General features: G+C 63.2%; 60 protein-coding genes and 1 tRNA gene (2 of these 61 running past the window's edge). 41 read left to right on the forward strand and 20 right to left on the reverse strand.

Translation table 11 applies throughout. From position 1 onward, the window contains the following. The 8 genes from NKI46_RS24765 to NKI46_RS24800 form a co-directional block, all read left to right on the forward strand. Positions 1 to 399, forward strand: the 3' portion of a protein-coding gene (locus NKI46_RS24765) for a TetR/AcrR family transcriptional regulator (RefSeq protein ID WP_023708733.1). 210 nt of this gene lie to the left of the window's left edge; 399 of the gene's 609 nt are visible here — the last part of the coding sequence; its start codon lies beyond the left edge, outside the window; its stop codon occupies positions 397 to 399. Between the two features lie 94 nt (positions 400 to 493). Further along, positions 494 to 1,477, forward strand: a complete 984-nt coding sequence (locus tag NKI46_RS24770; RefSeq protein WP_352748277.1) for a hypothetical protein — start codon at positions 494 to 496, stop codon at positions 1,475 to 1,477. A gap of 71 nt (positions 1,478 to 1,548) precedes the next feature. Continuing rightward, positions 1,549 to 2,475 (forward strand): histone deacetylase family protein, encoded by a 927-nt coding sequence (locus tag NKI46_RS24775; protein WP_023685412.1) that lies wholly within the window; start codon positions 1,549 to 1,551, stop codon positions 2,473 to 2,475. A gap of 3 nt (positions 2,476 to 2,478) precedes the next feature. Then, positions 2,479 to 2,730 (forward strand): exodeoxyribonuclease VII small subunit, encoded by a 252-nt coding sequence (locus tag NKI46_RS24780; protein WP_023668433.1) that lies wholly within the window; start codon positions 2,479 to 2,481, stop codon positions 2,728 to 2,730. A gap of 38 nt (positions 2,731 to 2,768) precedes the next feature. Continuing rightward, positions 2,769 to 3,035 carry a DUF2277 domain-containing protein gene (locus tag NKI46_RS24785; RefSeq protein ID WP_023668432.1) on the forward strand — a complete coding sequence of 89 codons (267 nt, stop codon included), beginning with the start codon at positions 2,769 to 2,771 and terminating at the stop codon, positions 3,033 to 3,035. A gap of 10 nt (positions 3,036 to 3,045) precedes the next feature. Next, positions 3,046 to 3,966 carry a pirin family protein gene (locus NKI46_RS24790; protein ID WP_023685413.1) on the forward strand — a complete coding sequence of 307 codons (921 nt, stop codon included), beginning with the start codon at positions 3,046 to 3,048 and terminating at the stop codon, positions 3,964 to 3,966. A gap of 101 nt (positions 3,967 to 4,067) precedes the next feature. Continuing rightward, a complete protein-coding gene (gene dxs / locus NKI46_RS24795; protein ID WP_352748279.1) occupies positions 4,068 to 5,981 on the forward strand; it encodes a 1-deoxy-D-xylulose-5-phosphate synthase in 1,914 nt (637 codons plus the stop codon). Between the two features lie 140 nt (positions 5,982 to 6,121). Further along, positions 6,122 to 6,406 (forward strand): hypothetical protein, encoded by a 285-nt coding sequence (locus NKI46_RS24800; protein WP_352460042.1) that lies wholly within the window; start codon positions 6,122 to 6,124, stop codon positions 6,404 to 6,406. Here NKI46_RS24800 and NKI46_RS24805 read toward each other — a convergent pair. Then, positions 6,403 to 6,804 (reverse strand): GFA family protein, encoded by a 402-nt coding sequence (locus tag NKI46_RS24805; protein ID WP_023716106.1) that lies wholly within the window; start codon positions 6,802 to 6,804, stop codon positions 6,403 to 6,405. The genes NKI46_RS24800 and NKI46_RS24805 overlap by 4 nt on opposite strands. Positions 6,805 to 6,950: 146 nt before the next feature. Here NKI46_RS24805 and NKI46_RS24810 point away from each other — a divergent pair, with 146 nt between their 5' ends. Together NKI46_RS24810 and NKI46_RS24815 are read left to right on the forward strand one after the other, a co-directional pair. Then, a complete protein-coding gene (locus tag NKI46_RS24810) occupies positions 6,951 to 7,730 on the forward strand; it encodes a TlyA family RNA methyltransferase (protein WP_352748282.1) in 780 nt (259 codons plus the stop codon). After that, entirely contained in the window at positions 7,727 to 8,962 is a 1,236-nt protein-coding gene (locus NKI46_RS24815) for a class I SAM-dependent RNA methyltransferase (protein WP_352460040.1), read from the forward strand. Before NKI46_RS24810 ends, NKI46_RS24815 begins: the two co-directional genes overlap by 4 nt. Positions 8,963 to 9,028: 66 nt before the next feature. Here NKI46_RS24815 and NKI46_RS24820 read toward each other — a convergent pair whose 3' ends face one another. The 5 genes from NKI46_RS24820 to NKI46_RS24840 form a co-directional block, all read right to left on the reverse strand. Next, positions 9,029 to 9,418 carry a type II toxin-antitoxin system VapC family toxin gene (locus tag NKI46_RS24820; protein ID WP_023834470.1) on the reverse strand — a complete coding sequence of 130 codons (390 nt, stop codon included), beginning with the start codon at positions 9,416 to 9,418 and terminating at the stop codon, positions 9,029 to 9,031. Next, positions 9,405 to 9,680 carry an AbrB/MazE/SpoVT family DNA-binding domain-containing protein gene (locus tag NKI46_RS24825; RefSeq protein ID WP_081725433.1) on the reverse strand — a complete coding sequence of 92 codons (276 nt, stop codon included), beginning with the start codon at positions 9,678 to 9,680 and terminating at the stop codon, positions 9,405 to 9,407. Before NKI46_RS24825 ends, NKI46_RS24820 begins: the two co-directional genes overlap by 14 nt. A gap of 79 nt (positions 9,681 to 9,759) precedes the next feature. After that, positions 9,760 to 11,463: a metalloprotease TldD gene (tldD, locus tag NKI46_RS24830; RefSeq protein WP_023816786.1), complete on the reverse strand. Its 1,704-nt coding sequence runs from the start codon at positions 11,461 to 11,463 to the stop codon at positions 9,760 to 9,762. Beyond that, a complete protein-coding gene (locus tag NKI46_RS24835) occupies positions 11,460 to 11,657 on the reverse strand; it encodes a hypothetical protein (RefSeq protein ID WP_155923284.1) in 198 nt (65 codons plus the stop codon). Before NKI46_RS24835 ends, tldD begins: the two co-directional genes overlap by 4 nt. A 69-nt stretch (positions 11,658 to 11,726) precedes the next feature. Beyond that, positions 11,727 to 12,311, reverse strand: a complete 585-nt coding sequence (locus NKI46_RS24840; RefSeq protein WP_023668422.1) for an invasion associated locus B family protein — start codon at positions 12,309 to 12,311, stop codon at positions 11,727 to 11,729. 363 nt (positions 12,312 to 12,674) lie between these two features. On the opposite strand from NKI46_RS24840, the gene coxB reads away from it, so the two are divergent. The 13 genes from coxB (at position 12,675) to NKI46_RS24905 (ending at position 22,607) form a co-directional block, all read left to right on the forward strand. Continuing rightward, positions 12,675 to 13,571 carry a cytochrome c oxidase subunit II gene (coxB, locus tag NKI46_RS24845; RefSeq protein ID WP_050485823.1) on the forward strand — a complete coding sequence of 299 codons (897 nt, stop codon included), beginning with the start codon at positions 12,675 to 12,677 and terminating at the stop codon, positions 13,569 to 13,571. A gap of 38 nt (positions 13,572 to 13,609) precedes the next feature. Beyond that, the gene (ctaD, locus tag NKI46_RS24850; RefSeq protein ID WP_023668420.1) at positions 13,610 to 15,262 is read left to right on the forward strand and encodes a cytochrome c oxidase subunit I; all 1,653 of its coding nucleotides are present in this window, start codon (positions 13,610 to 13,612) and stop codon (positions 15,260 to 15,262) included. Positions 15,263 to 15,333: 71 nt separating this feature from the next. Beyond that, entirely contained in the window at positions 15,334 to 16,278 is a 945-nt protein-coding gene (locus NKI46_RS24855) for a heme o synthase (RefSeq protein WP_023668419.1), read from the forward strand. Further along, positions 16,275 to 16,430: a cytochrome c oxidase system small membrane protein gene (locus NKI46_RS24860; protein ID WP_023668418.1), complete on the forward strand. Its 156-nt coding sequence runs from the start codon at positions 16,275 to 16,277 to the stop codon at positions 16,428 to 16,430. The genes NKI46_RS24855 and NKI46_RS24860 overlap by 4 nt, the downstream gene beginning before the upstream one ends. Positions 16,431 to 16,438: 8 nt before the next feature. Beyond that, positions 16,439 to 17,065, forward strand: coding sequence for a cytochrome c oxidase assembly protein (locus tag NKI46_RS24865; protein ID WP_023727487.1), 627 nt, complete (start codon positions 16,439 to 16,441; stop codon positions 17,063 to 17,065). 1 nt (position 17,066) lies between these two features. Continuing rightward, positions 17,067 to 17,948: a cytochrome c oxidase subunit 3 gene (locus NKI46_RS24870; RefSeq protein WP_023668416.1), complete on the forward strand. Its 882-nt coding sequence runs from the start codon at positions 17,067 to 17,069 to the stop codon at positions 17,946 to 17,948. A 76-nt stretch (positions 17,949 to 18,024) separates the two neighbouring features. Continuing rightward, entirely contained in the window at positions 18,025 to 18,165 is a 141-nt protein-coding gene (locus NKI46_RS24875; RefSeq protein WP_023735578.1) for a L,D-transpeptidase family protein, read from the forward strand. Positions 18,166 to 18,178: 13 nt separating this feature from the next. Then, on the forward strand, positions 18,179 to 18,565 hold the full coding sequence (locus NKI46_RS24880) for a DUF983 domain-containing protein (protein ID WP_023685423.1): 387 nt from the start codon (positions 18,179 to 18,181) through the stop codon (positions 18,563 to 18,565). Next, positions 18,562 to 19,317, forward strand: coding sequence for an SURF1 family protein (locus NKI46_RS24885; protein ID WP_352748286.1), 756 nt, complete (start codon positions 18,562 to 18,564; stop codon positions 19,315 to 19,317). The genes NKI46_RS24880 and NKI46_RS24885 overlap by 4 nt, the downstream gene beginning before the upstream one ends. 161 nt (positions 19,318 to 19,478) lie before the next feature. Beyond that, the gene (gene ispH, locus NKI46_RS24890; protein WP_023685425.1) at positions 19,479 to 20,489 is read left to right on the forward strand and encodes a 4-hydroxy-3-methylbut-2-enyl diphosphate reductase; all 1,011 of its coding nucleotides are present in this window, start codon (positions 19,479 to 19,481) and stop codon (positions 20,487 to 20,489) included. A 7-nt stretch (positions 20,490 to 20,496) separates the two neighbouring features. Next, entirely contained in the window at positions 20,497 to 21,459 is a 963-nt protein-coding gene (locus tag NKI46_RS24895; RefSeq protein ID WP_023702010.1) for a homoserine kinase, read from the forward strand. Then, positions 21,456 to 21,992 carry a ribonuclease HI gene (gene rnhA / locus NKI46_RS24900; RefSeq protein ID WP_023830284.1) on the forward strand — a complete coding sequence of 179 codons (537 nt, stop codon included), beginning with the start codon at positions 21,456 to 21,458 and terminating at the stop codon, positions 21,990 to 21,992. Before NKI46_RS24895 ends, rnhA begins: the two co-directional genes overlap by 4 nt. A gap of 30 nt (positions 21,993 to 22,022) precedes the next feature. After that, the gene (locus tag NKI46_RS24905) at positions 22,023 to 22,607 is read left to right on the forward strand and encodes a histidine phosphatase family protein (RefSeq protein WP_023827463.1); all 585 of its coding nucleotides are present in this window, start codon (positions 22,023 to 22,025) and stop codon (positions 22,605 to 22,607) included. A gap of 72 nt (positions 22,608 to 22,679) precedes the next feature. On the opposite strand, the gene NKI46_RS24910 is transcribed toward NKI46_RS24905, so the two are convergent. From NKI46_RS24910 to NKI46_RS24920, 3 genes are all read right to left on the reverse strand, one after another. Continuing rightward, a complete protein-coding gene (locus NKI46_RS24910; protein ID WP_023732091.1) occupies positions 22,680 to 23,159 on the reverse strand; it encodes a DUF2938 domain-containing protein in 480 nt (159 codons plus the stop codon). Between the two features lie 87 nt (positions 23,160 to 23,246). Beyond that, positions 23,247 to 23,729 carry a peroxiredoxin gene (locus NKI46_RS24915; RefSeq protein WP_023698522.1) on the reverse strand — a complete coding sequence of 161 codons (483 nt, stop codon included), beginning with the start codon at positions 23,727 to 23,729 and terminating at the stop codon, positions 23,247 to 23,249. Between the two features lie 111 nt (positions 23,730 to 23,840). Next, positions 23,841 to 24,647, reverse strand: coding sequence for a protein-disulfide reductase DsbD domain-containing protein (locus NKI46_RS24920; RefSeq protein ID WP_023706670.1), 807 nt, complete (start codon positions 24,645 to 24,647; stop codon positions 23,841 to 23,843). A gap of 215 nt (positions 24,648 to 24,862) precedes the next feature. Between NKI46_RS24920 and NKI46_RS24925 the strand changes: the two genes are divergently transcribed. After that, entirely contained in the window at positions 24,863 to 25,471 is a 609-nt protein-coding gene (locus NKI46_RS24925; protein ID WP_023668405.1) for a YqgE/AlgH family protein, read from the forward strand. A 186-nt stretch (positions 25,472 to 25,657) separates the two neighbouring features. Here NKI46_RS24925 and NKI46_RS24930 read toward each other — a convergent pair whose 3' ends face one another. From NKI46_RS24930 to thrC, 4 genes are read right to left on the reverse strand one after another with little or no spacing between them, the layout of a single operon-like run. Further along, positions 25,658 to 28,546 carry an EAL domain-containing protein gene (locus NKI46_RS24930; protein ID WP_023706671.1) on the reverse strand — a complete coding sequence of 963 codons (2,889 nt, stop codon included), beginning with the start codon at positions 28,544 to 28,546 and terminating at the stop codon, positions 25,658 to 25,660. A 3-nt stretch (positions 28,547 to 28,549) separates the two neighbouring features. Beyond that, positions 28,550 to 29,146 carry a GNAT family N-acetyltransferase gene (locus NKI46_RS24935; RefSeq protein ID WP_023668403.1) on the reverse strand — a complete coding sequence of 199 codons (597 nt, stop codon included), beginning with the start codon at positions 29,144 to 29,146 and terminating at the stop codon, positions 28,550 to 28,552. 14 nt (positions 29,147 to 29,160) lie between these two features. Next, positions 29,161 to 30,453: a M16 family metallopeptidase gene (locus NKI46_RS24940; protein ID WP_023668402.1), complete on the reverse strand. Its 1,293-nt coding sequence runs from the start codon at positions 30,451 to 30,453 to the stop codon at positions 29,161 to 29,163. Positions 30,454 to 30,467: 14 nt separating this feature from the next. Beyond that, a complete protein-coding gene (gene thrC, locus NKI46_RS24945) occupies positions 30,468 to 31,865 on the reverse strand; it encodes a threonine synthase (protein ID WP_023738491.1) in 1,398 nt (465 codons plus the stop codon). Positions 31,866 to 31,993: 128 nt separating this feature from the next. On the opposite strand from thrC, the gene NKI46_RS24950 reads away from it, so the two are divergent. From NKI46_RS24950 to NKI46_RS24980, 7 genes are all read left to right on the forward strand, one after another. Then, on the forward strand, positions 31,994 to 32,725 hold the full coding sequence (locus NKI46_RS24950) for a hypothetical protein (protein WP_352748289.1): 732 nt from the start codon (positions 31,994 to 31,996) through the stop codon (positions 32,723 to 32,725). A gap of 199 nt (positions 32,726 to 32,924) precedes the next feature. Then, positions 32,925 to 33,248 (forward strand): ArsR/SmtB family transcription factor, encoded by a 324-nt coding sequence (locus NKI46_RS24955; protein WP_023830047.1) that lies wholly within the window; start codon positions 32,925 to 32,927, stop codon positions 33,246 to 33,248. Further along, a complete protein-coding gene (locus NKI46_RS24960) occupies positions 33,245 to 33,670 on the forward strand; it encodes an SRPBCC family protein (protein WP_023701998.1) in 426 nt (141 codons plus the stop codon). The genes NKI46_RS24955 and NKI46_RS24960 overlap by 4 nt, the downstream gene beginning before the upstream one ends. Before the next feature lie 57 nt (positions 33,671 to 33,727). Next, a complete protein-coding gene (locus NKI46_RS24965) occupies positions 33,728 to 34,120 on the forward strand; it encodes a VOC family protein (RefSeq protein ID WP_023668397.1) in 393 nt (130 codons plus the stop codon). A gap of 25 nt (positions 34,121 to 34,145) precedes the next feature. Next, positions 34,146 to 34,367, forward strand: a complete 222-nt coding sequence (locus NKI46_RS24970; RefSeq protein WP_023668396.1) for a hypothetical protein — start codon at positions 34,146 to 34,148, stop codon at positions 34,365 to 34,367. Between the two features lie 3 nt (positions 34,368 to 34,370). After that, positions 34,371 to 34,829, forward strand: a complete 459-nt coding sequence (locus tag NKI46_RS24975) for a DUF1801 domain-containing protein (protein WP_023668395.1) — start codon at positions 34,371 to 34,373, stop codon at positions 34,827 to 34,829. A 13-nt stretch (positions 34,830 to 34,842) separates the two neighbouring features. Next, positions 34,843 to 35,274: a DUF1801 domain-containing protein gene (locus tag NKI46_RS24980; RefSeq protein WP_352748293.1), complete on the forward strand. Its 432-nt coding sequence runs from the start codon at positions 34,843 to 34,845 to the stop codon at positions 35,272 to 35,274. A 5-nt stretch (positions 35,275 to 35,279) separates the two neighbouring features. On the opposite strand, the gene NKI46_RS24985 is transcribed toward NKI46_RS24980, so the two are convergent. Continuing rightward, positions 35,280 to 35,966 carry an HAD family hydrolase gene (locus NKI46_RS24985; RefSeq protein ID WP_023698533.1) on the reverse strand — a complete coding sequence of 229 codons (687 nt, stop codon included), beginning with the start codon at positions 35,964 to 35,966 and terminating at the stop codon, positions 35,280 to 35,282. A gap of 188 nt (positions 35,967 to 36,154) precedes the next feature. Here NKI46_RS24985 and NKI46_RS24990 point away from each other — a divergent pair, with 188 nt between their 5' ends. Further along, positions 36,155 to 37,288 (forward strand): site-specific DNA-methyltransferase, encoded by a 1,134-nt coding sequence (locus NKI46_RS24990; RefSeq protein ID WP_023727472.1) that lies wholly within the window; start codon positions 36,155 to 36,157, stop codon positions 37,286 to 37,288. A 219-nt stretch (positions 37,289 to 37,507) separates the two neighbouring features. On the opposite strand, the gene NKI46_RS24995 is transcribed toward NKI46_RS24990, so the two are convergent. Together NKI46_RS24995 and mutY are read right to left on the reverse strand one after the other, a co-directional pair. Next, positions 37,508 to 38,119: an HAD family hydrolase gene (locus NKI46_RS24995; protein WP_023754849.1), complete on the reverse strand. Its 612-nt coding sequence runs from the start codon at positions 38,117 to 38,119 to the stop codon at positions 37,508 to 37,510. Between the two features lie 22 nt (positions 38,120 to 38,141). Next, positions 38,142 to 39,263: an A/G-specific adenine glycosylase gene (gene mutY, locus NKI46_RS25000; RefSeq protein ID WP_352748297.1), complete on the reverse strand. Its 1,122-nt coding sequence runs from the start codon at positions 39,261 to 39,263 to the stop codon at positions 38,142 to 38,144. 50 nt (positions 39,264 to 39,313) lie between these two features. Between mutY and NKI46_RS25005 the strand changes: the two genes are divergently transcribed. The 4 genes from NKI46_RS25005 (at position 39,314) to NKI46_RS25020 (ending at position 45,783) form a co-directional block, all read left to right on the forward strand. Then, the gene (locus NKI46_RS25005; protein ID WP_023687168.1) at positions 39,314 to 39,820 is read left to right on the forward strand and encodes a DUF721 domain-containing protein; all 507 of its coding nucleotides are present in this window, start codon (positions 39,314 to 39,316) and stop codon (positions 39,818 to 39,820) included. Between the two features lie 167 nt (positions 39,821 to 39,987). Beyond that, positions 39,988 to 40,716, forward strand: coding sequence for a DsbA family protein (locus NKI46_RS25010; protein WP_023692056.1), 729 nt, complete (start codon positions 39,988 to 39,990; stop codon positions 40,714 to 40,716). A 69-nt stretch (positions 40,717 to 40,785) separates the two neighbouring features. Then, entirely contained in the window at positions 40,786 to 44,244 is a 3,459-nt protein-coding gene (gene smc / locus NKI46_RS25015) for a chromosome segregation protein SMC (RefSeq protein ID WP_352748300.1), read from the forward strand. A 1,230-nt stretch (positions 44,245 to 45,474) separates the two neighbouring features. Further along, a complete protein-coding gene (locus NKI46_RS25020; protein WP_023670691.1) occupies positions 45,475 to 45,783 on the forward strand; it encodes a hypothetical protein in 309 nt (102 codons plus the stop codon). Between the two features lie 117 nt (positions 45,784 to 45,900). Here NKI46_RS25020 and NKI46_RS25025 read toward each other — a convergent pair. Together NKI46_RS25025 and NKI46_RS25030 are read right to left on the reverse strand one after the other, a co-directional pair. Further along, positions 45,901 to 45,975 (reverse strand) — tRNA-Gln (locus tag NKI46_RS25025). A 110-nt stretch (positions 45,976 to 46,085) separates the two neighbouring features. Then, positions 46,086 to 46,430 carry a VOC family protein gene (locus NKI46_RS25030; protein ID WP_023670692.1) on the reverse strand — a complete coding sequence of 115 codons (345 nt, stop codon included), beginning with the start codon at positions 46,428 to 46,430 and terminating at the stop codon, positions 46,086 to 46,088. 215 nt (positions 46,431 to 46,645) lie between these two features. Between NKI46_RS25030 and ppdK the strand changes: the two genes are divergently transcribed. The 3 genes from ppdK (at position 46,646) to NKI46_RS25045 (ending at position 51,492) form a co-directional block, all read left to right on the forward strand. After that, the gene (gene ppdK / locus NKI46_RS25035; protein ID WP_352748303.1) at positions 46,646 to 49,351 is read left to right on the forward strand and encodes a pyruvate, phosphate dikinase; all 2,706 of its coding nucleotides are present in this window, start codon (positions 46,646 to 46,648) and stop codon (positions 49,349 to 49,351) included. Positions 49,352 to 49,525: 174 nt separating this feature from the next. Continuing rightward, positions 49,526 to 50,626, forward strand: a complete 1,101-nt coding sequence (locus tag NKI46_RS25040; RefSeq protein ID WP_352748305.1) for a glycosyltransferase family 9 protein — start codon at positions 49,526 to 49,528, stop codon at positions 50,624 to 50,626. A gap of 89 nt (positions 50,627 to 50,715) precedes the next feature. Continuing rightward, a complete protein-coding gene (locus NKI46_RS25045; RefSeq protein WP_352748307.1) occupies positions 50,716 to 51,492 on the forward strand; it encodes a polysaccharide deacetylase family protein in 777 nt (258 codons plus the stop codon). 165 nt (positions 51,493 to 51,657) lie between these two features. Here the strand turns inward: NKI46_RS25045 and NKI46_RS25050 are convergent, their stop codons facing one another. Together NKI46_RS25050 and NKI46_RS25055 are read right to left on the reverse strand one after the other, a co-directional pair. Further along, a complete protein-coding gene (locus tag NKI46_RS25050) occupies positions 51,658 to 52,047 on the reverse strand; it encodes a DUF427 domain-containing protein (RefSeq protein ID WP_023698131.1) in 390 nt (129 codons plus the stop codon). A 160-nt stretch (positions 52,048 to 52,207) separates the two neighbouring features. Further along, positions 52,208 to 52,567 carry a hypothetical protein gene (locus tag NKI46_RS25055; protein WP_352748354.1) on the reverse strand — a complete coding sequence of 120 codons (360 nt, stop codon included), beginning with the start codon at positions 52,565 to 52,567 and terminating at the stop codon, positions 52,208 to 52,210. A gap of 311 nt (positions 52,568 to 52,878) precedes the next feature. On the opposite strand from NKI46_RS25055, the gene NKI46_RS25060 reads away from it, so the two are divergent. Further along, entirely contained in the window at positions 52,879 to 54,507 is a 1,629-nt protein-coding gene (locus tag NKI46_RS25060) for a fatty-acid--CoA ligase (RefSeq protein ID WP_352748309.1), read from the forward strand. Positions 54,508 to 54,629: 122 nt separating this feature from the next. Further along, positions 54,630 to 54,775, forward strand: partial view of a DUF1499 domain-containing protein gene (locus NKI46_RS25065; protein ID WP_352748312.1) — the start only. The gene runs 637 nt beyond the window's last position; the window shows 146 of its 783 coding nt (coding positions 1–146); it begins with the start codon at positions 54,630 to 54,632; its stop codon lies beyond the right edge, outside the window.

Here is a 54,775-nt window from a genome sequence, read left to right on the forward strand (position 1 = left end):
GCCGTCCGCATCCATGAGATTGCGTCGCGGGCGCCAAGCCGTTGGCAGCGTTTTGTCGACGAATGCACGACCTATATCGAGATGGCGCTGGAGCCGGAAATCCAGCGCATCATGTTTCGCGACGGTCCGGCTGTGCTCGGCGATCCGGCGCAATGGCCGAACGCCAATGCCTGCGTCGGCTCGATGACCGATCATCTGACGGCTCTGCAGCAGGAGGGGGTGGTCGTCCCCGGCGTCGACCCCGAAACCGCCGCCCGGCTGATCAACGGCGCCAGCAGCCAGGCGGCGCAGCGCATCGCCAATTCGAACGACCCCGAAGCGACGTCGAAGACCGTGGTGGCAGCCTTCCAGCAACTGCTTGAAGGCCTTCTCAAAAAACAGGGTTCGCAGCCGGCCTGAAATCTGGTCGGCCGAGACCCGGCATTTGCCGAGATTGACAATTTTCGGCCCAGGTTCATCCTCGCCGTCCATCTCTGAGGGGAGATTCGGGCGCATGTGGGATTTCGAAATCGGCAGGTCGGTGTCCATCATGATCAGGACATGGCCTTTCATTGCCCTTCGCACGATCGTCTATTTCGGCATCACGCTCGCCTATATCGTGGCGACCGGCAGCGGCGCCTCCGTCGGCTATGGCGTCGGCCACATCTCCACCGATCCCGACGGGCCGCTTTCCTTTGCACTGTGGGGCGGCATCGTCGGCATCGGCATCGTTTCGATCGCGCTCTACTGGATCCGCGAATACATCCTCTACGTCGTCAAGGCCGGCCATATCGCCGTCATGGTCCATTTGATCGATGGCCGGGACGTTCCCAATGGGCAGGACCAGATCGCCTACGCCAAGGACGTGGTGAAGGAGCGTTTCGCCGAGGCCAACATCCTTTTCGTGGTCGACCAGCTGGTCAAGGGCGCCATCCGCGCCATCACCGGCCTGATCGGCGGCATCGCCGCCTTCCTGCCCATTCCGGGTCTCGGCGGCCTGGTCGCGTTCATCAATACGGTCATCCGCCTGTCGCTGACCTATGTCGATGAGATCATTCTCGGGTACAACATCCGCATCAATTCGTCGTCGCCGTTCGAAACGGCCCGGCAAGGCGTCGTGCTCTATGCCCAGAACGGCAAGACCATGGTCAAGAACGCGGTCTGGCTGGCTGTCATCATGTGGGGCGTGTCCTTCGTCATCTTCCTTTTGATGCTGGCGCCGGCCGCCGCCATCATGTGGTTCATACCGGGGCAGCTCGGCGGCTGGGCCTTCGTGCTCGCCATCCTCCTTGCCTGGGCCTTCAAGGCGGCCTTCATCGAACCCTTCGCCATCGCCTGCCTGATGCAGGTCTATTTCAAGACCATCGAAGGCCAGGTGCCCAACGCCGAATGGGACCAGCGGCTGGCCGAGGCGTCGTCCAAGTTCAGGGAACTCAGGGACAAGGCGGTGGCTTCCTTCGGCGGCTCGCGCTGGACGCAGCCCGCGCCCGGGGTGTAATCCCTGTTGAACGTCGGGGCGGTGAGGCGTCAAACCATGGTCAAAGCGGCCGGGCGCGCCTATATCGGGTCATGGTCACCAGGCTCTACACCCATCCGATCTTCCTCGAACATCTGACGCCCCCCGGTCATCCGGAGCGGCCGGACCGCTTGCGCGCTATCGAGCGCGTGCTCGACGACGAGGCCTTCACCGCACTCGATCGGGTAACGGCGCCGCAAGGCGACGAGGCCACAATCCTCTACGCCCACCCCGAGGATTTCGTCGCCCGCGTCCGCGCCGCGATCCCTGAAAGCGGCATTGCCTCGATCGACGCCGACACCAGCGCCAGCCCGAAAAGCTGGCAGGCGGTGGTCACTGCCATCGGTGCGGCCAACGCTGCCGTCGACGATGTTTTCGAGGGCAGCGTTGCCAATGCCTTCGTCGCCGCGCGTCCGCCCGGCCATCATGCCGAAAAGACCACGGCCATGGGCTTTTGCCTGTTCAACACCGCGGCGATCGCGGCCCGCTACGCGCAGAAGAAACACGGCGCCGAGCGTGTCGCCATCGTCGACTGGGACGTGCATCACGGCAATGGCACGCAGGACATTTTCTGGGACGATCCCTCGGTGCTCTATTGTTCGACGCACCAGATGCCGCTCTATCCCGGCACCGGGGCTAAAAACGAAACCGGCGCCGGCAACATCGTCAACGCGCCGCTGGCGCCGCAGACCGGCTCGGACATGTTTCGCGATGCCTTGCTGTCGCGCGTCCTGCCGGCACTCGACAATTTCGCGCCCGATCTGATCATCATTTCCGCAGGCTTCGACGCTCACCATCGCGACCCGCTGGCCGAGATCAACCTCAGCGAGGACGATTTCGACTGGGCGACAGGCCAGTTGCTGGAACGCGCCGGGCGCCACAGCGGCAACCGGCTCGTCAGCCTGCTTGAGGGCGGCTACGATCTGCAGGGACTGGCATTTTCGGTCGCCGCCCATGTCGGGCGGCTGATGAAGGGGTAAAGTATGGCTGGCGAAGCAAATGAAGACGTGAAGGCGATGAGCTTCGAGCAGGCACTCGACGCGCTGGAAAAGATCGTCGATGATCTGGAACGCGGCGACGTGCCGCTCGACCAGTCGATCAAGATCTATGAGCGCGGCGAGGCGCTGAAGGCCCATTGCGACCGGCTGCTGAAGGCCGCCGAAGACAAGGTCGAGAAGATCAGGCTGTCGCGTGATGGCAAACCGGTGGGAACGGAGCCGCTCGACGCGGAGTAGTGGAATGGGGCGGGCATAAAGCAGATAGGAGTTCAAGCATGTGCAGAAACATCAAGACCCTGTTCAATTTCGAGCCGCCGGCGACCCATGACGAGATCCGCGACGCCGCGCTTCAATTCGTGCGCAAACTGAGCGGAACGACGCGGCCCTCGCAGCGCAACCAGGCGGCCTTCGACCGTGCCGTCGAGGCGATCGCCGAATCGGCGCATGAATTGCTGCATTCGCTGGAAACCACGCATCATCCGCGCAATCGCGAAGAGGTGGCGGCCAAGGCAAAAGCCAAATCGGCGCTCCGCTTCGCCTGAGGACATCCAGATGAGTTTCTTCCCCGGCAAGGACCCTGAGCCTGGCGATGCCTTCGCCAGCGACCAGATCGAGCTCATGGTCATTCCAAACGCCAAGGATATTGGCGGCTTCCAGGTTCGCCGCGCTCTGCCGACGGCAAAGCGGCGGCTGGTTGGTCCCTTCATCTTCTTCGACCGCATGGGGCCGGCGATCTTGCGTGCCGGCCAGGCGATGGATGTGCGCCCGCACCCGCATATCGGGCTTTCCACCGTCACCTATCTGTTCGACGGCAATATCAGGCACCGCGATTCGCTCGGCACCGAGATGGTCATCCAGCCGGGCGACGTGAATTTGATGACCGCCGGCCGCGGTATCGTCCATTCCGAGCGCACGCCCGAAGAACTGCGCGGCGCGCCAATGTCGGTCTCCGGCCTGCAGACATGGCTGGCTTTGCCCGACGGCAAGGAGGAAGTGGCGCCGGTGTTCGAGAACACGGCCGCGCTCCTTCTGCCCGAGATCGACGCCGAAGGTGTTTCCGGCCGCGTGGTGATCGGCGATTTCCAGGGACTGCGCTCGCCGGTAAGAGCCGATACCGAGACGCTCTACGCCGATCTGAGGCTGGCGCCCGGCGCCAGCGTCAAAATTCCCGCCGACGCCGAGGAGCGCGCCATCTACACGCTGGACGGCGATGTCTCGATTTCGGGCGACCGTTTTCCGGCCGAACGGCTGCTGGTGTTCCGGCCTGGCGACGAGATCGTCGTGTCCTCCGAGCGCGGCGCCCATTTCATGCTCTTCGGCGGCGCTTCGCTCGGCTCCCCGCGCCACATCTGGTGGAACTTCGTCTCGTCGTCGAAGGAACGCATCGAACAGGCCAAGCAGGAATGGAAGACGGGCCGCTTCGATATCGTTCCCGGCGATGAGGAAGAGTTCATTCCGTTACCGGACAATTAACGTCAGCATCACCCGCGTCACTGACACGCATTTACATTCGGGCGACGCAGGCATATTTCGCCATGATCGACGCGCATTATAGCTGAGCAGGCCCTTTAACAGTGAACGCAACGCTGCATACGCCGCTTCTCGACAAGGTCCGCATTCCAGCCGACCTGAAGAAGCTTGACGAAAGCGAGCTGCCGCAGCTGGCCTCGGAGCTGCGCGCCGAGCTGATCGATGCCGTCTCGCATACGGGCGGGCATCTCGGCGCCGGCCTCGGTGTCGTCGAACTGACGGTGGCGCTTCACTATGTCTTCAACACGCCGGAAGACCGCGTGATCTGGGATGTCGGCCACCAGGCCTATCCGCACAAGATCCTGACCGGCCGCCGCGACCGCATCCGCACGCTCAGGCAAGAAGGCGGCCTGTCCGGCTTCACCCGTCGCGTCGAGAGCGAATACGACCCGTTCGGCGCCGCGCACTCCTCGACCTCCATTTCCGCCGGCCTTGGCATGGCCATGGCGCGCGACCTCTCGGGCGGGCACAACAATGTCATCGCCGTCATCGGCGACGGCGCCATGTCTGCCGGCATGGCCTATGAAGCCATGAACAATGCCGGCGCGCTCGATGCCCGGCTGATCGTCATCCTCAACGACAACGACATGTCTATCGCCCCGCCGACCGGCGCCATGAGCGCCTATCTGGCGCGGCTCGCGTCGGGCAAAACCTATCTTGGCCTGCGCGATTTCGGCAAGAAGCTGACCTCCTACCTCGGCAAACGCGCCGATCGCGCCATCAAGCGGGCGGTCGAGCATGCGCGCGGCTACGTCACCGGCGGCACGCTGTTCGAGGAGCTCGGCTTCTACCACATCGGCCCGATCGACGGCCACAATCTCGAGCATCTGATCCCGGTCTTGAAGAACGTCCGCGACCATGCCGACGGCCCGGTGCTGATCCATGTCGTGACCCAGAAGGGCAAGGGCTACGCGCCGGCCGAGGCCGCGGCCGACAAATATCACGGCGTCAACAAGTTCGACGTCATCACCGGCGCGCAGACCAAGGCCCCGGCCAATGCGCCGGCCTACACCAAGGTGTTTGCCGAGAGCCTGGTCCAGGAAGCCCGCCTGGACGACCGTATCGTCGCCGTCACCGCGGCCATGCCGAACGGCACCGGCCTCGATTTGTTCGGCGAGGCGTTTCCGACCCGGACCTTCGATGTCGGCATTGCCGAGCAACATGCCGTGACCTTCGCCGCCGGCCTCGCCAGCGAGGGCTACAAGCCCTTCGCCGCCATCTATTCGACCTTCCTGCAGCGCGCCTACGATCAGGTCGTCCACGACGTGGCGATCCAGAAACTGCCGGTGCGTTTCCCGATCGACCGCGCCGGTTTCGTCGGCGCCGACGGCGCCACTCATTGCGGCGCCTTCGACACCACCTTCCTGGCGACGCTGCCGGGCTTCGTGGTGATGGCGGCCGCCGACGAGGCGGAGCTTCGCCACATGGTGCGCACCGCCGCCTATTATGACGAAGGCCCGATCGCCTTCCGCTATCCGCGCGGCAATGGCGTCGGCGTCGACATGCCGGAGCGCGGCTCGGTGCTCGAAATCGGCAAGGGCCGCATCGTCAGGGAAGGCACCAAGGTGGCGCTTCTGTCCTTTGGCACGCGGCTGCAGGATTGCCTGCTGGCGGCCGAGGAACTCGGCGCGGCCGGATTGTCGACAACGGTTGCGGATGCCCGTTTCGCCAAGCCGCTCGACGAGGATTTGATCCGCCGTCTCGCCCGCTCGCACGAAGTGCTGGTGACGGTGGAAGAGGGCGCTGTCGGCGGTTTCGCCAGCCACGTGCTGCAGTTCCTCGCCCATGAAGGCTTGCTGGAAAGCGGTCTGAAAGTTCGGCCGCTGGTGCTGCCGGACGAGTTCACCGACCACGCCAAGCCGGAAAAAATGTATGCCGATGCCGGGCTCGACGCGGCCGGCATCGTGCGCACCGTGTTCGTCGCGCTCGGCCATTCCGCGCGCGCGCAACGGGCCTGAATCAAACCTCACGCCTCTGAGGCGGTTGTCGGCTGCAACCCTATGTTAACGCTTCCTTTTGGCGTTTTGCTTACCGTGTCTTTTGGCCGTTTTTCAACGCCCCCCTGCTAGAACAAGAGCCAGGCAGGGAGTTAAAAACAATGCGAACGCTTCTGTGCGGCGCGGCCCTTTTGGCCGTCATCGCCGCGCCGGCCATGGCCGAGACGCGCTATGACCGCAAGCTCGAACAGGCGGTGGCAGGCATCGTCGCCCGCAAGATGGGCGATATCAGGGGCGCTTTTTCCTACAAGCAGGTGCCGCAGCTTGTCGTCGTGCCGGACGCGCCAGTCGTTCCTGTCGAGCGCCCGCGCAAGCAGGCTTCAGGCGACGGCAATGACGGCCTGATGCCGGCCGTTGAACGGCAGGTCTCACGGACGATCTTCTAAAACCACATATCGCGCACGCAGCGCCCATCGCGCGGCAGGTCGTCATAAGTGTCCAGCCCGTCGAAATGGTCGATCGGCAGGTCGGCGACCGCCTCCGGCGGCGCCAGCCTGACATTGACGGCGATCCGCGTGCGGCCGCTGTCGCTGCGGCGCAAACCGCGCCAGGCAAGCACACAGGCACATGTCGGGCAGAACAGGATTTCCAGCGACGGCGTCTCCTTGCCGGCGCGGGTGTAGGACTGCACAGGCCCCGCAAGCCGGATACGCTCGTCGACAAAGTCATAGGCCCAGAGCGTGCCATAGCGGCGGCAAAGCGTGCAATTGCAGGCCGTGATCGGGCCGGGATCGCCTTCCAGGGTCCAGTGGGCGGTGCCGCAATGGCAGGTTCCCGTCAGCATTCGTCTTCCTCCGCATTGCCTGAGCCTCTACATCTTGCCGGACTGGCTGCGATATTCAACCGGGCGGACTGGCTTGCGGCCCGGGTCTCGACGTCCTCCCATGCCAATGTCCTTGCCTTCGCGGCCGGCTTTCGCCATGAAGGCCGATGAACTCCCCTCTGCCAGCCAGCACACGCCAGCGGCTCGACGAATTGCTCGTCCAGCGCGGCCTGTTTGCGAGCCGCTCGCGCGCACGCGACGCGGTCGAGCGCGGCACCGTGACGGTCGACGGCGTGGTCGCCCGCAAGCCCGGCCAGACGGTTCTGCCGCACTGTCTCATCGTCATCGACGATCCGGCGCAGGGCTATGTCTCACGCGCGGCGCTGAAGCTGATCGCCGGGCTCGACCATTTCAGTCTCGATCCCGCGGGTAGTGAAGCTCTCGATATCGGCGCCTCGACGGGCGGCTTCACCCAGGTGCTGCTCGAACGCGGCGCGGCCCATGTCACGGCCATCGATGTCGGCCACGGCCAGATGCATCCCGACATTGCGGGCGACCCGCGCGTGACGGTTATCGAGGGCCTCAACGCTCGCGAGCTCGCGGCTGCCGATCTCGGCGGCCGTATCCCCGATTTCATCGTCTCCGACGTCAGCTTCATCTCGTTGAAACTGGCGTCGCCACCGGCGTTGGCATTGGCACGGGACGGCGCTCGTGCGGTGTTTCTGGTCAAGCCGCAATTCGAGGCCGGCCGCGAGGCAATCGGCAAGGGCGGTCTGTTGAAAGACCCTTATGACGCCGCCCGTGTGGCCGGCTTGCTGCAGGAATGGCTCGAAGGCGTCCCTGGCTGGCGTACATTGGGTCTGCACATGTCGCCGATCGAAGGCGGCGACGGCAACCGCGAATTCCTGCTTGCCGGGACCAAGGATGCCAGGATCAAGGACCGATGAGCACGGGCTTCACCATCAAGAGACTGGGTTCGCAGGGCGACGGCGTCGCCGAGACGGAAACCGGCGAGCTGTTCATTCCCTTCACCCTGCCCGGCGAGATCGTCACCGCCGCGCGCGAGAGGGATCGCGCCATGCTGATGGCGGTATTGGAGACGTCGCCGCTGCGTATCGATCCGGCCTGCCGGCATTTCACCGAATGTGGCGGCTGCGCCGTCCAGCATCTGCAAGCCGACGCTTACCAGCAATGGAAACGCGACAAGGTCGTGCACGCCTTGAAAGGCATTGCCGGCGACATCGGCGCCCTGGTGCCGTGTGCGCCACACACACGCCGCCGCGTCGTGCTTGCCGCCAGGCGCGCCGACACAGGCATGCTGCTTGGCTTCCATCGCCATCTGTCGCCGGAAATCATCCCCATCGAGGAATGTCCGATCTCGCTGCCGGAGATCGTTGCCGCGCTCGATCGCTTGAGGTCGGTCGCCGACCTGGTTTGCGCCACCACCAAATCGTTCCGGATGGCGGTCACTGTGACGGGCTCGGGGCTTGACGTCGCTGTCTATGAGTCGGGCAAGCTGGGCGAGAACCAGCGCCGGGTCGCCTCCAACTTCATCATGGCCAATGGCTTTGCCCGGCTTTCGATCGACGACGAGATTGTCATCGAGCCGAAAAAGCCGGTGGTCATGTTCGGCACCGTCGCTGTCGCCATACCGCCTGGCGCCTTCCTGCAGGCAACGCAAGCCGCCGAACAGGCGATGGCCGATCTCGTTGGCGGACATCTGAAGCGGGCCAGGAAAGTCGCGGATCTTTTCGCCGGCTGCGGCAGCTTTGCGCTTCGGCTGGCGGCCAAATCCGAAGTCCACGCGGTCGAAGGCGACGCGGCAGCTCTTTCGGCGCTCGACCGCGGATCGCGCTTCGCCACCGGCCTGAAGCGGGTAACCGGCGAACGCCGCGACCTGTTCCGGCGGCCGCTGACGTTCAAGGAGCTGAATGTTTTCGATGGCGTCGTCTTCGACCCGCCGCGCGCCGGCGCCGAGGACCAGTCGAAGCAGATCGCCCGCTCGGATGTGCCGTTCGTCGCAGCCGTCTCCTGCAATCCGGTGACGCTGGCACGCGACCTGCGCATCCTGATCGACGGCGGCTACATCTTGAAGAGCGTCACGCCCATCGACCAGTTCCTGTGGTCGCCGCATGTCGAGGCCGTGGCGCTGCTGGAGAAGCCGAAACGGCGACGTTAATCCGCCGATTTTCACAAGGCCGTGCTTGAGTTTGCCGCCCCCCGCAAGACGTAGCCGGCTGGCAAACTAGCCTTCGCGAACGCTTTCGTACCCGGCCGCTTGTGCGGCCTTGATGAACTTACGGTCGAAGGACACAAATGCTGAGCATTGCGAGGACTTGCCCAGATGGAGCGCATCGGCGAAATCCATTCCCGTCTCGGCTAGATCGACCGCGGAAGAGACGATCGCAGCATCCTCTATCTCGACAGTGGGAAGCCCGCCGAACACCCGCAGTGCATTGACGATCGAGGCCTGATCATAACCATAGCCGCTGCGCAGCACCCACTCAGCCTCCAGGATCACCGTGACGGCGACGAAAACGGGCTGACCGTCGATCAGCCGCCGGGCTCGCGGGGACTGCTCGGGATCGTCGTTCGTCAGATACCTGACGACAACGTTGGTATCAATCGCGAGCATGGCGCCGCCGTGCTTCAGCAAGGACGGCCGCGTCCATCTCCTCCAAGGTCTTCGGTCTGCCACTGTGCGGCAGGACACCAAAGACATCTTCTGGTCGTGTCGGGGCAAAGGCAGGCGCCGGTCTCAAAAGTACACCGTCCGGTGTGTCTTCGACCTGCAGGCGCGTGCCCGCGCCCCAGTCCCTCCGTTTGCGGATAGCGCTGGGCAGGATGACTTGTCCCTTGGTCGAGACGGTCGTTATAAGCTTTTCTATTGCACCCATTGCGGTATTACCCTTGTGTAAGACAAAGGTAAGATATCCCTGTGAGGGGAACTATTCAAGCCCGCCGACGTCTCCTCGCTCAAACCCTGGTGCCGCCGACCGTCATCTGGTTCATCCTGAGATGCGGCTGGCCGACGCCGACCGGCACGCCTTGTCCGGCCTTGCCGCACATGCCGATGCCGGTGTCGAGTTTCATGTCGTTGCCGATCATCGACACACGGTGCATGGCGTCCGGTCCGTTGCCGATCAGCATGGCGCCCTTGATCGGCTGCGTCACCTTGCCGTTTTCGATCATGTAGGCCTCGGTGCAGCCGAACACGAACTTGCCTGAGGTGATGTCGACCTGGCCGCCGCCGAAGGATACGGCATAGATGCCGTTCTTGACCGAGGCGATGATCTCGTCCGGCTCCATGTCGCCCGCCGTCATATAGGTGTTGGTCATGCGCGGCATCGGCTGGTGCGCATAGCCTTCGCGCCGGCCGTTTCCCGTGGCTTTCATGCCCATCAGCCGGGCGTTCTGGCGGTCCTGCATGTAGCCGACAAGCTTGCCGTCCTCGATCAGCACATTGCGGGCCGAAGGCGTGCCTTCATCGTCGACGGTCAGCGAACCCCGCCGCTCCGGCATGGTGCCGTCATCGACCACGGTAACGCCCTTGGCGGCGACCTGCTGGCCGAGCAGGCCGGCAAAGGCGGAGGTCTTCTTGCGGTTGAAGTCGCCCTCCAGCCCATGGCCGACGGCTTCGTGCAGCATCACGCCTGGCCAGCCGCTGGACAAAACGATGTCGAACGTTCCGGCCGGCGCGGGAATGGCTTCGAGATTGACCAGCGCCTGCCTGAGCGCCTCCCTGGCCGCATGCTTCCAGGCGTCCTCGACCAGGAACTCGCCGAACGCCTTGCGCCCGCCCATGCCATAGGAGCCGCTTTCCTGGCGGTCGCCGTCGCCGACGACGACGGAAACGTTGATGCGGACCAGCGGGCGGATGTCGCGCACGATCTGGCCGTCGGCGCGCACGATCTCGACATGCTGCCAGGACGCCGCGAGCGAGGCCGTCACCTGGCGCACGCGCGGGTCCTCGGCGCGCAGCCATGCGTCGATTTCCTGCAACAGCTTGGCCTTGACCTCGAAGGAGGGCGAGGGGATCGGGTTCTCCTCGCCATAGAGATGGCGGTTGGTGCGCGCGGGTGCCGCGGCAAGCGTGCCGGAATAGCCGCCCCTGACTGTCGAGACGGCGTCGGCGGCGCGCAGCAGCGACGCCTCCGAAAGATCGCTGGAATGAGCGTAGCCGCTGGCCTCGCCGGCCACGGCGCGCAGGCCAAAACCCTGGTCGGTGTTGAAATTGGCGGTCTTCAGCCTGCCATTGTCGAACATCAGCGCTTCGCTCTCGCTGTATTCGAGGAACAGTTCGCCGTCGTCGGCGCCGTTCAGTGTGTCGGCGACGATCCGCTTGATGCGATCATCTGAAATGTCGAATTGGCCGGTCAGGCTGTTCATGGCAGGTCCGCTCACAGGAGGAATGGTGTTGCCACGATGTAGGCGCGAAGACGCGCCTGCACAATCCGCAATGACGATCCGCAGCAGGTAGGAGCGGGTAGCCCCGCCCCTGAACATGACATCCATCTTGAAGTTCGACCCGTCACCCGAAAAGGCCTTCACCCAGCGATATTTCTTGTTCCATTCATTGGCCTGGTCGGCCGTGAAGGGGTCGGTATAGCCCGAGGAGAACTGGATCGACTTGCACTTCTCATGGTTTTCGCAGCCATAGAAGTAGATGACATATTTCATGCCCTGAAGCCGGCCCGAGACCATCGGATCGCCCCGTCGTCCTTGTCCATCTTGGCCGAGCCATAGCCTTTCGCAAGCTCGAAAATGACGGCCGGATCGGGCGCCGTGATGATTTCGGAATCCTCGGCAAAGGCGACGGAAACGGCGCCGGTCAGGATTAGACCGGTCGACAAAAGCAAAGAACAAGCACGCATGATGACCCCCACAGCCAAAGATCAAACCCGTGGGAATTGTGAGGAAAGACGGTTTCGCAAGCATCAAGCTCAGGGCAGGGCGGCAAAACCGTCGGCGAAGCCCTTGAGGTCGACGGGGATGCCGATGCCTTCTTCCGGCGTCTGGAAGACGATGAAGGTGGCCGACGTCCCGGTCTTCAGCGTATCGAGCAGCGGCTTTTCGAGAATGACCTCGGCATAGCAGCCGTCCTGGAAGCAGCGCACGAAATAGGCGCGGCCGATATCCTTGCCGTCGACATTGAGGCCCAGGCCATTGGGCAGCAGAACGCCGAGCGGCGCCAGCACGCGCAGGATCTCGGCCTTGTTGTCGGCGGTGCGCAGGACGACGACGGACAGTCCCATTTCCGGGCGATCCTCGGCAACGACGTTCTGCATCATCACGCATTGTTCCGAGGTGGCGCCGGCCGGCGTGTCGCAGATGATCGACCACGCGCCATGCGTTGACTTGACCGTGCCGCTGGGCTGCGCTGCATTGGCGACGCCGGTTGCGGACGAGCCGATACCGATCAGGGCGGCGAGAAAAACGACCTTCGCCCCGCTTCTCGAAAGCCAGGCGCTTTTCGAATGCCAGGCGCTCTTCGAATGCCAGGCGTTTCTCGAAAGCCAAGAGGTCATGACGGCTCCATTGCGAATCACGGCACTTTAAGCCGCGCCAAGGCCAAGTAAAGGATAGGGCGACCGCCGGTCAGCCCCGGCAGGCGCAATAATGCGCTTTTCCCTAGCAAATTCGCCCGAATTGCGACCGTCGGGCGCATTCCGGACACAAGCCCGCATAGCCTGTCTGTCGACGACCCGCGCGGGCCACGAGGCCGTCGAAACAGCGCGGCAGCACTTGCGCGCAAAAATGCCGCACGGTTTCGCCCGCTCCTTTCTTGCGGAGGGAAATAGAGTATGGTTTGAACCACCCTTGGGACTGTCCGGGATTCCCATCCCGGCATTGTTCGATATTCTTGCGTCGCGATCGCGAGGAACCGGGAGATGAAGAGGGCGATGAGAAAATTCCCAGCAAGCGCCAAATTGATGGCAACGGCAGGCGCCGCCGCCGCATTTTTCGCCGGTGCCTCCGCCCATGCGGCCCAGCCGCAGCCGTGGGAGATGACTTTTCAGCCGCCGGCGACAGACATGATGCGGCAGATCGAGTGGTTCGGGAACTACACGATGTGGTTCGTCGTCCCGATCACTGCTTTGGTTCTGGCGCTTCTCGCCTGGTGCATCTTCAGGTTCCGCGCCAGCAAAAACCCGGTTCCGTCCAAGACCAGCCACAACACGCTGATCGAGATCATCTGGACAGTCGGGCCGGTCGTCGTCCTGCTGTTCATCGCCATTCCCTCGTTCCAACTGCTGACGGCGCAGTACACGCCGCCGGAAGAGGCCAAGCTGACCGTCAAGGTAACGGGCAATCAGTGGAACTGGGACTATGAGTACCAGACCGAGAACACGCTCTCCTTCAACTCGGCCATCCTGCAGGACGCCGACCGCGCCGCGATCGGCAAGGAAGACCGCAAGGTCTATCCGCGCCTGCTGGCGGTCGACAACGAGCTGGTCGTGCCGGTCAACACCATGACGCGCGTCCTGGTTACCGCAGCCGACGTGATCCATTCCTTTGCCGTTCCGGCCTTCGGCATCAAGATGGACGCGGTTCCCGGCCGCACCAACGAGACGTGGTTCAAGGCGGAAAAGGAAGGCATCTATTACGGCCAGTGCTCGCAGCTCTGCGGCAAGGACCATGCCTTCATGCCGATCGCCGTCCGCGTCGTATCCGATGCGCAGTACAAGACCTGGCTGGCAGCAGCCAAGACCGACCTCCCCGGCGCCAACAAGGCGCTGATGGCCGAGGTCGACGGTACCAACAAGGTAGCGGCCGCCGGCAATTGATGCCGCGGGTTAGCAAGAATTAGGGAACGGAGCCGACCATGGCAGAAGCTGCAGCTCACGACGACCACGACCACAAGCCCTATCATGGCTGGGTCCGGTGGGTGTACTCCACCAACCACAAGGACATCGGCACGCTCTACCTGATCTTCGCGATCTTCGCGGGCATCGTCGGCGGCGCGCTTTCGGTCGTCATCCGCATGGAGCTGCAGGAGCCGGGCATCCAGATCTTCACCGGTCTGGCGCAGATGGTCTATGGCATGAACGGCGATGCCGCCATCGACGGCGGCAAGAGCATGTACAACGCCTTCGGCACCGCGCACGCGCTGATCATGATCTTCTTCATGGTCATGCCGGCGCTGATCGGCGGCTTCGCCAACTGGATGGTGCCGATCATGATCGGCGCGCCTGACATGGCCTTCCCGCGCATGAACAACATCTCGTTCTGGCTGCTGCCGCCGGCCTTCCTGCTGCTCATCGCTTCGGCTTTCATGCCGAGCGCGCCCGGCGCCTATGGCGTTGGCGGCGGCTGGACGCTCTATCCGCCGCTGTCGACCTCCGGCCAGCCCGGGCCGGCCATGGATCTGGCGATCCTGTCGATCCACATTGCCGGCGCGTCCTCGATCCTCGGCGCCATCAACTTCATCACCACCATTTTCAACATGCGCGCGCCGGGCATGACGCTGCACAAAATGCCGCTATTTGCCTGGTCGGTTCTGATCACCGCCTTCCTGCTGCTCTTGTCGCTTCCGGTTCTGGCCGGTGGCATCACCATGCTGCTTACCGACCGCAATTTCGGCACCACCTTCTTCGCCCCGGATGGCGGCGGCGATCCGATCCTGTTCCAGCATCTGTTCTGGTTCTTCGGTCACCCCGAAGTGTACATCCTGATCCTGCCGGGCTTCGGCATCATCAGCCACATCGTCTCGACCTTCTCGAAGAAGCCGGTGTTCGGCTATCTCGGCATGGCCTACGCCATGGTCGCGATCGGCGCCGTCGGCTTCATCGTCTGGGCGCACCACATGTACACGACCGGCCTGTCGCTCGACACGCAGCGCTACTTCGTCTTTGCCACCATGGTCATCGCCGTGCCGACAGGCGTGAAGATCTTCTCCTGGATCGCGACGATGTGGGGCGGCTCGATCTCGTTCAAGACGCCGATGCTGTGGGCGCTGGGCTTCATCTTCCTGTTCACGGTCGGCGGTGTCACCGGCGTCCAGCTCGCCAATGCCGGCCTCGACCGCTCGCTGCATGACACCTATTTCGTCATTGCCCACTTCCACTATGTGCTGTCGCTGGGTGCGGTCTTCGCCATCTTCGCCGGCTGGTACTACTGGTTCCCCAAGATGACCGGCTACATGTACTCGCCGGTGATCGCCAACACCCACTTCTGGGTCACCTTCGTCGGCGTCAATTTGATCTTCTTCCCGCAGCATTTCCTCGGCCTGGCCGGCATGCCGCGCCGCACCATCGATTATCCCGACGCGTTCGCCGGCTGGAACATGGTGTCGTCCTACGGCTCCTATATATCGGCCGTCGGCGTGGTGATCTTCCTCTATGGCGTGTTCGAGGCCTTCCAGAAGAAGCGCGTCGCCGGCGCCAACCCGTGGGGCGAGGGTGCAACGACGCTCGAATGGCAGCTGCCTTCGCCGCCGCCTTTCCACCAGTGGGAACAGCTGCCGAAGATCAAGTAAGGCAGCCCGAATACGAAACCGCCGGCCCGCCGGCGGTTTTCGGCCAACGGAATGATTGGACTTATGTACGCATGGCCCTTGTCGACGACCCAATGATTGACGAAGCGGGCTTTCGCATGTCGGAAGCCACGTCGGGCGATTTCTTCGCCCTGCTGAAGCCGCGCGTCATGTCGCTGGTGGTGTTCACGGCCTTTGTCGGCATGGTCGCTGCGCCCGTGACCATCAACCCGCTGCTGGCGGTGATCGCCATCCTGGCCATTGCCATCGGCGCCGGCGCCTCGGGTGCGCTCAACATGTGGTACGACGCCGACATCGATGCGGTGATGAGCCGGACCGCCGGCCGCCCGGTACCGTCCGGCCGCATCCTGCCCGGCGAAGCCCTGAGCTTCGGCCTTGTGCTTTCGGTGCTGTCGGTGATGACGCTGGGCGTGCTGGTCAACTGGCTGTCGGCGGCGCTGCTTGCCTTCACCATCTTCTTCTACGCCGTCGTCTACACGATGTGGCTGAAGCGCTCGACGCCGCAGAACATCGTCATCGGCGGCGCCGCCGGCGCCATCCCGCCGGTCATCGGCTGGGCCGCGGTGACCGGAACGGTGAGCCTGGAAAGCCTCGTCCTGTTCCTGATCATCTTCCTGTGGACGCCGCCGCACTTCTGGGCGCTGGCGCTGTTCAAGTCCGACGACTACGCCAAGGCCGGCATCCCGATGATGCCGAACGTTGCCGGCCAGGCCTCGACCCGCCGCCAGATCTTTGCCTACGCCCTGATCCTGGCGCCGATCGGCGTGCTGCCCTGGGTGCTCGGTTTCACTACCGCCTTCTATGGCGTCGCATCAGTGGCTCTCGGCGCCGGCTTCGTCTGGTATGCCTGGAAAGTGCTGTGCATGACCGATAGCGACCGCGTCATGAAGCCGGCCAAGGCTCTGTTCGCCTATTCGCTGCTCTACCTCTTCGCCATCTTCGCCATCTATCTTGCCGACTGTGTCGTCGGTCGCGCTTTGGCCATCGGTGGAGCATGACCATGATCGACAAGAAGCTTGAACTGGTCACGCTGACCGAAAGCCAGAAGAAGGCGCGGCGCAACCGTTCGGCGGCGATCGGCGTCGCGCTGGCGATTCTGGTCGTCATCTTCTACGTCGCGACCATCGTGAAATTCGGCCATACCGGATGAGGCCGATGATGACCCGCCAGACCGTGACCGATCCCAGGAAGAAGAACACCAACCGCGTCGTCGCCGCCGTCTGCGTCGCCTTCTTCGGCGGCATGATCGGCATGGCCTACGCCGCGGTGCCGCTCTACAAGATGTTCTGCCAGGCCACCGGCTATGGCGGCACGACGCAGCGCGCCGAAAAGCAATATGCCGGCCGCATCCTCGACCGCGACATCACCGTGCGCTTCGACGCCAACACCAACGGCATTCCCTGGCAGTTCCAGCCGGTCGCCCGTTCGGTCACCATCAAGATCGGCGAGACCACGCAGGCGCATTACAGCGCCACCAATAAGTTCGACCGCGCCGTTACCGGCCGCGCCACCTTCAACGTGCAGCCGGAACTGGCGGGCCCCTACTTCAACAAGGTCGAGTGTTTCTGCTTCACCGACACGACGCTGAAGCCCGGCGAGACGCTGGACATGCCGGTCGTGTTCTATGTGGATCCCGATATCGTCAACGTGCCGGAACTGAAGGACTTGAAGACGATCACCCTGTCCTACACCATGTTCCCGGTCCAAAAGAACAAGCCGGTGGCGTCATCGACGCCGAACAGCAGCAGCAAAGTTTCAGATACCGAAGCAAATCTCGGGGGTTGATATGGCAGACGCGCACGCAAAACCACAACACGACTACCATCTCGTCAACCCGAGCCCGTGGCCCTTCCTGGGGTCGATCGGCGCGCTGGTGACTGCAGTCGGCGGCGTCGCCCTGATGCAGTATCTCAAGAACGGCGATTTTCCGATTTTCGGCCACAACATCGCCAATCCGTGGCTGTTCTTCATCGGCCTGGTCATCGTCCTCTACACGATGTTTGCCTGGTGGTCGGACACCATCAAGGAAGCGCATGAGGGCCACCATACGCGCGTCGTGTCGCTGCATCTGCGCTACGGCATGATCATGTTCATTGCTTCGGAAGTGATGTTCTTCGTTGCCTGGTTCTGGGCCTATTTCGATGCCAGCCTGTTTCCGAGCGAAGTGCAGAATTACGCCCGCACCGCTTTCACTGGCGGCGTCTGGCCGCCGAAGGGTCTCGAAGTCCTCGATCCGTTCCATCTGCCGCTCTACAACACCATCATCCTGCTTCTGTCGGGCACCACGGTGACATGGGCGCACCATTCGCTCATCCATGGCGACCGCAAGGGCCTGATCAACGGCCTGGTGCTGACCGTCGGCCTCGGCATGCTGTTCACCATGGTGCAGGCCTATGAGTACATGCACGCTCCGTTCGGCTTCAAGGATTCCATCTACGGCGCCACCTTCTTCATGGCGACCGGCTTCCATGGCTTCCACGTCATCATCGGCACCATCTTCCTGCTGGTCTGCCTGATCCGCGCCTGGAAAGGCGACTTCACGCCCAAGCAGCATTTCGGCTTCGAGGCGGCTGCCTGGTACTGGCACTTCGTCGACGTGGTCTGGCTGTTCCTGTTCGCATCGATCTACGTCTGGGGATCGGTCGGCGCGGTGATCGAAGGCCACTGACGGCTTTCACCGAACCGACAAATCAGAAGGGCGGTCGCGGCAACGCGGTCGCCTTTCTTCTTTTCGGCGCCCGTTAATGTCCAACGGATTCGGCTGGTCGGGCTGGCTGCTTCAATTGGTCGACTGGACCGATGGCTGCATTGGGGTTACCGACTGCGACATGGACGAAATCTGGACTATGGTGCCGGATGGAACGCTGATCGAAATCGAGCCGTAAAGCATGACTATCCATGAGTGAAGATAGGGCGATCTGGCCACCCATCGAGCCGATCTCGGCCGGCCTGCACGGACGCTGCCCGCGCTGCGGCGAAGGACGGCTGTTTTCCGGCTTCCTCACCGTCGGCAAGCGCTGCAACAATTGCGGCCTCGACTATTCCTACGCCGATGCCGGCGACGGCCCGGCGGTGTTCGTCATCCTGATCATCGGCTTCATCGTCGTGGGGCTGGCGCTGTGGGTGGAGGTGACGCTGAGCCCGCCGCTCTGGCTGCATTTCATCATCTGGATACCGCTGGCCGTGGGACTGTGCCTGACGGCGCTGAGGTTGATCAAGGGGGTGCTGCTGACGCTTCAATACGCCAACAAGGCGGCCGAAGGCCGCCTGGACCAGGGGCAATGAACGAGGCGCTGACCAAGCCCGCCGGCCGCTCGCGGCCGAAGACGGCATTGCTGCTCGGCCTCGGCCTGGTGGTGTTCGTCATCCTGCTCGGGCTTGGCACATGGCAGGTGCAGCGCCTGTACTGGAAGGAAGCCCTTCTGCAGACCATCGACCAGCGCACCCATTCAGCGCCGCAGCCGCTGGCGGACGTCGAGAAGGAATTCGCCGCCACCGGTGATGTCGACTACACGCCGGTCACCGTCAGCGGGACGTTCCTGCACTCCGGCGAGCGGCATTTCTACGCCACATGGGACGGCGACGCCGGCTTCAACGTCTATACCCCGCTGGCCCTCGACGATGGCCGCTATGTCCTGATCAACCGCGGCTTCGTTCCCTATGATGTCAAGGATGCCGCCAAGCGCCCGCAAGGGCAGGTGACCGGCAAGGTCACGGTCACCGGCCTGGCGCGCAACCCGCTGCCGGCCAAGCCGTCGATGATGCTGCCCGACAATGACGTGGCCAAGAACATCTTCTACTGGAAGGATCGTGACGTCATGGCGGCGAGTGCCGGCCTGCCGGCCGGTGCCGTGCTGGTGCCGATCTTCATCGACGCCGACAAGACGCCGAACCCGGGCGGGCTGCCGGTCGGCGGCGTCACCATCATCGACCTGCCGAATTCTCATCTGCAATATGCCTTCACCTGGTATGGCCTGGCGGCGGCTCTTGCCGCGGTTCTGATCATCAGGCTGCGCCGTCCGGCAAAGACTGAATGATCCAGAGCATGATCCCGAAAAGTGGGAACCGGTTTCGGACAAGATCATGCTCCAACAAAGAGTTAGATCAGGTTGACCATTCAACCTGATCCAACTGCCCTTGACAGGGCAGGGGTGCACACCTCATTTCGCCAAACGATACGATCAACCGATCTGGAATCATGCTGCAGACCGCCACAAAACCACCGCTGACGATCCGGCTCTGCCAGCCGCGCGGCTTTTGCGCCGGTGTCGACCGCGCGATCCAGATCGTCGTGCTGGCGTTGAAGAAATACGGCGCGCCGGTCTATGTCCGCCACGAGATCGTGCACAACCGCTATGTCGTCGAGGGCCTGCAAAGCCTTGGCGCGGTTTTCATCGAGGAACTCTCGGAAATCCCGGCCGAGCACCGCAAGTCGCCGGTTGTCTTCTCAGCCCACGGCGTGCCGAAATCGGTGCCGGCCGACGCCAAGGCACGCGAGCTCTTCTATCTCGACGCCACCTGCCCGCTGGTGTCCAAGGTGCACAAGCAGGCGATGCGCCATCAGCGGCTCGGCCGCCATGTGCTTCTGATCGGCCATGCCGGCCATCCCGAAGTGATCGGCACCATGGGCCAACTGGCTGAAGGCGCCGTCACGCTGATCGAGACCGAAGCCGACGCTGGGACCTTTGCCCCCGCCGACCCGGAAGCGCTCGGCTTCGTAAGCCAGACAACGTTGTCGGTCGAAGACACTGCCGGCATATTGCGGGTGCTGCAGGAGCGCTTCCCGCAACTGCATGCACCGGCCGCCGAATCGATCTGCTACGCCACCACCAACCGCCAGGAAGCGGTCAAGGAAACCGCCGCCGGCGCCGATCTCTATCTGATCGTCGGTGCGCCCAATTCCTCCAATTCGCGCCGTCTTGTCGAAGTGGCGGAGCGCGCCGGCGCCACCATGTCGCTTCTCGTACAGCGCGCCGCCGAAATTCCGTGGAATGACATCACAAACATCTCGACGCTCGGCCTGTCTGCCGGCGCGTCGGCGCCGGAGATCATCGTCGACGAGATCATCGATGCATTCCGCCAGCGCTTCGAGGTGACCATCGACCTGGCGATCACCGCCACCGAAACGGAGGATTTTCCAGTCATGCGGGTTCTGCGCGATGTCGAACTGACGCGGGCCGACATGGCCTTCGTCAACGGAGCCGCGTGAACAGCCCATGGCGGTCTACACCGACGTCAATGAGGGCGAACTCGGCGCGTTCCTGAGGGCATATCCGGTCGGCGAACTCTTGTCCTACAAGGGGATCGCCGAAGGCACCGAGAATTCGAACTTTTTGCTGCACACCTCAAGCGGCTCTTACATACTGACGCTTTACGAGAAGCGCGTCGACAAGGCCGACCTGCCGTTCTTCCTCGGCCTGATGGGCCATCTCGCCCGCAAAGGCATTTCCTGCCCGTTGCCGGTGACCGCGCATGACGGCACCGTCATCGGCACGCTGGCCGGCCGCCCCGCGGTCATCATCACCTTCCTCGAAGGCCTGTCGCTGCGGCGGCCGACAGCGGCGCATTGCGCGGAGGTCGGCAAGGCGCTCGCCGCCCTGCATCTCGCCGGCCAGGATTTTGCGATGACGCGTGACAACGCGCTCGCCATCGAGGGCTGGCGCAAACTCTGGAATGCCTCGCGCGACCGAGCCGACGAGGTCGAGCCGGGACTGGCGGCCGAGGTCGACGCGGATTTCGCGGATTTCGAACGCCATTGGCCGCAGGGCCTGCCGGCAGGCATCATCCATGCCGATCTGTTTCCCGACAATGTCTTCTTCCTCGGCGAGAAACTGTCCGGCCTCATCGACTTCTATTTCGCCTGCCACGACCTCTACGCCTATGACGTCGCCACCTGTCTCAACGCCTGGTGTTTCGAGAAGGATTTCTCCTTCAACCTGACCAAAGGCACGGCGCTGCTGGCCGGCTATCAGAGCGTGCGGCCTTTGAGCGAGGGCGAGAAAGCAGCGCTGCCGATGCTTTCGCGTGGCTCGGCGCTGCGCTTTATGCTGACCCGGCTCTATGACTGGCTGACCGTTCCCGACGGCGGGCTGGTCATGAAGCGCGATCCGACCGAATATATCCGCCGCATGCGCTTCCACCGCGCGATCAAGTCGCCTTCGGAATACGGACTGACATGACCAAGCAGGTCGAAATCTTCACCGACGGTGCCTGCTCGGGCAATCCCGGTCCCGGCGGCTGGGGCGCCATCCTGCGCTTCAACGGCAAGACCAAGGAATTGTCGGGCGGCGAGGCCGAGACGACCAATAACCGTATGGAACTGCTGGCCGCCATCTCGGCGCTGAATGCGCTGAAGGAGCCGTGCGCCGTCGAGCTTCACACCGACAGCAAATATGTCATGGACGGTATCTCCAAATGGATCCACGGCTGGAAGAAAAACGGCTGGAAGACCGCCGACAAGAAGCCGGTCAAGAACGGTGAACTGTGGCAGGCGCTGGATGAGGCCAATCGGCGCCACAACGTGACCTGGAACTGGGTCAAGGGCCATGCCGGCCACACCGAGAACGAACGCGCCGACGAACTCGCAAGGGAAGGCATGGCGCCGTTCAAGAGGGGCTCAGCCAAACCTGCGGCGCCGAAAGTGGCGCTGAAGCCGGCGGCATCCGAGAAGCAGCCGGCGCCGCGGGCACGGCGCTCGACCCAGAGCTATTGAGCTCAAGCTATGGGCAAGGGGATCTCACTCATGCCGATCGTATACTACATCACCCATCCCCAGGTTCAGATCGATGCCAACGTTCCCGTGCCGCACTGGGGGCTGTCCGAGATCGGACGAGCGACAGCATCAGCCATGCTCGATCAGCCATGGGTCGGGTCGATTCGCCGTGTCGTCTCGTCGGCCGAGCGCAAGGCGATCGAAACCGCCGAGATCCTTGGCAAACACCTCGGCCTCGCGGTCGAGGTGAGGGAGCGCATGCATGAGAACGATCGGTCGGCAACCGGCTTCCTGCCGCCGCCGGAGTTCGAGGTGGTCGCCGACCAGTTCTTCGCCGACCCGCACAAAAGCATCCGCGGCTGGGAACGGGCCATCGACGCCCAGCAACGCATTGTCAGCGAGGTCGAAACGGTGCTGGGTGCTGCCGACGGCGGCGACATTGCCTTCGTCGGCCATGGCGGCGTCGGAACGCTCTTGCTGCTCTCGCTCAGCGGCCGCGCAATCAGCCGCGCGGCGGATCAGCCGGCCGGCGGCGGCAATTACTTCGCCTATGATGTCGGCACGCGCCGCGTCGTCCACGGATGGCGGCCGATAGACAGTCTGGCGCCGCGCTAAAGCGGATGTCAGGAGATCATCGATACCGTAGCCGCGATGAAGCCGCTGGCGACCAGCGGATAGAACCTGTCCTCAGCGGATCAGCAGGGCCGTGCCGTAGAGGCCGAGCGCGAACACCGTGTGCGAGATCACGTTGAAGGCGCGGATCTGCATCGCGTTGGGGCGCTTTGACGCAGCCCAGCCGGCGCCCATGCCGGGCGCCAGCAGGAACCAGCCGGCGCCGATGGTGACCATGCCGAGGATGAAGGCCGGCAGGAAGGTCGGCGCGTCCAGCCATGCCGTGCCCGCCAGCGCCACCAGGATGAAGCCGTAGACGATGCCGGTGACATAATGGAAGGCCCAGCCCAGCGCCTGCTCATGCGCATAGGGTGCGGCATGGGCGATATCGTCGTGGAAAACCTTGCCTTCCCTAAGGTGCCAGACCCAGCGGCCGGGCGGCCCCCAGTTCGGCCGCGGCTGGCTGAGCGCCAGATGCAGGAACAGCGCCCAAAGATCCATCAGCACCGTGGCGCCGATGCCGATCGCAACGCTGCGCCAGATGATGTCAAACATCGTCGATGTCCCCCAAAGCAGGCAATCCGGCTGGAAGCGCGTCGTCGTCAGGCCATGGCGCTCATGAGCCGACGCGGCCGCCGCGGTTTAGAGCTGGCTCAGAATGTGAGCGGCACCCGATGTGTCGACTCCTGGCTTGGTCTCGACATTGAGCGCCGTGACCTTGCCGTTGTCGACGATCATCGAGAAGCGCTTCGAGCGCAATCCCATGCCGCCGCTGGAATAGTCGGAGTCGAGGCCGATCGACCTGGCGAAGTCGCCATTGCCGTCGGCGAGATAGAGGATCTTGCCTTGACCGCCGGTGAAATTGGCCCAGGCGCCCATGACATGGACATCGTTGACGGAGACGACGGCGATGGTGTCGACGCCGCGGGCCAGGATGGCATCGTGGTTCTCGAGATAGCCCGGCAGATGATTGTTGCTGCAGGTCGGCGTGAAGGCGCCTGGAACGCCGAACAGCACGACCTTCTTGCCCGCGAAAATCTCGGCCGAGGTGATCACCTTGGCGCCGTCGGCGGTCATTTCCTTGAAGGTCGCATCGGGCAGTTTGTCGCCAACGGCAATCGTCATGATGGTCCTCGTGTGAAAAGCAGGGAAGGTTTCTTGCGATAGCGAAATCGGGCATCTCCCGCAACCGCCGACAAGGCCTGGATCAAGGGAAAGCCCTGATCGGGTTCGGTATCAGGGGAACGGCAGAACGCCCTCGACCGCGCCTTCGGCACTTGTCAGGGTGTAATACAACCCGCCATCGGTCGGTGTCGTCGACGGCCGGTCGAGGATCGGAATGGTAAATACCAGCCGGCCGTCCTTTTCGCTGCGTGCAGGCGCCCCGAACATATAATCGCGTCCCCCGGCGACGAATAAATCCGCCGCCTCCGGATCTCCGGGAAAAGTCGCCTCGACCATCAGCGTCTCATGGTCGCCCGGCAGCACCTTGATCCCGAAATCGGGCTTGGCAGGCGCGGGCAAGGTGGCGAGTGCAGCCTTCACCAGCGCCGCATCCTCGGCATTGTCGGGATCGGCGGCGGGATCGACGCTCAGCCGCGTCTGCACCGGAATACAGATCGTCTCGCAGATGCCGAGAAAGATGTCGGCATCGATGACGGCCGCATCCCCAGGCGACGACAAAGTGAATGTCACCGGCAGCGAGACCGGATGGTTGTAGCCGGCCCATTTGCCGTAGCCGTCGTCATGGCGCTGCGGCGGCGGGAAGGAAAACGCCGCATCGGTGATGTTGGTGCTGGCCGAAACGTCGATCTGCGGCGGCACGCCGGCGTCGCCCGGATCGCGCCAATAAGTTTTCCAGCCGGGCTTGAGCGCGATGTCGAGCACGCCCTGTATGCGACCGGCCTCGTCGGCCTTGCCTGTTGTCACCAGCCGCACCTTGCCGCCTTCGCTGTTGTACCATTCCGACGAGGAGGCGGCGGCGGGCAGGACTGCTCCGCATCCGATAGCAATACCGAGCAGCAGGATTTTCAAGCTTTGCATGGCGTTGATTTGATCGTCAGTTCATGGCCGCGCAATGTTTTCATGGCGCTCTGCGTATCATATTTGCGTGACCTTCGGGCAAGGAACAGTTGGCTTCAAGCAATCGGCCGAGTGAAGTTCGCAGTCAAGATTCCGTTGTTCCAACCGTTGGGCTTTGGCCGAATCGCACGCGGCGCATCTTTTCGGCGTCCCGGAAACGCGTTACGCTCCCGTCCATGGACTTGTTGCGCCACAAAAAGACGGCCGGTGGACGCGGCTTTCTTGACGACCAGTTTCTGATTGCCATGCCCGGCATGAAGGACGATCGCTTCACGCGCTCGGTCATCTACATCTGTGCGCACAGCGATGAAGGCGCCATGGGCCTGATCATCAACCAGACGCAACAGATGCTGTTTCCCGATCTTCTGGTGCAGCTCGGCATCATGAACGAGCAGGAGGCGATCAGGCTGCCGGCGCAGGCCCGCGACTTCGTCGTGCGCAATGGCGGCCCGGTGGACCGCAGCCGCGGCTTCGTCCTGCACTCGGGCGACTACCGGGTGGAATCCTCGCTCACCGTCTCCGACGATATCTGCCTGACCGCGACGGTCGACATATTGCGCGCCATCTCGTCCGGCCGCGGCCCGCGGCGCGCGTTGATGGCGCTCGGCTATTCCGGCTGGGGCGCCGGCCAGCTGGAAACCGAGATCGCCGAGAATGGCTGGCTGACCTGTCCGGCCACGCCGGAGCTGCTGTTCGACGCCGACATCGAGCGGAAGTACGACCGCATCCTGGCATCGATCGGGATTGATCTGGCGCATTTGAGCCTGGCCGCGGGGCACGCCTGAGGCCTCGCCTTCGCCGACGTTCCGCCGAACCTTCGCGACTAGCCGAAGCCGCCCGCCACTTTCGCCATCCTAGGGTCTGCGCCGCGTCTCTGCGCTCCTTGCTTCGCCCTAGGATGACGAAGGCGCGGTCGCTTCAGGGGTTCATTCCAATGTAACCACGCGCCTGCACGACGCATGCCTCACCCGTCACGCCTGCGTCATCGGGTACTGCTCTTTCAACGCCTTCAGCACCTGGTCGCCTGGCATCGGCGCGCCGAACATGAAGCTTTGCACATATTCGCAGCCCATCTGGCGCAGTTCCAGCGCATCGCTTTCGTCGGAAATGCCCTCGGCCACCACCGACAGGCCGAGCTCATGCGCCATGTTGACCATGGATTTGAGCAGCACCGCGCGCTTCGGCGTCGCGTCGTCCACAAAACTCTTGTCGATCTTGATGGTGTCGAAGGGGAAGCGGGTCAGATAGGCGAGCGAGGAATAGCCGGTGCCGAAATCGTCCAGCGACAGGCCGATGCCGAGCTGCTTCAGCTTGGTCAGCACATGCGAGGTCTGCTCTGGATTGTCCATGACCAGCGATTCGGTAAGTTCGAGCCGGAAGCAGCGCGGCTTCAGATTGGCGCGCGCGATGACCGAGCGGACATCGCTGACCAGGTCGCGGCGGATCAGCTGGCGACTGGACAGATTGACCGACACCGACAGCGGCGTGTCGCCGATCTGCTTTTGCCAACCGGCGAGGTCCTCGGCCGCCTGCTGCATGGCAAACAGGCCAAGCTGCACGATCAGACCACAGCTTTCGGCGACCGGGATGAAATCGCCGGGCGGGATCATGCCGCGGCGCGGATGGTCCCACCTCAGCAGCGCCTCGAAGCCGGCAATGCTGCCGTCCTCCAGCCGCACGATCGGCTGGTAGGCAAGGGTGAACTCGCGCCGCTCGATGGCGCGGCGCAGATCGGATTCGAATTGCAGCCGGTCGGTGCCGACGGTGCGGAAGGCCGGCCGGAACGGCTCGATCCTGTCGCCGCCGAAGCGCTTGGCCTGGTGCATGGCAAGCTCGGCGTCCTTGACCATGTCTTCTGCCGAAGTCTGCGCCGAGGTCCAGGTGATCAGGCCGATCGAGGCAGTCAGCACGATCTCGCGCTTGGCGAAGGTGATCGGGTTGTTGATGGCGTGCTTGATGGCGTCTGCCACCGCCGCGATGCGGGAGGGTTCCTGTTCGGAGAGCAGCATCAGGGCGAACTGGTCACCGGCAAAGCGCGACAGCGAATCCTTCGGTTTCAACAGCCGGTGCAAGCGGCGCGCAATGGTGAGCAGGATGGTGTCGCCGGCCGAGATGCCAAGCCCGTCATTGACCTGCTTGAAACGGTCGATGTCGATGACGAAGACGGTCGGGCGCACCTTCTCTTCGGTGCGCGCGATCGAGATGATGGCTTCCAGCCGGTTCATCAGAAGTTCGCGGTTGGGCAGGCCGGTCAGATTGTCGTGAACGGCATCGTGCAGCAGCCTTTCCTCGGACTTTTTCTGCTCGGTGACGTCGACCATGGTGCCGACGCAGCGAATCACTTCGCCGTCCGAGCCGATCACCGGCCGCGCCCGAAGCAAGAACCAGTGGTAGTGCCCGTCGGCGCCGCGCAGGCGGAAATTCTGCGAGACCCGGCCGCGCCGATGTTCGAGCACCACGTCGAGCGTGGTGCGGAACGTGTCGCGGTCGTCGGCATGCAGCACCGGCAGCCAGTTGCGGGCCGCACCCCCCAGGCTGTTGGGCGCCAGGCCAAGCTGGATGCTGACGTCGGGCTTGGTGACGACGCGGTCGCGCAGCACGTCCCAGTCCCACACCGTGTCGCCGGAGCCGGCGACGGCCAGCGCCTGGCGCTCGAGATCGGAGAACAGGCCCTGATGCAGCGCGCCGCCGGCAAAGGCATGCTGCATGACGGTGAAGCCGATCAAAAGGATGATCAGGATCAGCCCGCCGCCCAATGCCGGCTGGGCGATGTCGTTGTCGAGCATGCCAGTGATCGCCATCCACGACCCGCACAGCCATAGCAGCACCATCACCCAACTGGGCACCAGCATGATCGCACGGTCGTAACCACGAAGACCGAGCAGGATGATGAGGCCGAGCCCGGTCAGCGCGGTGGCGGCAAAGGACAGCCGGGCAATACCGGCGGCGACTGCCGGATCGATGATGGCCACACCGGCAATCAGCACCAGGCCGAGGATCCAGACCAGCGCGCCATAGCTGAAATGGCCGTGCCACCGGTTGAGGTTGAGATAGGCGAACAGGAACACCACGAAGGTCGCCGCAAGCGCCACCTCCGTTCCCGCCCGCCACATCTGCTCGTTCCCGGGCGATATCTCTATGATCTTGTTTAGAAAGCCGAAATCGACGCAGATATAGGCAAGTACCGCCCACGCAAGTGCGGCTGTCGCCGGAAACATCGAGGTTCCCTTGACGACGAAAAGGATGGTCAGGAAGAGCGCCAGCAGCCCGGCGATGCCGATGACGATGCCGCGGAACAGCGTATAGGAATTGACCGAGTCCTTGTAGGCTTCCGGCTCCCATAGATAGACCTGCGGCAGCTTCGGCGAGGCGAGTTCGGCGATGAAGGTGATCACCGTTCCCGGGTTCAGCGTCACCCGGAACACGTCGGCGTCGGAGCTTGACTGGCGGTCGAGCGCGAAGCCCTCGCTGGGGGTGATCGCGGCGATGCGGGTGGCGCCGAGATCGGGCCAGAAGATGCCGGAATTCACCAGCCGGAAATGCGGCGCCACGATCAGCCGGTCGAGCTGCTGGTCGGTGGTGTTGGCGAGCGCGAACACCGCCCAGTCGCCGCTCGAGCGCGCGTCATTGGCCTCGACCTCGATGCGCCGGACGATGCCGTCGGGACCGGGCGCGGTCGACACCTGGAAGTTTTCGCCCTGATTGACGTAGATCTGGACGGCGCGCGACAGGTCGAGCGCGACATCGTCGCGGGCAATCTTGATCGGTTCGACGGCGAAGGCCGGGAGCGCCGCGCAAAGCGTGACGACAACCGCCAGAACAAAGGCCAACAGCGACCCGTTTCGCAGGAAATTCGTCAAAAATCAGTCCTTCGTTCCAGCGCCCGGCGGATCGTCCGCGATCCGGGCGTAGAGGTAGTGGTCCTGCCAGATGCCGTTGATCCTGAGGTAGGATCGCAGAAGTCCTTCGCGCCGGAATCCGGCTTTTTCAAGCACGCGGATCGACCGGACATTGTCGGGAATACAGGCAGCTTCGATCCGGTGCAACCTCAGCGTATCGAAGGCGAAGCGGCAGACCACCTTGACCGCGTCGGTCATCAGGCCGCGGCCGCCAAACCGCTCCCCGATCCAGTACCCGACATGGCCGCTTTGCGAGACGCCGTGGCGGATATTGCCGAGCGTAATGCCGCCGGCAAGCTTGCCGCTCGCCTTCTCGAAGATGAAGAAGGCGATGGCTGTCCCCTGCGCATAGTCTTCGCGGTAGCGGCCGATGCGCAGCCGCCAGGCGGTGCGGTCGAGTTCATCGGGCGTCCAGCGCGGCTCCCACGGTTCGAGGAAGGCACGGCTTTCGCCGCGCACCGCTGACCATTCGCGATAGTCGTTGGTGTAGGGCACGCGCAGCATGACCCGGTCGCCTTTCAGTGCCGGCAGGTCACGGCGAAAGAAAGGGAGCGCGAACACCGGCGCTTGAAGGCTTAGACGGCGAGCTTGCGGGCCGTGGTGTGCGTGCCCGCAAGCGAATCGAGAATCGCCTCATAGGGCGCGAGCGTACCCACCGGTCCAACCGCGGTCAGCGTCGGCTTGGTCGAAAACAGCCGGGACGAAAGGTCGGTCAGCCGCTCGACGGTCAGCGCCGACAGCCGTTCCATCAATTCCTCCTTGGCGATCGGCCGACCGAACAGAAGCAGCTGCCTGGCGATCTGCGAGGCGCGGCTGGCCGGGCTTTCAGCCGACATGATCAGGCCGGCGCGATATTGCGCGCGGGCGCGGTCGAGCTCTTCCTGAAGGATATTCTCGCCGGCCTTCTGCAGCTCGTCGATAATGACCGGCACCAGTTCGGCAATGTCGCTCTGCCCGGTCGCGGCATGAACGCCGAAGATGCCGGTATCGGAAAAACCCCAGTGGAAGGCATAGACCGAATAGCACAGGCCACGCTTTTCGCGGACCTCCTGGAACAGCCGGGACGACATGCCGCCGCCGAGGATCATCGACAGCACCTGCGAAGCGTAGAAATCGCGCACATGATAGGCTCGGCCTTCGAAGCCGAGCACGATCTGCGCGTCCATCAGGTCGCGATCCTCGCGGAAATCGCCGCCGACATACTGCGCATATTGCGGCATCGTGCTGTCGGACTTGCTGCGGAAACCGCCAAGCTGCTTTTCGACCTCGCGCACGAAATTGTCGTGCTTGATGTCGCCTGCCGCCACGATCACCATCTTCTCGGCGCCATACTGGCGCTCTATGAAATCATGCAGCTGTTTGGAGGTGAAGGATTTGACGGTTTCCGGCGTGCCGAGGATCGAGCGGCCGATCGTCTGGTGGCGGAAGGCGGTCTCGGTGAAACGGTCGAAGACGATGTCGTCGGGCGTGTCGTGCGCGGCGCCGATCTCCTGCAGGATCACATGCTGCTCGCGCTCCAGTTCCTCTGGGTCGAATTCGGACTCCTGCAGGATATCGGCAAGGATATCCACCGCCAGCGGCACATCGTCGGACAGCACCCTGGCGTAATAGGACGTCGTCTCGACTGATGTTGCGGCATTGATCTCGCCGCCGACATCCTCGATTTCCGAGGCGATCTCGAAGGCCGTCCGCCTTTTCGTACCCTTGAAGGCCATATGCTCGAGCAGATGGGCCATTCCGTGCTCGTCGTCACGCTCATTGCGGGCGCCGGACTTGACCCAGGCGCCAAGGGCAACGGATTCGAGGCTTGGAAGGGTTTCGGTGGCGACTGTCAGGCCGTTCGACAGACGGCTTACCTCAACACCCATATGGCAAGTACTCCCTAACGCGCTGCCCTTGAGTGGCGGCTCACGTAATCTTCCACCATTTTCAGGTCGGATGGAAGTACCGTGTACTTTTCGTCGGCTGACATCAAGGACCCCAGCCATGCGGGCAGGGCCGGCGACACGCCGCAGGCGGCTTCGACCGCGGCCGGGAACTTGGCCGGGTGCGCCGTGCCCAGCACCACCATCGGCACTGCACCGTCAGCCTTGCCGGCGGCGACATGCACGGCCGCGGCCGTGTGCGGATCGAGCAGATAATTGCTGGATTCGAGCGTTGAACGGATGGTGGCGGCAACCTCGTCCATATCAGCGCGTCCGGCGTCGAATTCGGACCGCATCCGGTCGATTTCTGCGGTTTCGATGGTGAAGGCGCCGGATTGCTTGAGGCCGGCCATGTAACGCCGCACCGTCTCTGCGTTACGGTCGCAGGCCTCGAACAGCAGTCGCTCGAAGTTCGACGATACCTGGATGTCCATCGATGGCGACGTCGTCGCAAACACACCCTTGGTGCGGTATTCACCGGTCGCGAAAGTGCGCGCCAATATGTCGTTGTCGTTGGTGGCGACGATCAGCCGCTCGACCGGCAGGCCCATCTTCTTGGCGGCGTAACCGGCGAAAATATCGCCGAAATTGCCGGTCGGCACGGTAAAGGAGACCGGCCTGTCCGGCGCGCCGAGCGAAAGCGCCGAGGAAAAATAATAGACGATCTGGGCCATGATGCGGGCCCAGTTGATCGAATTGACGCCCGACAGCGACACGCGATCACGAAAACGATGATCGTTGAACATATCCTTCAGCAGGCCCTGGCAATCGTCGAAATTGCCTTCGATCGCCAGCGCCTGGACGTTGGCGGCCGTCGATGTCGTCATCTGCCGCTGCTGTACCGGCGAGACGCGGCCATGCGGGAACATCACGAAAATGTCAGTTCGGTCGCGGCCGGCGAAGGCATCGATGGCGGCGCCGCCAGTGTCACCCGAGGTCGCGCCGACGATGGTGGCGCGCTGGCCACGCTCAGTCAGTACATGGTCCATCAGCCGGGCAAGCAGCTGCATGGCAACGTCCTTGAAGGCCAGCGTCGGACCGTGGAAGAGCTCGAGGATGAACGTGTTGGCGCCGGTCTGCACCAGCGGGCAGACGGCCCGGTGGCGGAAGGTGGCATAGGCTTCTCGCACCAGGCGCTCGAAGACGGGTGCGGCGATCTCGCCGCCGAGGAAGGGCGTCAGCACGCGGATGGCGAGGTCCGCATAGGGCAGGCCGCGCATGGCGCGGATCTCGGCTGCCGAAAACTGCGGCCATGTCTGCGGCACATAAAGCCCGCCGTCGCGGGCCAGCCCCGCCAGCACCGCATCGGCAAATCCAAGCACGGGCACATCCCCGCGGGTACTCACATAGCGCATCGTCAAAGGTCCATTGCTGCCGCCGGTTTCATCCACGGCAATTGGTTAATTTTCCGAGCCGGCTCAGTCGCATTTTTGCCGTGGCGTTGCTATACGTCACCAACTTTGCGAGAGGGAAGTGCAGTTTCATGGCGTTTCATAAGTTCAACCGTCGCTTTGTCGCGGGTCTGGCGCTAACCGGCTTTATGCTTGCCGCCGCCGGTTGCCAATCGAGCGACAATGGCATCCTCAATCTCGGTTTCGGCAAGAAGACCGACCCGAATGCGCCAATACCGCCTCAGGATCCCAAGGTTCTCGCCAGCCAGTTGCAGGCCTACTGCCCGAAAGTGACGGTGCGTGACGGCACCGCATACTTCAATACCTACGCCAAGGGAGCGCCGCAGCCGAAAAAGAAAAAGGCTGATCCAACACAGGATGCCGAGGCCGCTGCCGCCGCGCAGACGGCGCCTGACGGCTCCATCGTCGATCCGAACAAGGATCCGGCCAAGATCATCTACCAGGCCTCGATCAGCGATGTGAGCCGCGATTGCAGCCGTGCCAACGGCCAGTTGACGATGAAGGTTGGCGTTGCCGGCAAGATCGTGCCGGGACCGCTGTTCGCCCCCGGCACCATCACCATGCCGATCCGCATTGCCGTCATGCACGGCCCCGACGTACTTTATTCGCAGATCCACCCCTATCAGATCCAGGTCAGCGATCCCTCGACCGCCACCCAGTTCGTGTTCACCGATCCCAACGTCGTCGTGCCCGAACCCTCCGCCCGGGATTACACTGTCTATGCCGGCTATGACGACACCGCGCCGGCGGCGGCGGACAAGAAGTCCGGCAAGAAAAAGAAGCGCGCTCCCGCGACGAACTAAGCGCCTGGGCACCGTCGCTGCTGCGACGGTGCCGGTCAACTCTTTGAAAGATCCAAACGATCCGATCGTAATCCTGCAGGCGTGCGCCTGCGTCATGTCGCGTCTGCGCTTTAATCTCGATCCATTTCGCCAGCGCACTTGACTCATCCATATCCCGGCGGTTATACGTCAATCAATAGCTCGCAGGTTATTGATCCCGATGCCGGACGCCCACGATACTTTGTTCAGAACGCTTGCCGACCCGACCCGGCGGGCCATCTTCGAGCGCTTGTGCCGCCAGGGTGAGCAGACCGTGGGGGCGCTGACGGCGCAGTCCGGGGTCTCGCAACCGGCGGTGTCGAAGCATCTCGGCGTCCTGAAGCTGGCCGGCCTGGTGCGTGACCGCCACGCCGGACGCCAGACCCACTACAGCGCCCAGCCCGCGGCACTTGGCCCGCTGACCGACTGGACAGTTCAAATGACTGGATTCTGGGAGAGCCGCTTCGATGATCTCGAGAACCTGCTGAAAAGGATGGACCAGTGAGCAATCCCGAGCTGCGCACCGTCGTCGTCGAACGTGAAATATCCTGGCCGGCGGAGAAGATCTGGCGCGCGTTGACGCAGCCGCATCTGATGGAGGAATGGCTCATGAAGAACGATTTCAAGCCTGTCGTCGGCCACAGCTTCAATCTTCGCGGCGACTGGGGCGGCGTGCTCGATTGCGAGGTCCTCGCCGTCGAGCAAGGCAGGACGCTGTCCTACAGCTGGGATTTTGCGCATGAGGATGCCGCCTACAATCTGAAGAGCGTGGTGACGTTCACGCTCACGCCCACCAGCAAGGGTACCCATCTGCGCGTCGAGCAGTCGGGTTTCCATCCGAGCCAGAAGCAGGCCTATGGCGGAGCCAGGGCCGGGTGGCAGCAATTCCTCACCAAGCTGGAACAGCTTCTGGCGAAGCCGGATTGAAGCCTGTCGGTACCATGCCCTGATCGCGAGGCACCGAATGCAAAAAGGAGGAAATCGATGAAGATCAAGCTGACCAGCGTCTATGTGGACAACCAGGACAACGCACTGCGCTTCTACACCGACGTGCTGGGCTTTGCCGTGAAGGCCGACTTCAGCAATGGGCCTTTTCGTTGGCTGACCGTCATCTCACCCGATGAGCCCGAGGGAGCCGAGCTACAGCTGGCGCTCAACGACAACCCGGCCGCCAAGGCCTACCAGCAGGCCATCTTCAAGCAGGGGCAGCCCGCGCTCATGCTGTTCACCGACGACGTCAAGGGTGATTACGAGCGCATCAAGGGACGCGGCGGTGCGTTCGCCATGGCGCCGACAGAAGTGACCGGCTCGACTATCGCCCAGCTCAACGACAGCTGCGGCAATCTCATCCAGATCACCCAACTGGCGCGTTGGTAGGCGCTGGTTTCAAGAGGAAGTTGCAATGAACTTGAGCAAATGGATACGTCAAACCCATCGTTGGCTGTCGATCATCTTCACGCTGACCGTGGCAGCCAATTTCATCACCATGGCGTTCGGGCAACCTCCGGCCTGGGTGGTCTATTCGCCGCTGCTGCCGCTATTCCTGCTGCTGTTCAGCGGCCTCTACATGTTCGTGCTGCCTTACGTCGCGAGATCGCGTGGCGAGCAGGGCGCGCAAGGGTAGGACATGGCCAAGGCGCCGGGAAAATCGAAGGTCGCAAAACCGGCCCCAGACAAGCCGGAAAAGCCGGTCCTGCTTTCGGGCGGCAACCCGCAGATCCCGAAGGCCTATGGGGACGCTCCGGTGCAGGCCTATATTGCTGCCATGCCGGGCTGGAAAAGCGATGTCGGGCGCTGGATCGACGCACTTATCGTCAGCGCCGTCCCCAGCGTCTGCAAGGCGGTGAAGTGGAACTCACCGTTCTATGGCATCGAGGGCGAGGGTTGGTTCCTCAGCCTGCATTGCTTCACCAGATACGTCAAAGTCGCCTTCTTTCGCGGCACGTCGCTCGATCCTGTGCCTCCCGGCGGTTCCAGGCAAAAGGAAGTGCGCTATCTCGACATCCATGAAGGCGAAGAGATCGACGAAGCCCGCTTCGCCTCCTGGGTGAGCCAGGCCAGCCGATTGCCCGGCGAGAAGATGTGAACGGAGGCAGACCATGAAGGTCAGCATGTCGAGCAAGGACGAGGGAGGCGCCTCTGCCTCCGAGCGGATAGATGCCCGAATCCGGGAGCTGGACGATTGGCGGGGCAAGACGTTGGCCAGCCTGCGCAAGACCATCCTCGACGCCGACCCGGAAATCATCGAGGAGTGGAAGTGGATGGGCAGCCCGGTATGGTCACGCGACGGCATGATCGCCGTCGGCAACGCTCACAAGGACAAGGTGAAGCTGACCTTTTGTCACGGTGCCAGCCTGCCGGATCCCTACAGGCTGTTCAACAACGGGCTCAACGGCAAGGTGTGGCGCGCCATCGATGTGTCGGAGGGCGACGAGATCGATGCGGATGCGCTGAAAGCGCTCGTCCGCGCCGCGATTGCCTACAACATGGCTAAGAAGAAACCGGCCAGGTCGGCCAAAGCCAAGGACTGATCGGTTCAGGCGTCCGACCACTCCGACAGAGCGGCAATCACACTTTTCAGTTCGGCCCATCGGCGGATGACGGTTTCGGCGCCGGCTTCGGTCAGCACATCGGCATGGCCGGGATAGCTGTGCGCGGCGCCGGTGAAGCCGATCACGCGCATGCCAGCGGCCCTGGCGCCGGTGACGCCGTGCACCGAATCCTCGATGACGAAGGTGTTTGCCGGATTGGCGTTGAGTTGCTGCGCCGCGATCAGGAACACATCCGGCGCGGGCTTGGTTTTCTTGCTTGGTATTTCCAGCGCTGAAAAAATCCGGCCGGCGAAGAACGGCAGCAGGCCCACTTTCTCGAGCATGAACTCGATCCGCTCCAAGCGTGAGTTCGAGCAGACGCAGCGCGGCGCGGTGACTGCGGCGACCGCCTCGCGCACGCCGTCGATGGCGCGCACGTCGCTGCGCAGTTTGCGGTCGACCAGCTCTTCGGCCCGGTCGATCATCGAGGCCTGGAACGGGATGGCGGATTTTTGCTCGACCCGCATCATGATGTCCTTGAAGGTCAGTCCGGCATAGGTTTCGGCGTATTCCTCAGCCGAGATTTCATATCCGGCCAAGGTCAGCAATTCGGCCTCGACGCGGGCTGCGATGATTTCGGAATCGACGAGCACGCCGTCGCAATCGAAGATGACAAGATCTGGCTGGGGCATGGCAATCCGAACGAGGGAGGGTGATGGAGGCCCGGCAAGGCTCAAGCGGCGCGACATACACCAACGGGCCGGGCTGCGCAAATTGACGACGTCAGGGCTGCCTGGACCGTTGCGTCCTTCACCGAATATTTACGCTGATCGGTAACCATAACGGGGAGTAAACAGTAACGCGTGCCTTGGGTGTAAAAATGTCTGCCGTGCGTCTTGTCGCCGACCTCTCCCACGCCCCCCAGCAATCCGAGTGGCTGGACACGATCCTCAAGGGCGATTGTGTCGCCGCGCTCGACCGGCTGCCGGAAAAATCCATCGACGTCATCTTCGCCGATCCGCCTTACAATCTGCAACTCGACGGCGATTTGCACCGGCCCGACCAGTCCAAGGTCGACGCCGTCGACGATGACTGGGACCAGTTCGAGAGCTTCGAGGCCTATGACGCCTTCACCCGCGCCTGGCTCCTGGCGGCACGCCGCGTGCTGAAGCCGAATGGCACCATCTGGGTCATCGGCTCCTACCACAACATCTTCCGCGTCGGCGCCAAGATGCAGGATCTCGGCTTCTGGATTCTCAACGATGTCGTCTGGCGCAAGACCAACCCTATGCCGAATTTCCGCGGTCGCCGCTTCCAGAACGCGCATGAGACCATGATCTGGGCCTCGCGCGACCAGAAGGGCAAGGGCTATACCTTCAATTACGAAGCGATGAAGGCATCGAACGACGACATCCAGATGCGCTCCGACTGGCTGTTCCCGATCTGCACTGGCGGCGAGCGGCTGAAGAACGACAATGGCGACAAGCTGCATCCGACGCAGAAGCCGGAAGCGCTGCTCGCCCGCATCATGATGGCCTCGACCAAGCCGGGCGACATCGTGCTCGACCCGTTTTTCGGTTCCGGCACCACCGGTGCCGTGGCCAAGCGCCTCGGCCGCCATTTCGTCGGCATCGAGCGCGAACAGGCCTATATCGACGCCGCCAATGAGCGCATCGATGCCGTGCGGCCGCTGGAAAGCGCCGATCTCGCCGTGCTCACCGGCAAGCGCGCCGAGCCGCGCGTCGCCTTTGTCAGCCTCATCGATACCGGGCTTATGCAGCCCGGCGCCACGCTTTACGATGCCAAGAAGCGCTGGTCGGCCAAGGTACGCGCCGACGGCACGGTTGCCATCGGTGACAGCGCCGGCTCGATCCACAAGATCGGCGCCGAAGTGCAGGGCCTGGACGCCTGCAATGGCTGGACCTTCTGGCACTATGAGCGCTCGGGCGGCCTGACCCCGATCGACGAACTGCGCCGCATCGCCAGGCTCGGTATGGAGCGCGCAGGGGCCTGAGATTCAAGGTTTAAATTCGGCGCTCTACGACGGCCCCCCTCTGCCCTGCCGGGCATCTCCCCTCAAGGGGGGAGATTGCTGTCATCAACGCTTTCGCCAATTTTTGATCTTGCAAGGTGAGAACGGCCGCAGCGGCTGCTGATCTTCCCCTTGGGGGGAGATGCCCGGCAGGGCAGAGGGGGGCGCCATAAAGCGCTACCTTCGACCCCTCTGCGTAGCTCAGGTCGCGATGCCATACCGCTCAAGGTCCGCCTTGAGCGTTTTTGCATCTGTGAACAGCACAGCATTCCAGCCAGCCGCCCTGGCTCCATCGACATTCCTGGGGCTGTCGTCGATGAACAGCGTGGCTGACGGTTCGAGACCGAACGCGGCGACGTGATGGTCGTAGATGGCGCGGTCGGGCTTGATCTCACGGATATCGGCCGACACGGTCACGCCGCGCGGGCGGCTGAGGAAATCGAAGCGCAGCCTCGCCTCGGCAAGCGTGTCGGCGGCGAAATTCGTCAGCATGGTCACGTCGCGGCCGCTCTCGATCAGACCGAGCATGATGGCGACGCTGTCGTCATAGGCATGCGGCACCATGTCATTCCAATAGCGACGGAAATTGCGAATATTTTCAGCATGATCCGGGTAATCCGCGATCAGCAGCGCTTCCGCCTCTTCCCACGTCCGGCCACGGTCCTGCTCGATGTTCCAGTCATGCGTGCAGACATTGTCGAAGAACCACTTGCGCTCTTCGGCATCGGGAATGAGGCGGCTGAACGGAATGTTTGGATCGTAGTGGAGCAAGACGCGGCCGATGTCGAACACGATATGGCGGATTTCAGTCATTTCTGGCCTTTCAAAGCGAATGCTAGTCAATTGGGCGGTGTTTTTTGGTTGCGCGCGGTATCGCTGCTTCGATGACCTTTTTCATGACCGTCGGCAGCGCTTCACCGGAAATGTCATGGGCCAGCGACCAGAAATGCCCTTCCGGCGCATCACTTTTCACTTGAGCGTGAAAAACTTCGAGCTCGAGCGCGAAATGGGTGAAGACATGCGCGATCTCTCCAGCGCGCCGCCAGTCCGCAGCGAAGGGCGCTGCCTCCGAAGTGGTTGCGCCGTCTATCCGGGCTGTCCAACCTGTGGTCGGCACCTCGGTCATGCCGCCGAGCAGGCCCTTGTCAGGCCGCTTGCGCAGCAGGATGGCGCCGTCGCCTCGCTCGACGACGAAGGCGGCACCCCGCCTGAGTGGTTTGTCGACCTTGGGCAGGCGGACCGGAAAGCGCTCGGGGTCGCCGGACAGGATGGCGCTGCAATCCTCGCGCACCGGGCACAGCATGCAGCGCGGCCGTCTTGGCGTGCAGATCGTGGCGCCAAGGTCCATCATTGCCTGGGCGAAGTCGCCCGGCCTTGTCTGCGGAACCAGTCTTTCGACGAGCGCGCGGATCTCGGGCTTTGCCTCGCTGAGCGGCGTTGCGATCGAATAGAGCCGCGAGATGACACGTTCGACATTGCCGTCGACGACCGCCGCCGGACGGTCGAAGGCGATCGCCGCGATCGCCGCCGCCGTATAGGCGCCGATCCCCGGCAATTCCCTCAATCCCGTTTCTTTGTCGGGAAAACGGCCGCCCTGGCTCGCAACCAGATCGGCGCAGGCCTTGAGGTTGCGCGCCCGTGAATAATAGCCGAGCCCGGCCCAGGCCTTCATCACATCCTCGGCCGGCGCAGCCGCCAGCTCCTTCACATCAGGCCATTTCTCGACAAAGGCGCGAAAATAGGATTTTACCGCTTCGACCGTGGTCTGCTGCAGCATCACTTCCGACAGCCAGATGCGATAGGGGTCCGGCCGTGCACCGCCGGCCGCCGCGTGCGGCGTGATCCGCCACGGCAGTTCGCGATGGTGCGCGTCGTACCAGGCAAGCAGACGCGCGGCGATCTCTCCTGATAGAGTTGGTTCGGATGCGGCCTTGCGGGTCTGTTCGTGCAGTGCCATTGATCGCGGGCTGGCTCTAGGCTGGTGAGGAGCGTGGCTGGAGAACGTACATGGCAGGGAGAACGCCTTACGGCAATCCCGTTCCGGTGAGCGATCTCGCGACCGCGATCCTCGACCCCGTGCTGCGCAAGCGGGCCGGCATTTCGATCGGGCTGGTGCAGTCATGGGAAGAGATCGCCGGCCCCAGGCTCGCCGGCCATTCGCGCCCCGAAAAAATCCAGTGGCCGCGCCGCATGCATGAGGACGATCCGTTCGAGCCGGCGGTGCTGGTCATCGCCTGCGAGGGCATGGCCGCGCTGCACCTACAGCACGAGACCGGCGAGATCATCAACCGCGTCAATGCCTTTCTCGGCTTCAACGCGATCGGCAGGATCCGGATCGTGCAAAAGCCGGTGCTGAGGGACAAAGCCCGGCCGAAACCGACGCCGAGAGCACTGACTTCTGTCGAAAAGGCCAAATTGTCGGATACCGTCGGCAAGATCGAGGATGAAGGCTTGCGCGCCTCGCTGGAGCGTCTTGGCGCCACAATTCTTGGCCAAAGGAAGCGGCCAAGGTAATCAACCGGTAATCAGTCGGTCATGAACGCGTCATCTATCTCGCGCATTCGTGATCCTGCATGTAGAGTTTGGCGATTGGAATGGGGACGGCGATGCCTTAATTCCCGCCAACTCTCGCCTTTTCTAGCCTTTGCGTTGCAAAATCAAACCACAGTCAGGTGATTCGCATGAACCGTAGCTTGTCCCGCAGAAACCTCCTGTCTTCGCTGGCCGTCATTCCGGCAGTGGCTATGCTCGCCGCATGCAGCGATTCAGGCGAGGATGCCAAAGCAGCGGATGTGAAGCCTGCGGCTCCCGCGCCTGCTTCGACCCCTGCCACTCCGGCCGCCGTCAAGGTCCCGGAGTCTTCCGGCAATGTCGACATGGCCGAACTGCTGAAGCCCGGCGCTTTGCCCGACAAGCAGCTCGGCAAGGATGACGCCAAGGTCACCATCGTCGAATATGCCTCGATGACCTGCCCGCATTGTGCGCATTTCGCCGCGACCACCTTCCCTGAGTTGAAGACCAAGTACATCGACACCGGCAAGGCGCGTTACATCCTGCGCGAATTCCCGTTCGATCCGAGCGCCGAGGCCGGTTTCATGCTGGCGCGCTGTTCGAAGGACAATTATTTCCCGATGGTCGACGTGCTGTTCAAGCAGCAGGCCAACTGGGTCGGCGTCAACAATACCAAGGATGCGCTGCTGCAGATCTCCAAGCTCGCCGGTTTTACACAGGAGTCCTTCGAGGCCTGCTTGACGGACCAGAAACTTCTGGACGATGTGAGATCGGTCCAGAAGCGCGGCGCCGATGAATTCAAGGTCGACTCGACGCCGACCTTCTTCATCAACGGGAAAACCTACAAAGGTGCGATGTCGATTGAGGAAATATCGGCCATCATCGACCCTCTGCTCTGACGTCCAGGCGGCGCCGGAGCGACTGCGCTTCGGCGTCAGCGCACCTTTGTGCCTTCCAGGCAGGCGCGAATGAAGTTTTCGCGCCTTCGCCTCCTCGGCTTCAAGTCCTTCGTCGAACCCGGCGAGTTCGTCATCGAACGTGGCCTGACCGGCATTGTCGGGCCGAATGGCTGCGGCAAGTCGAACCTTGTCGAGGCGATGCGCTGGGTGATGGGCGAAAGCTCATACAAGAACATGCGCGCGTCCGGCATGGACGACGTGATCTTTTCCGGCTCGGGAACGCGCCCGGCCCGCAACACCGCCGAAGTCACGCTGTTCCTCGACAATAGCGACCGGACCGCGCCCGCGGCCTTCAACGACGCCGATGAATTGCAGGTGTCGCGCCGCATCGAGCGCGAAGCCGGCTCGCTCTACCGCATCAACGGCAAGGAAGCCCGCGCCAAGGACGTGCAGCTTCTGTTCGCCGACCAGTCGACCGGCGCGCGCTCGCCTTCCATGGTCGGACAGGGCCGTATCGGCGAACTGATCCAGGCCAAGCCGCAGGCGCGCCGCGCGCTGCTCGAAGAGGCCGCCGGCATTTCCGGCCTGCACACGCGCCGTCACGAGGCCGAGCTTCGGCTGAAGGCGGCCGAACAAAATCTGGAACGGCTGGACGATGTCGTCGGCGAACTGGAGAGCCAGATCGAAAGCCTTAAGCGCCAGGCGCGCCAGGCATCGCGCTTCAAGAACCTGTCGGCCGATATCCGCAAGGCGGAAGCCACGCTCTTGCATCTGCGCTGGACTTTGGCCAAAACCCAGGAGGGCGATGCGCGTTCGGCATTGGCGGTTGCCACAGCTCTGGTCGGCGACCGCGCCGCCGCCCAGATGGCTGCCGCCCGTGAGCAAGGCATCGGCGCCCACCGGCTGCCCGATCTGCGCGATGCCGAGGCCGCGGCTGCCGCCGCCTTCCAGCGGCTGTCGATCGCCAAGGCGCAGATCGAGGAGGAGGCAGGCCGCATCCGCGCCCGCCAGGCCGAACTCGAGCGCCGGCTGCAGCAGCTCGACGGCGACATCGCCCGCGAGGAGCGCATGGTCCGCGACAATGCGGATATTCTTGAGCGCCTGCGCGAGGAAGAAGCCACGCTCAACTCCGAAAATGCCGGCGCCGCCGAGCGCGAGGCCACGACGCGGGCCGCTTTCGAGCAGGCCGGCGCAACGCTGTCGCAGAGCGAAGCCAAGCTCGCTGCGCTGACCGCAGAACGAGCGGAGGCCGCCGCCGCGCGCAATCAGATCGAACGCACGCTGCGCGAAAACGCCGAACGCCGCGACCGCTTTGCCCGCCAGCTGGCCGACGTCGACCGCGAATTGTCCGAGATTGTGTCGAAGGTTGCGGGTTTGCCTGACCCGGCCGAAAAACGTGCTCTGGTCGAGGACGCGCTCGCCCGGTTGGAGGAAGCGGAGGCCGGCGCCATTGCTGCCGAACAGGCGGTCGCCGAGGCGCGCGCCACCGAGAGTGCCGCTCGTCCGCCGCTGCAGGACGCCAGGTCGGAGCTCGCCGGCATCGAGACCGAAGCGCGCACGCTGGCCAAGATCCTCAATGCCGCCAGCGGCGATCTTTTCCCGTCGGTGCTTGAGCAGCTCAGCGTCGAACGTGGCTATGAGACGGCCCTTGGTGCTGCGCTTGGTGAGGACCTCGACGTGCCGCTCGACCACAGCGCGCCGGTGCATTGGGGCGAAAGCCAGGTTCAACCAGGCGATGCGGCCTTGCCGGAAGGCATCAAGAGCCTCGCCAGCGTGGTGCGCGCGCCTTCGCAGCTTGCCCGCCGGTTGGCGCAGATCGGCATCGTCGATGCCGCCGACGGCAAACGCCTGCAGACGCTGCTTGCCCCCGGCCAGCGGCTGGTCAGCCGTGACGGCGCGCTGTGGCGCTGGGACGGGCTGACCGCCAGCGCCGATGCACCGACCGCGGCCGCGCAAAGGCTGGCGCAGAAGAACCGGCTGGCCGAGCTCGATGCCGAGGCGGTACAGGCGACGCAGATCGTGCGCGAGGCCGAAGCCGCCCTTGCCCAGGCCGAACAGGCACTCCGCCAGGCGAGCGAGGCCGAACGCAATGCGCGCCAGGCCGGGCGCGATGCCCAGCACGGCCTGGACGCCGCCCGCAGCGCGCTGGCCGAGGCCGAAAAGGCCGGTGGCGAGCTGGCAAGCCGCCGCGCCGCCCTGGACGAGGCGCGCGCGCGAATCGTCGACAGCCATGAAGAAACGGCCGCCGCCTTCGCCGAGGCCGAAGTGCTGCTGCAGGACGCCCCCGATCTCGGCGACCTGCAATTGCAGCTTGGACAATCCGCCGCCAATGTCAGCCGCGATCGCGCAACCTTGGCCGACGCGCGCGCCGTCCATGAAGGCCTGCGCCGCGAAGCCGAGGCGCGCACGCGCCGGCTCGACGCCATCGGCGCCGAGCGCAGCAACTGGTTGCAGCGGGCCGAAAACGCCTCGACGCAGATTGCCTCGCTGGGCGAGCGCAGGGCCGAGGCCGAGGCCGAGCGCGAAACGCTGGCCGACGCCCCCGACGAGATCGACGCCAGGCGGCGCGCGCTGCTGTCGCAGCTGACCGAGGCCGAGACCTTGCGCAAGGCGGCCGCCGACCGTTTGCAGGAGGCCGAGAACAACCAGGCCGAGCTGGACAAGGCCGCCACCGCGGCGATCCAGTCGCTGGCCGATTCCCGCGAAACCCGCGTCCGCGCCGAAGAGCGATTGACCGCCGCCGACGAGCGCCGGCTCGAGGTCGAGGCGCGCATCCAGGAAACGCTGAACACGCCGCCGCATCTGGTCATTCGCCATACTGGCCTGGAAGCCGACAGCCCGATGCCCGAAATGGCCGAGATCGAGCGCCAGCTCGACCGGCTGAAGGTTGAGCGCGAGCGGCTCGGCGCCGTCAATCTGCGCGCCGAGGAAGAGCAGAAGGAACTGTCGGACCGGCTGGAGGCCATCGTTTCCGAGCGCGAGGACATCATCGAGGCAATCCGCAAACTGAGGCAAGCGATCCAGAGCCTGAACCGCGAAGGCCGCGAACGGCTGCTTGCCGCTTTCGAGGTGGTCAACGGCCATTTCCAGCGGCTGTTCTCGCATCTGTTCGGTGGCGGCACGGCCGAATTGCAGCTGATCGAATCCGACGACCCGCTCGAAGCCGGGCTCGAAATCCTGGCCCGTCCGCCCGGCAAGAAGCCGCAGACCATGACGCTGCTGTCCGGCGGCGAGCAGGCGCTGACGGCGATGTCGCTTATCTTTGCCGTGTTCCTGACCAATCCGGCGCCGATCTGCGTGCTCGACGAAGTCGACGCGCCGCTCGACGATCACAATGTCGAACGCTTCTGCAACCTTATGGACGAAATGGCCGCGACCACCGAGACGCGCTTCGTCATCATCACCCACAACCCGATCACGATGGCGCGCATGAACCGCCTGTTCGGGGTGACCATGGCCGAGCAGGGCGTCAGCCAACTGGTCTCGGTCGATCTGCAGGCCGCCGAGGCGATGCGGGAGGCGAGCTGACGCAGCATGCTTTGTTGATTTCGTCGGCGATGGCGTCGATCCGACTGTTGCAACAGGACCGTCGCCCTTGCGACCTGCTTGCGACGCGCATTCTGTAAGGTTCGAAGAGAAGGAATTTAAGCGCCACCTGAGAGCGAACGCCAAAGCCCACATGCAAAGCGCCGGCCAACGCGAAAGCGATGCCTACAAGGCGCAGATGGCAATTGGCTCCGACAGCAATTCAGCTGCCACGTTTATCGGAAGCCCAGGAAGCTCAGTATCGCAATCACGATAACGACTGCTCCGATGAGCCAGATTATGTTGTTCACCGTATCTCTCCCGAACTAGTTGCTGGGAGTGAACTCGTAAGAGCCTACTAATGTTCCCGCATTTTCTGCGTCGAAACAAAATGGCGGCCATCGCTTCGTCGATTGCCAGACCAAGGTCCGAACAGGGTATGACTGAAGTCCTGACGTCGGAGCCATAGGCCCGAAGGCGGGCAACCTATGCCCTCCCGATACATTGGAACCGGGCTGCCGAGCATGAGTCCCTTCATCGGTGGTCAATCGGGTGCCCGCCATTCCTGAGAGGTTAGCGGGCACCCGATCGTCGTGACACCGCCAAGCGGTGTTCGTTCAATAGAGAGGCTGACAGTGACCTTTGTCCAGAGATCAGTGCGTGACGGCGCAACCCGACCCGCAAACGACAACGACAGTCCTGCGGAAGTTTCTTCCGTTCTTGACCTCATACCATCGGCTGACGACGACAAGGTCGCTGAGCTTGTCAGGCGAACAGAGCGCCTGGCAATCGCAGTGGTTATCGGAATCGCGGTTCTGCTGATCTTGGCGCCGGTGGTTTACCTTGCACTTTCTTACGGGATCTGAGACGGCCCGACCTATGGGATCTGAAATGGCCTGATTGGTCTCGTAAATCTCACAAATTGTGCCGACGGTCTTCCTCGCAAGACGGGTGTTTCCCGTCACAGATCAGGAGATCGAACGCGACGACATAGAAGGGTCCTGTGCAGCGCTCCTTTGTCGAGTGGCGTAACCCTGGTGGTCGGCTTGAAAGAGCGCCTTTACCAGAAGTTGCCAACAGGAGCTGCTGTCGCAACTTCTTCTTTCGATACGCCGTGTTGCACGGGAGCAGCCGTCACTGATCGCGCCCGTGGACCGACGACGCTACTCGGAACCAAAGGGATGGGACGCGGTTATCCCCGCGAAGGGATAATTAGCAGGTGGAGATATTACAATGAAAACAATGATCGTGAGCGCCTTGGCGCTGTTCATTGCCATGCCGACGATAGCTCCAGCAGCCGAAGCTGACGTGGTCATCACGACCCACCATCGACATCATCACAGGAGCGTAAAGGTCATCAATGACCAGGGTCAACGCCTTCATCACCGCAGACACGGCACGGTTGCCTTCTACGACCACGGCCGCAGACATCATCGCCGGGATACGGTCATCGTGACCGGCTCGATCGAGCGCAGCCATCATCGCTATTATCGACATCATCGGCATCATCCCGTCGTCATCCAGGACGACAACGATTACTGATCCTCTCCGCACGGCCCCGGCTCTGTCAACGGAGTCGGGGTCGCGTGGGAGTCAGATAGCTCCTGACGGCAGCCATCGATAAGGTCGGTAAATCATTGATTCCAAAGGCATGTGATTTGGCTGGGGCGCCAGGATTCGAACCTGGGAATGTCGGTACCAAAAACCGATGCCTTACCACTTGGCGACGCCCCAGCAAGCGAGCTTTGCCCGTTGCGCGCGGCCTTATAGGACGAGCGGCACGAAAGCTCAATGCCGAGTTGGCCACTGTGCAAAACTGATCCACCGCTTGGCGCGGGGACGCGCTATTCGCCCCAGACCGCCAACTCGTTGCCAGCGGGATCGGTGAAATGGAACCGCCTGCCGCCCGGGAACGAGAATATCGGCTTGACGATCGTGCCGCCGGCGCTTTCGACAACGTCGAGCGTTGCTTCCAGATCCTGGGAATAGAGCACCGGCAATGGTTTCGCCGGCGCCTCCGCTGCATCGGCCTGGAAGCCGCCATCGAGCCCTTCGCCGAAGGCCGAATAGGTCGGCCCGTAATCGGTGAACGACCACGAGAAGGCGGCGCTGTAGAAAGCCTTGACGCTGTCCAGCGTCGCGCCGGTCGCGGGCAGTTCGAGATAGTCGAGTTTTCCGTTGAGTTTCATCACGCTGCTCCCAACTTGTTCCCTATATGTTCTATATCCTGGGCAGCGATCCGGCAAGTCTTTTCGACGCAGCTTTTGCTTAATCGATTGTAGTCGCCGGGCTTCGCTGCCACACCTTGCCTTTCGCACTGCAGCATAATAACGCTCGGGTCGGAACGCGGGGGAACCGGGTCTTGGCCCCGGTGTTCTATCTTCCGAGGACTTGGAGGGCGAGCATGACCAAATGGGTCTACACCTTCGGCGATGGCGCCGCGGAGGGACGTGCGGGCGACCGCAACCTTCTCGGCGGCAAAGGCGCCAATCTGGCCGAGATGTGCAGTCTTGGCCTGCCCGTGCCGCCGGGCTTCACCCTCACCACCGAAGTCTGCAACGCCTATTACGCCAACGGCAACAGCTATCCGGCCGCGTTGCAGGCCGATGTCGTCAAGGCGCTGGACCATATCGGGCAGCTGACGGGGCGCCGTTTCGGCGATCCGTCGAAGCTGCTTCTGGTCTCGGTCCGCTCCGGGGCCAGGGCCTCGATGCCGGGCATGATGGACACCGTGCTCAATCTCGGCCTCAATGACGAGACGGTCGAGGCGTTGGCAGCCGATTCCGGCGATGCCCGCTTTGCCTATGACAGCTACCGCCGCTTCATTCAGATGTATTCCGATGTCGTCATGGGTCTCGACCACGAAGTGTTCGAGGAAATCCTGGAGGACCAGAAGGCGAGCCTCGGCCACGAGCTCGACACCGAACTGACAGCGCAGGAATGGCAGAGCGTCATCGCCCTTTACAAGGCCAAGGTCGAGGAGGAACTCGACAAGCCGTTTCCGCAGGACCCGCACGAGCAGCTGTGGGGGGCGATCGGCGCGGTGTTTTCCAGCTGGATGAACAACCGCGCCATCACCTACCGGCGCCTACACGACATCCCGGAAAGCTGGGGCACGGCGGTCAATGTCCAGGCCATGGTATTCGGCAACATGGGCGAGACGTCGGCCACCGGCGTCGCCTTCACGCGCAACCCCTCGACCGGCGAAAAGATGCTCTATGGCGAATTCCTGGTGAACGCGCAGGGCGAGGATGTCGTAGCCGGCATCCGCACGCCGCAAAACATCACCGAGGCGGCGCGCATCGCCGCCGGCTCCGACAAGCCGTCGCTGCAGAAACTGATGCCGGACGCGTTCCGGTCCTTCGTCGACATCTCCGACCGCCTGGAACAGCACTACCGCGACATGCAGGATCTCGAATTCACCATCGAGCGCGGCAAATTGTGGATGCTGCAGACGCGTTCCGGCAAGCGCACCGCCAAGGCGGCGCTGAAGATTGCCGTCGAAATGGCGCGCGACAAGCTGATCACGACGGAGGAGGCGGTCGCCCGCATCGATCCCGCCTCGCTCGATCAGCTGTTGCATCCTACCATCGACCCCAAGGCCGCGCGCGATGTCATCGGCGTCGGCCTGCCGGCTTCTCCGGGCGCCGCGACCGGCGAGATCGTCTTCTCGTCCGCCGATGCCGAGGATCTGAAGACGCAAGGTCGCAAGGCAATCCTGGTGCGCATCGAAACCAGCCCCGAAGACATTCACGGCATGCATGCTTCAGAAGGCATCCTGACCACGCGCGGCGGCATGACCAGCCACGCCGCCGTGGTCGCGCGCGGCATGGGCAAGCCTTGCGTTTCGGGCGCCGGCTCGCTGCGTGTCGACTACAAGGCCGGCACGCTGATGTCGATGGGCCAGACCTTCCGCAAGGGCGACATCATCACCATCGATGGTAGCAACGGCCAGGTGCTGAAGGGCGCCGTGTCGATGCTGCAGCCGGAACTGTCGGGCGATTTCGCCGCCATCATGGAATGGGCCGATGCGGTGCGCCGCATGAAGGTGCGCACCAATGCCGAGACGCCGCTCGATGCGCGCATGGCGCGCTCCTTCGGCGCCGAAGGCATCGGCCTCTGCCGCACCGAGCACATGTTCTTCGACGGCGAGCGTATCGTCGCCATGCGCGAGATGATCCTGGCCGATACCGAGAAGGGCCGCCGCACCGCGCTTGCCAAGCTGTTGCCGATGCAGCGCTCGGATTTCCTCGAACTGTTCGAGATCATGGCCGGCCTGCCGGTGACGATCCGGCTGCTCGATCCGCCGCTGCACGAATTCCTGCCCAAGACGGAAGCGGAGGTGGCGGAGGTCGCCGCCGCCATGAACGTCTCGCTCGACAAGCTCAGGCAGCGCACCGAAGCCCTGCACGAGTTCAACCCGATGCTCGGCCATCGCGGCTGCCGCCTCGCCGTCTCCTATCCCGAGATTGCCGAGATGCAGGCGCGCGCCATTTTCGAGGCAGCCGTCGAGGCCGGCAAGAAAGCCGGCGCGCTGGTCGTTCCCGAGATCATGGTGCCGCTGGTCGGCCTGGTGAAGGAGCTCGACTACGTCAAGGCGCGCATCGATGCGGTCGCCAAGGCTGTCATGGACGAGACCGGCGTCAAGATCGACTATCTCACCGGCACGATGATCGAGCTTCCGCGCGCGGCGATCCGCGCCCACGTCATCGCTGCTACGGCCGAGTTCTTCTCCTTCGGCACCAACGACCTCACCCAGACCACTTTCGGCATCTCGCGCGACGATGCGGCGTCATTCCTCGAGACCTATCGGCAGAAAGGCATCATCGAGCAGGACCCGTTCGTCTCGCTCGACATCGAGGGCGTCGGCGAACTGGTGCGCATGGCTGCGCAAAAGGGCAGGGCGACACGGCCCGACATCAAGCTCGGCATATGCGGTGAACATGGCGGCGATCCGGCCTCGATCCGCTTCTGCGAAGAGGTCGGCCTCGACTATGTCTCGTGCTCTCCCTACCGCGTGCCGATCGCAAGATTGGCCGCAGCCCAAGCCGCGGTGCAGATTGCCAAAACAGCAGTGCCGCGCCCCAAAAAGAGCGCCGCGGCATCCTGATTTCGACACAGTCCTTTCGGTATCGATGAAACGGCCACCCCTGGGTGGCCGTTTGGCGCTAAGCTTACGATTTTGTAAGCAAATTCACGCTGATGTGCGCGCCCCAACACGCAATCCCGACATCGTTTCTTCCCAATTTCACGGCCCCCCAACCCGCCCGGTGCCGAGAAAAAGATGTTACAGATTTCGCCCAGACCCTTCCGCTCGATCCTGATTATCCAGACCAAGTTCATCGGCGATATCGTGCTCTCCTCCACGCTCGCCAGGAACCTGCAGCTCGAATATCCCGGCGTCAGGATCGTTTTTCTCTGCGAGGCCCGCCTCGCCAGTTTCGTCACCGCGCACGGCATCGCCGCCGAGGTCGTGACCTTCCGCCGCGCCGCCATGCGCGGCACCCCGCTGGAGCGTGGGCGCGAGCTCTATTCTATGATCAGCAAGCTGCGCCAATTCCGTTTCGACCTGACCATCGACCTCACCGATTCAAAGACATCGCGGCTCATCGTCAGGTTCCTCAACGCCAGCACCCGCATCGGCTACAATCCTCCGGAAAGGCCGCTGCGCTGGCATGAGCGCCAGCCCGCCAATGTCTTTGCCGAGCCGTTCGGTTTTGGCGAACGTCACTATCTCTACCGCTACCTTTCGCCGCTCGAGCCGCTCGGCGTCGGCCTGCGCGTGCGGGTGCCGTCGATTCGGCCATTGCCGATGGAGACGGCGAGGGCCCAGGCATTGCTGGACAAACACCATTTGCGGCCAAACGGCTTTGTCGCGGTGCATGCCGGCGCCAGTTTTCACGGCCGGCGCTGGCAGCATGAACGCTTTGCCGCCGTGATCGACACGATTTCGCGCGAAACGGGACTGGATTTCGTACTCGTCGGCGGCCCTGACGAGCGCAAGCCGGCCGAGCAGATCCTCGCCAGTGCCGCGTCAATCGTCAACCTCGTCGGCGCGCTGTCGCTGGAAACGCTGCTAGCGGTGTTGCAGCAGGCGCGGCTGTTTGTCGGCAATGAGAGCGGCCCCATGCACATGGCAGCAGCGGCCGGAACGCCGGTTGTCGGCCTTTTCGGCCTGACCAGCCCGGCCGTCTGGGGACCGGTCGGCGTGCCCAGCCTCGCCTTGCAGCCATCCATGCCGTGCAATTGCGTGGCGGGCAGCCTGTGCAATCCGCTCGATCCCAGCAAGGCCTGCTGCGTCTGGCGCCTCGAGGTCGAACCGGTCGTCGCGGCCGTGCGCGAAGTCCTCTCACGCACGCATGTGGAACTGGAACACGCCGTCTGACGGTGCGCGGCGGTCACATTGTCGGGATATCAGCTTTCTCACGGCCACTATCCCAATTTCCGCCTTGTTGCGGGTCCTGGGATGCGGCTATGACAGCGCTGATTCTCAGACAAGACAGGCATCCCTTGCAAAAGCTGTTTTGCGCCTTGGCGCTATCTATCCTGGCCGTGTCCTCGGCCCAGGCCGCGCCGCTTGTCGAGCCGACGCTGCATCTGAAGGCTGAGGATGGTGGCAGTGGCAATGTCGGCCGCGTCGCGCTTACGCTCGACGCCTGCGGCGGCCAGACCGATACGAGGATCCTGTCGGCGCTGGTGGAGAACCGGATTCCGGCGACGATCTTCGTCACCGGCATCTGGCTGAAGCGCAACGCCGCCGCCGTCGAGATCATGCGCGCGCATCCGGACCTGTTCGAACTTGAAAACCATGGCGGCCATCACATCCCGGCCGTCGACACGCCGCGCAAGATCTATGGCATCCGCAGCGCCGGCAGCCCAGAAGCGGTGCGGGCCGAAGTCGAATCGGGCGCCGCCGCTCTCGCTGGCACCGGCGAGCCGGCGCCGAAATGGTTTCGCGGCGCGACCGCCGAATACAGTCCGTCGGCCATCGCCATGATCCGCAGGCTCGGCTTCAAGATCGCCGGCTTTTCGATCAACGGCGATGGCGGCTCGTTGCTTGGTGCAAAAGAAACCGCCCGGCGCATCGCCGCCGCCAAGGATGGCGATGTCATCATCGCCCACATCAACCAGCCGACCCACGCCGCCGGCGAGGGCGTCGTGCAAGGTCTGCTCGCGCTGAAGGCCAAGGGGCTGATGTTCGTGCGGCTGGATGACGCCGACGGTGTCGGCAACGACGGGACGACTGATTAGGATTGGGCGGCGGCAGGCAGTTTCATCGCCTTTGGACTGACGTCGCCGACGTTTGAGATTAGCCGAGGCCTCTAAACTTCGGCATCCCAGGATGAAACAGGAGCGAAGCTCCGTCGCGAAGACCCTGGGATGATGAAGCGAGCAACGGCGGCTTGATTCGCTTGCTCAGGCCGGTGCTGCTTCGATCGTCACCCTGTTGGGATAGAAGGCGCCGTGGTCGCGAATCTCAGCCATTTCGTCGAAGGGCTGCTCATAGCCCCACATTGCGTCCTTGCCGGTCTCGCCGGCCGGCAGCACGCTCCAGTAGCTGGCGTCGCCCTTGTAGGGGCAGTGGGTCGACAGGGTGGTTTTGCCGAGCTGGGTGAAGTCGATGTCTTCGAAGGGGATGTAGAATGCCTGGGGGTAGGGCGGTTCGGACAGAAGCTTCGCTCGCGTCGAGGAGGCGATCACCGTATCGCCGGCACGCACGACCACGGTACCGCGATAGGGTTCGACGGTGATGACCTTGCCGGGATTGCTCTGAAAGCCGGGGGCGGGGTTGGCGATCTGGTCCATGCGGGGTTCTCCTTGTTCGATTGGGAGCACAGTCCGATTGAGAGAGTGCGGGGTTGCTTCCCATGTCCCTAAAATGTGTCTGGAGAACTCGTTGCGCAAGCCTTCGCCAGTAGGCCAGAGCTGGCCTTCCGATCACTAAAAACGATCCCGCGTGGAATGCTCAGGCTGCGGTCTTGAACACGTCCATGAGGCCGGCATAGGCCGCGGCAATACCGGCTACCGGGTTGGTGCTTCTTAACGTCGTCTCGACCTTCAGTGGGCCGCCGCCTGTCGGCAAGGTGAGCAGCAGAAACTGGCGATTGCCGCCGTCGCCGATCGATGCGGCGGCGACATGCTGGCCTTCGCCTTCGTTCTGGACGCACATTTTGAACAGCAGCGTGCCGCCGACCGCCTCAAGGGCGCCGCCGACCACCTCGACAAATTCGTCTTCGGAAACCTTTTTGGCCTCCGGCACGAGATCGGCCAGACTTGCGGCAAGCGTGTCTTCAAGCTCTTTGTCGTCGAGTTGAATATCGTCCAACTGCACGTCTTCGGCCCCGCTGTCATCCAGCTGCCTGTCGTCGATCTGCCTGTCGTCGATCTGCTTGCCGTCGATCTGCTTGTCGTCGAGCTGCGTGTCCATGCGAACCTCTTTCAGTCGCCAATCCGCACCCTACCCCGTTAACGAACCTTAACGTCGACGATGGCCGGATTGTGGCGGTTTTCCCCGCCTTTCGATCACTGCTTGCTTCAGCCGTTAACGGTTGGAGACGTCATGGCTGGACAATCCGTCCGTTCGTCCCACAATGGAACAAAAGACGGGAAAAACGAGGAAGCAATGGGAGGAACCAGATGCTCGGACTGATGCAGGAATGGCCGCTGCTCTGCCACAAGCTGATCGACAATGCCGAGCGGCAGCACGGGACGCGCGAGATCGTCTCGCGCTCGATCGAAGGTCCTGTCGTTCGCACCACCTATGCTGAAGTTCATCGCCGCGCGCTCCAGGTCGCTCAACGGTTGGAGCGCGATGGCTTTGTGCTCGGCGACCGCATCGCGACCCTGGCCTGGAACACGGCGCGCCACATAGAGGCCTGGTACGGCATCATGGGCATCGGCGCCATCTACCATACGCTTAACCCGCGTTTGTTCCCCGAGCAGATCGTCTGGATCATGAACAATGCGCAGGATAGAGGGATCTTCGTCGACCTGACCTTCATGCCGCTGCTGGAAAAGATCGCCGGCGCCGTCAAATCGCTGAAAAAGGTGATCGTCCTGACCGACAAGGCGCATCTGCCTGAAACGACGCTGCCGAATGTGGTTGCCTATGAGGACTGGTTGAACGAGGCCGATGGCGACTTCGCCTGGAAGGTTTTCGGCGAAAACACCGCAGCCGGCATGTGCTACACCTCCGGCACGACGGGCGATCCCAAAGGCGTGCTCTACAGCCACCGCTCGAATGTGCTGCATGCCATGATCGCCGCCATGCCCGACGCCATGGGCCTCTCCGCGCGGGACACGATCCTCCCCGTCGTGCCGATGTTTCATGCCAATGCCTGGGGCCTTGGCCAGAGCGCGCCGATGATCGGCGCCAAGCTGGTCATGCCCGGTTGCAAGATGGACGGCGCCTCGATCTACGAGCTGCTCGACACCGAGAAGGTGACCTTCAGCGCCGCCGTGCCGACCGTCTGGATGATGCTGCTGCAGCATCTGGAAGAGACCGGCAAGAACCTTCCCTTTCTCAGCAAAGTCGTCATCGGCGGCTCGTCCTGCCCGCGCGCCATCATCAGGAAATTCCAGGACAATTATGGTGTCGAAGTCATCCATGCCTGGGGCATGACCGAAATGTCGCCGCTCGGCACGCTGTGCACCATGAAGCCGCAGTATCAAGCGCTCGAGGGCGAGGACCGGCTCGATATCCAGGGCAAGCAGGGCTACCCGCCCTTCGGGGTCGAGATGAAGGTGACGGATGACGACGACAAGGAACTGCCTTGGGACGGCAAGACCTTCGGCCGGCTGAAGGTGCGCGGTCCAGCCGTCGCCAGCGCCTATTATGGCGGCGTCGGAGCCGAGCAGTTCGACAAGGACGGCTGGTTCGACACTGGCGATGTCGCCCATATCGATTCCGGCGGCTACATGCAGATCACCGATCGCGCCAAGGACGTCATCAAGTCGGGCGGCGAGTGGATATCGACCATCGACCTGGAAAACCTCGCCGTCGGCCATCCCGATGTGGCCGAGGCCGCGGCGATCGGCGTCCATCATTCGAAATGGGGCGAACGGCCCTTGCTGGTCGTGGTCGCCAAACCCGGCAAGGAGCCGAGCAAGGCCGATATATTGGCGTTCATGGACGGCAAGGTGCCGAAATGGTGGATGCCCGACGACGTCGCTTTCATCAGCGAAATCCCGCACACCGCCACCGGCAAGATCCAGAAGATCACCTTGCGCAAACAGTTCAGCGACTACCGCCTGCCGACGGATTGATCGGGACCGTGCGATTCCTTGACCTTCAAGCTACCGGCGGCAAAAACGTTAGGGCAGGGGATGTTCAATTTGAGCATCCTTTGCTCTAAGCGTCTGTGCGGGTTGGGGCGGTGCTGAAGACAATGGAAATTGACGAGCGGCAGACATCGAAGGCGGCCGGCTGGTCGCGGCGCACGGGCGCTTTTGCCCTGGTCCTGCTGCTGACCGTGCTGGCCGGCCATCATTTCGAACTGGTCGAAACGCCTGCCTTTCTATGGGTGCTGGCGAT

The sequence above is a fragment of the Mesorhizobium sp. M0615 genome, assembly GCF_040320805.1.
In the GTDB taxonomy this organism is placed as follows: Bacteria; Pseudomonadota; Alphaproteobacteria; order Rhizobiales; family Rhizobiaceae; genus Mesorhizobium.

Bases quoted from the DNA above. Each gene is read 5' to 3' on its own strand.
- NKI46_RS25045 (WP_352748307.1), top strand. From the start codon at position 50,716: ATGACAGCGCTGATTCTCAGACAAGACAGGCATCCCTTGCAAAAGCTG.
- NKI46_RS24990 (WP_023727472.1), top strand. From the start codon at position 36,155: ATGTCTGCCGTGCGTCTTGTCGCCGACCTCTCCCACGCCCCCCAGCAA.
- NKI46_RS24770 (WP_352748277.1), top strand. From the start codon at position 494: ATGTGGGATTTCGAAATCGGCAGGTCGGTGTCCATCATGATCAGGACA.
- NKI46_RS24840 (WP_023668422.1), bottom strand. From the start codon at position 12,311: ATGACCTCTTGGCTTTCGAGAAACGCCTGGCATTCGAAGAGCGCCTGG.
- NKI46_RS24985 (WP_023698533.1), bottom strand. From the start codon at position 35,966: ATGCCCCAGCCAGATCTTGTCATCTTCGATTGCGACGGCGTGCTCGTC.
- NKI46_RS24965 (WP_023668397.1), top strand. From the start codon at position 33,728: ATGAAGATCAAGCTGACCAGCGTCTATGTGGACAACCAGGACAACGCA.
- NKI46_RS24905 (WP_023827463.1), top strand. From the start codon at position 22,023: ATGCCGATCGTATACTACATCACCCATCCCCAGGTTCAGATCGATGCC.
- NKI46_RS24790 (WP_023685413.1), top strand. From the start codon at position 3,046: ATGAGTTTCTTCCCCGGCAAGGACCCTGAGCCTGGCGATGCCTTCGCC.
- NKI46_RS24825 (WP_081725433.1), bottom strand. From the start codon at position 9,680: ATGGGTGCAATAGAAAAGCTTATAACGACCGTCTCGACCAAGGGACAA.
- ispH (WP_023685425.1), top strand. From the start codon at position 19,479: ATGCTGCAGACCGCCACAAAACCACCGCTGACGATCCGGCTCTGCCAG.
- rnhA (WP_023830284.1), top strand. From the start codon at position 21,456: ATGACCAAGCAGGTCGAAATCTTCACCGACGGTGCCTGCTCGGGCAAT.
- mutY (WP_352748297.1), bottom strand. From the start codon at position 39,263: ATGGCACTGCACGAACAGACCCGCAAGGCCGCATCCGAACCAACTCTA.
- NKI46_RS24920 (WP_023706670.1), bottom strand. From the start codon at position 24,647: ATGCAAAGCTTGAAAATCCTGCTGCTCGGTATTGCTATCGGATGCGGA.
- NKI46_RS25040 (WP_352748305.1), top strand. From the start codon at position 49,526: ATGTTACAGATTTCGCCCAGACCCTTCCGCTCGATCCTGATTATCCAG.
- ctaD (WP_023668420.1), top strand. From the start codon at position 13,610: ATGGCAGAAGCTGCAGCTCACGACGACCACGACCACAAGCCCTATCAT.
- NKI46_RS24885 (WP_352748286.1), top strand. From the start codon at position 18,562: ATGAACGAGGCGCTGACCAAGCCCGCCGGCCGCTCGCGGCCGAAGACG.
- NKI46_RS25060 (WP_352748309.1), top strand. From the start codon at position 52,879: ATGCTCGGACTGATGCAGGAATGGCCGCTGCTCTGCCACAAGCTGATC.
- NKI46_RS24925 (WP_023668405.1), top strand. From the start codon at position 24,863: ATGGACTTGTTGCGCCACAAAAAGACGGCCGGTGGACGCGGCTTTCTT.
- thrC (WP_023738491.1), bottom strand. From the start codon at position 31,865: ATGCGCTATGTGAGTACCCGCGGGGATGTGCCCGTGCTTGGATTTGCC.
- NKI46_RS25050 (WP_023698131.1), bottom strand. From the start codon at position 52,047: ATGGACCAGATCGCCAACCCCGCCCCCGGCTTTCAGAGCAATCCCGGC.
- ppdK (WP_352748303.1), top strand. From the start codon at position 46,646: ATGACCAAATGGGTCTACACCTTCGGCGATGGCGCCGCGGAGGGACGT.
- NKI46_RS24810 (WP_352748282.1), top strand. From the start codon at position 6,951: ATGAACTCCCCTCTGCCAGCCAGCACACGCCAGCGGCTCGACGAATTG.
- NKI46_RS24955 (WP_023830047.1), top strand. From the start codon at position 32,925: ATGCCGGACGCCCACGATACTTTGTTCAGAACGCTTGCCGACCCGACC.
- NKI46_RS24805 (WP_023716106.1), bottom strand. From the start codon at position 6,804: ATGCTGACGGGAACCTGCCATTGCGGCACCGCCCACTGGACCCTGGAA.
- NKI46_RS24780 (WP_023668433.1), top strand. From the start codon at position 2,479: ATGGCTGGCGAAGCAAATGAAGACGTGAAGGCGATGAGCTTCGAGCAG.
- NKI46_RS25030 (WP_023670692.1), bottom strand. From the start codon at position 46,430: ATGAAACTCAACGGAAAACTCGACTATCTCGAACTGCCCGCGACCGGC.
- NKI46_RS24870 (WP_023668416.1), top strand. From the start codon at position 17,067: ATGGCAGACGCGCACGCAAAACCACAACACGACTACCATCTCGTCAAC.
- NKI46_RS24835 (WP_155923284.1), bottom strand. From the start codon at position 11,657: ATGCGTGCTTGTTCTTTGCTTTTGTCGACCGGTCTAATCCTGACCGGC.
- NKI46_RS24855 (WP_023668419.1), top strand. From the start codon at position 15,334: ATGGCCCTTGTCGACGACCCAATGATTGACGAAGCGGGCTTTCGCATG.
- NKI46_RS24785 (WP_023668432.1), top strand. From the start codon at position 2,769: ATGTGCAGAAACATCAAGACCCTGTTCAATTTCGAGCCGCCGGCGACC.
- NKI46_RS24980 (WP_352748293.1), top strand. From the start codon at position 34,843: ATGAAGGTCAGCATGTCGAGCAAGGACGAGGGAGGCGCCTCTGCCTCC.
- NKI46_RS24800 (WP_352460042.1), top strand. From the start codon at position 6,122: ATGCGAACGCTTCTGTGCGGCGCGGCCCTTTTGGCCGTCATCGCCGCG.
- NKI46_RS24895 (WP_023702010.1), top strand. From the start codon at position 20,497: ATGGCGGTCTACACCGACGTCAATGAGGGCGAACTCGGCGCGTTCCTG.
- NKI46_RS24970 (WP_023668396.1), top strand. From the start codon at position 34,146: ATGAACTTGAGCAAATGGATACGTCAAACCCATCGTTGGCTGTCGATC.
- NKI46_RS24915 (WP_023698522.1), bottom strand. From the start codon at position 23,729: ATGACGATTGCCGTTGGCGACAAACTGCCCGATGCGACCTTCAAGGAA.
- NKI46_RS24880 (WP_023685423.1), top strand. From the start codon at position 18,179: ATGAGTGAAGATAGGGCGATCTGGCCACCCATCGAGCCGATCTCGGCC.
- NKI46_RS24875 (WP_023735578.1), top strand. From the start codon at position 18,025: ATGTCCAACGGATTCGGCTGGTCGGGCTGGCTGCTTCAATTGGTCGAC.
- NKI46_RS24940 (WP_023668402.1), bottom strand. From the start codon at position 30,453: ATGGGTGTTGAGGTAAGCCGTCTGTCGAACGGCCTGACAGTCGCCACC.
- NKI46_RS24820 (WP_023834470.1), bottom strand. From the start codon at position 9,418: ATGCTCGCGATTGATACCAACGTTGTCGTCAGGTATCTGACGAACGAC.
- smc (WP_352748300.1), top strand. From the start codon at position 40,786: ATGAAGTTTTCGCGCCTTCGCCTCCTCGGCTTCAAGTCCTTCGTCGAA.
- NKI46_RS24865 (WP_023727487.1), top strand. From the start codon at position 16,439: ATGACCCGCCAGACCGTGACCGATCCCAGGAAGAAGAACACCAACCGC.
- coxB (WP_050485823.1), top strand. From the start codon at position 12,675: ATGAAGAGGGCGATGAGAAAATTCCCAGCAAGCGCCAAATTGATGGCA.
- NKI46_RS24950 (WP_352748289.1), top strand. From the start codon at position 31,994: ATGGCGTTTCATAAGTTCAACCGTCGCTTTGTCGCGGGTCTGGCGCTA.
- NKI46_RS24910 (WP_023732091.1), bottom strand. From the start codon at position 23,159: ATGTTTGACATCATCTGGCGCAGCGTTGCGATCGGCATCGGCGCCACG.
- NKI46_RS24815 (WP_352460040.1), top strand. From the start codon at position 7,727: ATGAGCACGGGCTTCACCATCAAGAGACTGGGTTCGCAGGGCGACGGC.
- NKI46_RS24975 (WP_023668395.1), top strand. From the start codon at position 34,371: ATGGCCAAGGCGCCGGGAAAATCGAAGGTCGCAAAACCGGCCCCAGAC.
- NKI46_RS25010 (WP_023692056.1), top strand. From the start codon at position 39,988: ATGAACCGTAGCTTGTCCCGCAGAAACCTCCTGTCTTCGCTGGCCGTC.
- tldD (WP_023816786.1), bottom strand. From the start codon at position 11,463: ATGAAATATGTCATCTACTTCTATGGCTGCGAAAACCATGAGAAGTGC.
- NKI46_RS25005 (WP_023687168.1), top strand. From the start codon at position 39,314: ATGGCAGGGAGAACGCCTTACGGCAATCCCGTTCCGGTGAGCGATCTC.
- NKI46_RS24995 (WP_023754849.1), bottom strand. From the start codon at position 38,119: ATGACTGAAATCCGCCATATCGTGTTCGACATCGGCCGCGTCTTGCTC.
- NKI46_RS24775 (WP_023685412.1), top strand. From the start codon at position 1,549: ATGGTCACCAGGCTCTACACCCATCCGATCTTCCTCGAACATCTGACG.
- NKI46_RS24860 (WP_023668418.1), top strand. From the start codon at position 16,275: ATGACCATGATCGACAAGAAGCTTGAACTGGTCACGCTGACCGAAAGC.
- NKI46_RS25020 (WP_023670691.1), top strand. From the start codon at position 45,475: ATGAAAACAATGATCGTGAGCGCCTTGGCGCTGTTCATTGCCATGCCG.